This window comes from Halomonas sp. (assembly GCF_029263665.1).
Taxonomy (GTDB): Bacteria; Pseudomonadota; Gammaproteobacteria; order Pseudomonadales; family Halomonadaceae; genus Halomonas.
The window spans coordinates 115,344-173,014 of record NZ_JAJUFQ010000001.1; the positions used below are offsets into that span (position 1 = coordinate 115,344).

46 protein-coding genes and 1 riboswitch (2 of these 47 cut by a window edge) are annotated in these 57,671 nt (G+C 58.0%); of the genes, 14 read left to right on the top strand and 32 right to left on the bottom strand.

Going from position 1 to position 57,671, the window contains the following annotated elements:
• On the top strand, positions 1-278 hold the 3' end of the coding sequence (locus Q1K07_RS00495; protein ID WP_300306148.1) for an MFS transporter. The gene continues 1,309 nt to the left of window position 1, outside the view; 278 of the gene's 1,587 nt are visible here — the last part of the coding sequence; its start codon lies off the left edge, out of view; its stop codon occupies positions 276-278.
• Between the two features lie 51 nt (positions 279-329).
• On the opposite strand, the gene Q1K07_RS00500 is transcribed toward Q1K07_RS00495, so the two are convergent.
• The 4 genes from Q1K07_RS00500 to Q1K07_RS00515 form a co-directional block, all read right to left on the bottom strand.
• Positions 330-1,106, bottom strand: a complete 777-nt coding sequence (locus Q1K07_RS00500) for an ABC transporter ATP-binding protein (protein WP_300306151.1) — start codon at positions 1,104-1,106, stop codon at positions 330-332.
• Positions 1,107-1,156: 50 nt separating this feature from the next.
• A complete protein-coding gene (locus Q1K07_RS00505) occupies positions 1,157-2,224 on the bottom strand; it encodes an iron chelate uptake ABC transporter family permease subunit (protein WP_300306154.1) in 1,068 nt (355 codons plus the stop codon).
• A complete protein-coding gene (locus tag Q1K07_RS00510; protein WP_300306157.1) occupies positions 2,217-3,338 on the bottom strand; it encodes an ABC transporter substrate-binding protein in 1,122 nt (373 codons plus the stop codon). Before Q1K07_RS00510 ends, Q1K07_RS00505 begins: the two co-directional genes overlap by 8 nt.
• A 42-nt stretch (positions 3,339-3,380) precedes the next feature.
• A riboswitch (cobalamin riboswitch) is annotated at positions 3,381-3,574 on the bottom strand.
• A gap of 21 nt (positions 3,575-3,595) precedes the next feature.
• Positions 3,596-4,354 (bottom strand): aminoglycoside adenylyltransferase family protein, encoded by a 759-nt coding sequence (locus tag Q1K07_RS00515; RefSeq protein ID WP_300306160.1) that lies wholly within the window; start codon positions 4,352-4,354, stop codon positions 3,596-3,598.
• A gap of 152 nt (positions 4,355-4,506) precedes the next feature.
• Here Q1K07_RS00515 and Q1K07_RS00520 point away from each other — a divergent pair, with 152 nt between their 5' ends.
• The 10 genes from Q1K07_RS00520 to katG all read left to right on the top strand — a co-directional run bounded on the left by Q1K07_RS00520 (position 4,507) and on the right by katG (position 19,968).
• The gene (locus Q1K07_RS00520) at positions 4,507-5,535 is read left to right on the top strand and encodes a purine nucleoside permease (protein ID WP_300306162.1); all 1,029 of its coding nucleotides are present in this window, start codon (positions 4,507-4,509) and stop codon (positions 5,533-5,535) included.
• A 434-nt stretch (positions 5,536-5,969) separates the two neighbouring features.
• Positions 5,970-7,607, top strand: coding sequence for an arylsulfatase (locus tag Q1K07_RS00525; RefSeq protein ID WP_300306165.1), 1,638 nt, complete (start codon positions 5,970-5,972; stop codon positions 7,605-7,607).
• A gap of 94 nt (positions 7,608-7,701) precedes the next feature.
• The gene (locus tag Q1K07_RS00530) at positions 7,702-8,691 is read left to right on the top strand and encodes an HAD family hydrolase (protein ID WP_300306168.1); all 990 of its coding nucleotides are present in this window, start codon (positions 7,702-7,704) and stop codon (positions 8,689-8,691) included.
• Positions 8,688-9,716, top strand: coding sequence for an AAA family ATPase (locus Q1K07_RS00535; protein WP_300306171.1), 1,029 nt, complete (start codon positions 8,688-8,690; stop codon positions 9,714-9,716). The genes Q1K07_RS00530 and Q1K07_RS00535 overlap by 4 nt, the downstream gene beginning before the upstream one ends.
• A gap of 24 nt (positions 9,717-9,740) precedes the next feature.
• The gene (locus Q1K07_RS00540; protein WP_300306174.1) at positions 9,741-10,757 is read left to right on the top strand and encodes a DUF58 domain-containing protein; all 1,017 of its coding nucleotides are present in this window, start codon (positions 9,741-9,743) and stop codon (positions 10,755-10,757) included.
• Positions 10,754-11,335, top strand: a complete 582-nt coding sequence (locus Q1K07_RS00545) for a DUF4381 domain-containing protein (RefSeq protein ID WP_300306177.1) — start codon at positions 10,754-10,756, stop codon at positions 11,333-11,335. Before Q1K07_RS00540 ends, Q1K07_RS00545 begins: the two co-directional genes overlap by 4 nt.
• On the top strand, positions 11,328-12,407 hold the full coding sequence (locus Q1K07_RS00550) for a VWA domain-containing protein (RefSeq protein WP_300306180.1): 1,080 nt from the start codon (positions 11,328-11,330) through the stop codon (positions 12,405-12,407). The genes Q1K07_RS00545 and Q1K07_RS00550 overlap by 8 nt, the downstream gene beginning before the upstream one ends.
• The gene (locus tag Q1K07_RS00555) at positions 12,404-13,996 is read left to right on the top strand and encodes a VWA domain-containing protein (protein ID WP_300306183.1); all 1,593 of its coding nucleotides are present in this window, start codon (positions 12,404-12,406) and stop codon (positions 13,994-13,996) included. The genes Q1K07_RS00550 and Q1K07_RS00555 overlap by 4 nt, the downstream gene beginning before the upstream one ends.
• Complete coding sequence (locus Q1K07_RS00560; protein ID WP_300306186.1) at positions 13,993-17,565, top strand: tetratricopeptide repeat protein; 3,573 nt, start codon at positions 13,993-13,995, stop codon at positions 17,563-17,565. The genes Q1K07_RS00555 and Q1K07_RS00560 overlap by 4 nt, the downstream gene beginning before the upstream one ends.
• 204 nt (positions 17,566-17,769) lie before the next feature.
• On the top strand, positions 17,770-19,968 hold the full coding sequence (katG, locus tag Q1K07_RS00565) for a catalase/peroxidase HPI (RefSeq protein WP_300306189.1): 2,199 nt from the start codon (positions 17,770-17,772) through the stop codon (positions 19,966-19,968).
• Positions 19,969-20,090: 122 nt separating this feature from the next.
• Here katG and Q1K07_RS00570 read toward each other — a convergent pair whose 3' ends face one another.
• The 8 genes from Q1K07_RS00570 to Q1K07_RS00605 form a co-directional block, all read right to left on the bottom strand.
• Complete coding sequence (locus tag Q1K07_RS00570; protein WP_300306192.1) at positions 20,091-21,284, bottom strand: hypothetical protein; 1,194 nt, start codon at positions 21,282-21,284, stop codon at positions 20,091-20,093.
• 150 nt (positions 21,285-21,434) lie between these two features.
• Positions 21,435-22,577 carry a porin gene (locus tag Q1K07_RS00575; RefSeq protein WP_300306194.1) on the bottom strand — a complete coding sequence of 381 codons (1,143 nt, stop codon included), beginning with the start codon at positions 22,575-22,577 and terminating at the stop codon, positions 21,435-21,437.
• An 827-nt stretch (positions 22,578-23,404) separates the two neighbouring features.
• Positions 23,405-24,880, bottom strand: a complete 1,476-nt coding sequence (locus Q1K07_RS00580; protein ID WP_300306196.1) for a ProQ/FINO family protein — start codon at positions 24,878-24,880, stop codon at positions 23,405-23,407.
• A gap of 173 nt (positions 24,881-25,053) precedes the next feature.
• On the bottom strand, positions 25,054-25,596 hold the full coding sequence (locus Q1K07_RS00585; RefSeq protein ID WP_300306199.1) for a dihydrofolate reductase: 543 nt from the start codon (positions 25,594-25,596) through the stop codon (positions 25,054-25,056).
• Positions 25,593-26,447, bottom strand: coding sequence for a thymidylate synthase (locus Q1K07_RS00590; protein ID WP_300306202.1), 855 nt, complete (start codon positions 26,445-26,447; stop codon positions 25,593-25,595). The genes Q1K07_RS00585 and Q1K07_RS00590 overlap by 4 nt, the downstream gene beginning before the upstream one ends.
• A 78-nt stretch (positions 26,448-26,525) precedes the next feature.
• The gene (gene lgt / locus Q1K07_RS00595) at positions 26,526-27,317 is read right to left on the bottom strand and encodes a prolipoprotein diacylglyceryl transferase (RefSeq protein ID WP_300306204.1); all 792 of its coding nucleotides are present in this window, start codon (positions 27,315-27,317) and stop codon (positions 26,526-26,528) included.
• Positions 27,318-27,345: 28 nt separating this feature from the next.
• Positions 27,346-28,134: a sulfite exporter TauE/SafE family protein gene (locus tag Q1K07_RS00600; RefSeq protein ID WP_300306207.1), complete on the bottom strand. Its 789-nt coding sequence runs from the start codon at positions 28,132-28,134 to the stop codon at positions 27,346-27,348.
• The gene (locus Q1K07_RS00605) at positions 28,134-29,378 is read right to left on the bottom strand and encodes a response regulator (protein WP_300306209.1); all 1,245 of its coding nucleotides are present in this window, start codon (positions 29,376-29,378) and stop codon (positions 28,134-28,136) included. Before Q1K07_RS00605 ends, Q1K07_RS00600 begins: the two co-directional genes overlap by 1 nt.
• 137 nt (positions 29,379-29,515) lie before the next feature.
• Here Q1K07_RS00605 and Q1K07_RS00610 point away from each other — a divergent pair, with 137 nt between their 5' ends.
• Complete coding sequence (locus tag Q1K07_RS00610) at positions 29,516-30,334, top strand: NRDE family protein (protein ID WP_300306212.1); 819 nt, start codon at positions 29,516-29,518, stop codon at positions 30,332-30,334.
• 48 nt (positions 30,335-30,382) lie between these two features.
• On the opposite strand, the gene ptsP is transcribed toward Q1K07_RS00610, so the two are convergent.
• Complete coding sequence (ptsP, locus tag Q1K07_RS00615) at positions 30,383-32,644, bottom strand: phosphoenolpyruvate--protein phosphotransferase (protein WP_300306215.1); 2,262 nt, start codon at positions 32,642-32,644, stop codon at positions 30,383-30,385.
• A gap of 31 nt (positions 32,645-32,675) precedes the next feature.
• On the bottom strand, positions 32,676-33,167 hold the full coding sequence (locus tag Q1K07_RS00620) for an RNA pyrophosphohydrolase (protein WP_149283867.1): 492 nt from the start codon (positions 33,165-33,167) through the stop codon (positions 32,676-32,678).
• A gap of 341 nt (positions 33,168-33,508) precedes the next feature.
• Between Q1K07_RS00620 and Q1K07_RS00625 the strand changes: the two genes are divergently transcribed.
• Positions 33,509-34,165, top strand: a complete 657-nt coding sequence (locus Q1K07_RS00625; protein WP_300306219.1) for an HAD family phosphatase — start codon at positions 33,509-33,511, stop codon at positions 34,163-34,165.
• A gap of 150 nt (positions 34,166-34,315) precedes the next feature.
• Here Q1K07_RS00625 and Q1K07_RS00630 read toward each other — a convergent pair whose 3' ends face one another.
• The 10 genes from Q1K07_RS00630 to yrfG all read right to left on the bottom strand — a co-directional run bounded on the left by Q1K07_RS00630 (position 34,316) and on the right by yrfG (position 45,643).
• Positions 34,316-35,290, bottom strand: coding sequence for a malate dehydrogenase (locus tag Q1K07_RS00630; RefSeq protein ID WP_300306221.1), 975 nt, complete (start codon positions 35,288-35,290; stop codon positions 34,316-34,318).
• A gap of 335 nt (positions 35,291-35,625) precedes the next feature.
• Positions 35,626-36,102, bottom strand: a complete 477-nt coding sequence (rsd, locus tag Q1K07_RS00635) for a sigma D regulator (protein WP_149283864.1) — start codon at positions 36,100-36,102, stop codon at positions 35,626-35,628.
• Positions 36,103-36,251: 149 nt separating this feature from the next.
• Positions 36,252-36,776 (bottom strand): disulfide bond formation protein B, encoded by a 525-nt coding sequence (locus Q1K07_RS00640; protein WP_300306227.1) that lies wholly within the window; start codon positions 36,774-36,776, stop codon positions 36,252-36,254.
• On the bottom strand, positions 36,776-38,437 hold the full coding sequence (gene gshA, locus Q1K07_RS00645; RefSeq protein ID WP_300306230.1) for a glutamate--cysteine ligase: 1,662 nt from the start codon (positions 38,435-38,437) through the stop codon (positions 36,776-36,778). The genes Q1K07_RS00640 and gshA overlap by 1 nt, the downstream gene beginning before the upstream one ends.
• A gap of 146 nt (positions 38,438-38,583) precedes the next feature.
• A complete protein-coding gene (locus Q1K07_RS00650) occupies positions 38,584-40,941 on the bottom strand; it encodes a Tex family protein (protein ID WP_300306233.1) in 2,358 nt (785 codons plus the stop codon).
• 119 nt (positions 40,942-41,060) lie between these two features.
• Entirely contained in the window at positions 41,061-41,558 is a 498-nt protein-coding gene (gene msrB, locus Q1K07_RS00655) for a peptide-methionine (R)-S-oxide reductase MsrB (RefSeq protein ID WP_300306236.1), read from the bottom strand.
• Between the two features lie 213 nt (positions 41,559-41,771).
• Entirely contained in the window at positions 41,772-43,328 is a 1,557-nt protein-coding gene (locus tag Q1K07_RS00660) for a phosphoenolpyruvate carboxykinase (RefSeq protein WP_300306239.1), read from the bottom strand.
• A 279-nt stretch (positions 43,329-43,607) separates the two neighbouring features.
• Positions 43,608-44,483: an Hsp33 family molecular chaperone HslO gene (hslO, locus tag Q1K07_RS00665; RefSeq protein WP_300306241.1), complete on the bottom strand. Its 876-nt coding sequence runs from the start codon at positions 44,481-44,483 to the stop codon at positions 43,608-43,610.
• 94 nt (positions 44,484-44,577) lie between these two features.
• A complete protein-coding gene (locus tag Q1K07_RS00670; RefSeq protein WP_300306831.1) occupies positions 44,578-44,967 on the bottom strand; it encodes a S4 domain-containing protein in 390 nt (129 codons plus the stop codon).
• On the bottom strand, positions 44,957-45,643 hold the full coding sequence (yrfG, locus tag Q1K07_RS00675) for a GMP/IMP nucleotidase (protein WP_300306244.1): 687 nt from the start codon (positions 45,641-45,643) through the stop codon (positions 44,957-44,959). The genes Q1K07_RS00670 and yrfG overlap by 11 nt, the downstream gene beginning before the upstream one ends.
• Positions 45,644-45,757: 114 nt before the next feature.
• Here yrfG and nudE point away from each other — a divergent pair, with 114 nt between their 5' ends.
• The gene (nudE, locus tag Q1K07_RS00680; RefSeq protein WP_300306247.1) at positions 45,758-46,333 is read left to right on the top strand and encodes an ADP compounds hydrolase NudE; all 576 of its coding nucleotides are present in this window, start codon (positions 45,758-45,760) and stop codon (positions 46,331-46,333) included.
• A 165-nt stretch (positions 46,334-46,498) separates the two neighbouring features.
• Here nudE and Q1K07_RS00685 read toward each other — a convergent pair whose 3' ends face one another.
• The 8 genes from Q1K07_RS00685 to Q1K07_RS00720 form a co-directional block, all read right to left on the bottom strand.
• Entirely contained in the window at positions 46,499-47,596 is a 1,098-nt protein-coding gene (locus Q1K07_RS00685; protein ID WP_300306250.1) for an oxidoreductase, read from the bottom strand.
• Between the two features lie 281 nt (positions 47,597-47,877).
• Positions 47,878-49,722 carry a dihydroxy-acid dehydratase gene (gene ilvD, locus Q1K07_RS00690; RefSeq protein ID WP_300306253.1) on the bottom strand — a complete coding sequence of 615 codons (1,845 nt, stop codon included), beginning with the start codon at positions 49,720-49,722 and terminating at the stop codon, positions 47,878-47,880.
• Positions 49,723-50,144: 422 nt separating this feature from the next.
• Positions 50,145-50,801, bottom strand: a complete 657-nt coding sequence (locus tag Q1K07_RS00695) for an ATP-binding cassette domain-containing protein (RefSeq protein ID WP_300306255.1) — start codon at positions 50,799-50,801, stop codon at positions 50,145-50,147.
• On the bottom strand, positions 50,795-52,495 hold the full coding sequence (gene thiP, locus Q1K07_RS00700; RefSeq protein WP_300306258.1) for a thiamine/thiamine pyrophosphate ABC transporter permease: 1,701 nt from the start codon (positions 52,493-52,495) through the stop codon (positions 50,795-50,797). The genes Q1K07_RS00695 and thiP overlap by 7 nt, the downstream gene beginning before the upstream one ends.
• Entirely contained in the window at positions 52,471-53,526 is a 1,056-nt protein-coding gene (thiB, locus tag Q1K07_RS00705) for a thiamine ABC transporter substrate binding subunit (RefSeq protein WP_300306261.1), read from the bottom strand. The genes thiP and thiB overlap by 25 nt, the downstream gene beginning before the upstream one ends.
• A 63-nt stretch (positions 53,527-53,589) precedes the next feature.
• On the bottom strand, positions 53,590-56,037 hold the full coding sequence (gene lon, locus Q1K07_RS00710; RefSeq protein ID WP_300306264.1) for an endopeptidase La: 2,448 nt from the start codon (positions 56,035-56,037) through the stop codon (positions 53,590-53,592).
• A 155-nt stretch (positions 56,038-56,192) separates the two neighbouring features.
• Positions 56,193-57,452: a DUF945 family protein gene (locus Q1K07_RS00715; protein WP_300306267.1), complete on the bottom strand. Its 1,260-nt coding sequence runs from the start codon at positions 57,450-57,452 to the stop codon at positions 56,193-56,195.
• Positions 57,453-57,532: 80 nt separating this feature from the next.
• Positions 57,533-57,671: the 3' end of a phosphatidylglycerophosphatase A gene (locus Q1K07_RS00720; protein ID WP_149283835.1), read on the bottom strand. 335 nt of this gene lie beyond the right edge of the window; only the last 139 of its 474 coding nucleotides appear in the window; the start codon falls outside the window, past its right edge; its stop codon occupies positions 57,533-57,535.

The window sequence follows — 57,671 nt, forward strand, 5'->3', positions numbered from 1 at the left end:
GCAGCCTGGCCAGCGTCATCTATCGGTTACAGGTTGGCATTATGACACAGGTGGACGATCTTCCAGCCAGTAGCGCCGCTCTCGTGCAGGACAGCTTGTGGACAGCGATGTCCATGAGCGATCAGTTGCCGGTTCAAGCCGTGGAAGGTGCTCGACAGGCCTTTACCACGGGGCTCAACGTCACGGCTGCCGTCAGCGGAATCGCCATCCTTGCCCTGGCTGTCATCTCGGCCATATCGCTACGCCATGTGCCTGCGCTGAATGGCAACCCGGGATGACATAGTGGAACCCGCTGACAATTCATTCAGCCAATTCGTTCGGGCACCGGCTCAGTAACTCAGCGATGTGGCGCAGGAGAAACGTATCAGCGGAGGTTCGTCCGGGTCAGGTGTCAGATAGCGTGCCTCGACCCCGAAGACCTCTCGCAGATGCTGTGTCGTCAGCACCTTGCGCGGTTCACCGCTGGCAACGATGGCTCCATCATGCAGCAGTACCAGACGGTCGCATGCCAAGGCCTGATTAAGATCATGCAGCGCGATGACCTTGGTGACAGGCAAGGCACGAACCAGGGCCAGGATCGATAGCTGATGGCGGATGTCGAGATGGTTGGTTGGCTCATCCAGCAACAGGATCTCGGGTGACTGCGCCAGAGCCCTGGCAATGTGAACACGCTGACGCTCGCCACCCGACAGGGTATGCCAGAGCCTGTCGCTGAGGCCGGCCATGTCAACCGCATCCAGCGCCTGATGCACCTTGGCGTCATCTTCAGCCCGCCAGGGGCGCAACGGCGACAGGAAAGGAATCCTCCCGAGCTCCACGGCTTCACGCACCGTGATGCGTTCTGCGGTCTCAGCCTGCTGTTCGACCAGAGCCAACTGGCGAGACCGGATCTTGGACGATGTTCTGTCCATCGCGTGACCATTCAACAGCACACGTCCCTTGCCAGGTTTCCTGAGGCCGGCGAGGCATTGCATCAGGGTGGACTTTCCCGATCCATTCGGACCGATCAGACCAAGGCACTCTCCTGGCTGCAGATGCAATGAAACATCGCGCAGAATGGTGGTGTTACGCACAGAAACCGAGAGATTTTCAGCTGCAAGCATCATCTACCGCGCCGTCCATAAGTTCATCATCCTTAAGTTCATCGCCCATGAGTTCATCGCCCATGTGCCCGTCGTCCATGAACCAGAATAAGAGCAAAGGCAGGTGCGCCAACCAGCGCCGTGATCACGCCAATCGGCAACACCTGCCCGGGCACGATCACCCTCGACAGCACATCGGCAACGACCAGGAAGATCGCCCCCGCCAGTGCGGTTGCCGGCACCAGCCGATCATGCCTTGTCCCGACCAGGAACCTCATCGCGTGGGGGACGACAAGACCGACGAAACCGATGGAGCCAACCTTGGAAACCATCACTCCGATCATCACTGCCGTGACAGTGATCAGCAGCCCTCTCACCGGCCTGACAGCAATACCTAACGAGGCGGCACTGTCCGCCCCGAAGGTGAACGCATCGAGCGAACGCCGATGCCAGAAACACACCGCGGCACCTGCCAGGGCAGCCAGGACCGTCGCTCCCACATCTTCCCAGCGGGTGCCCGACAGGTTGCCCATCAACCAGAACATGATGCCGCGCGCCTGTTCCGCATTGGCGGTTCTGGCGATGATGAAGGCCGTCAACGCATTGAACAGCTGCGAACCCGCTATGCCGGCCAGGATAATCGCGGCCGCCTGAGAGCCTCGCCCAGTGTCGGCCCGACCCGCAACGACCTGGGCCAGCATGGCGACCAGGGCAAAAGCGACCAGCGCGCCGATGAGCGCACCCAATGACATCGAGATGGCCCCGGCACCCAGTCCTGCCACGGTGACCACCACCGCCCCTGTCGAAGCCCCCGCCGAGAGCCCCATGAGATAAGGATCGGCCAGAGGATTGCGCAGCAGTGCCTGCAATACCACTCCCGTCAGCGCCAGCCCAGCGCCGCAGGCAGCCGCCACGATGGCCCGGCTCAGCCGGTAGCTCCAGATGATGCCTTCATCGATGCGGTTCACCGGATACCCCGCATCCCATAGCCGATTGGCAATCGTCTCCATCACCACCGACAAGGGAATGCGGGTCTCGCCGATGGCGGTACCGAACAGGATCGCCGCCAGCAACATCCATGGCGACAGCCAGAGCCACAGGTGCCCTCGGCGGAATGCCTGGAGAGAGCCCACGTCACTCATCATGGTTCATATGTAAAAAGTGCATTTCCGCGAGCGCCTGAGACAAACTATCGAGTCCGTGAATCGTGCGCATCGTCGCGCTCATGGCATGCGCATCCATGGTCACGATCCGCCCTTCACGCACGGCCGTCATCTGGCTGGTCACTGGATCATTACGCAGAAAGTCCAGCTTCTGTGCTGCATCATCCGCGGGGTAACGCCGCCGATCCATGTCCGCGATGACGATGACATCCGGATCCGCCTTGGCAATGCTTTCCCAGCCGACGCCAGGCCATTCTTCGTTGGATGAAATCACATTCTCGATACCCAGCTTCTGCATCATGTAGCCCGGTGCACCAAGGCGCCCGGCAACGAAGGGATCGCTATCCAGGTCGGCTGAAGAGAACCAGAAAACCGCTGACAGATCATCAGGCAGATCGAGGGCCTTGGCCCGGGCAATGGCTTCACTTTCCTGAGTCTGAAGAGAACTCACCAACACTTGGCCCGCATCCTGAACATCGAAGATGGCAGCGAGTTCGCGAATGCCCTTGTAGATCGATTCTGTGGCGAAGGCCGCTGTGCGGACACCATCGCCACCGGTCGAGTTGTCCTTCGTGTCACAGTCGACCGGCATGATATAGGACGCAATTCCCAGGTCGTGGAACATCTCACGCGTGCCCACGCTTCCCGTATCGCCCACATGCCATTCATATTGTGCCGCCACCAGATCAGGCCGCTTGCCGACCACGGATTCAAAGCTGGGATCATTGTCGGCAAGCCGTTCAATTCCTGCATTCACCTCAGTGAATTCCGGCAACACTGGATTGAACCATACCGATGTGCCCACCACCCGGGAGGCTAGCCCCAGGGAGTACAGCACTTCCGTTGCCGACTGGCCGATGGTCACGACGCGCTCAGGCGCTTTGTCGAAGGTGACCTCATGGCCACAATTGGTGAGCGTCAAGGGATAGTCTGTGGCATGGCCACTTGGGAAACCGTCAACAGCCGAGTCATCAACCGAAGAGCCATTGGCCGGAAGGTCGTGAGTCGAAGGATCGTGCGAAGTCTCGGCATAACCCGGGAACACCGCAAGGCCTGCGCTGAGCGCACAGGACACAAGTAGGATATGTTTCATCTGCCCTTCTCCGGAACACCCCGTCCGGTTGTCGTTGCACGTAAGGTTGCACTTGAAGTCGGCAGGTCTCCTGACTGACGGATCGACACTTGCTCCACCTTCCCGGGCTAGACTCCCAGTGGTGCGTCGAAACAAGTTCACCGCCTACAGTTGCGGGGGCAGTTCCGGTTACCGAGCAATACTCGGCACGGATTCCCTTTTCATTCCCGAAGGAAACCGACGAAGCTGATCATCATGCCGTAGATATGTTGCCAATGCTACTGAGCATCCCTAATGCGATGTTGCAACGCATTCACTGTGCGCAGAACTTCCTCCTGTCGGGTGCTCCAGTCATCGGCATGCATGCCCAGATAGGCTTCTCGAGCCTCCTTGAGCACCGCGGCATGCTCAGCAGGCAAACGGGGCTCTGCCCAACTGGCGGCGGCGTCCTTGGTGACGAAATCCCCCTCCGTCAATGTTCGCCACATACGCGCTAGGGTAAGCAGCACATTACGCTCATCCCCTTGCAGGGAAGCCACCAAGTCTGGCAGAAGATCACCTATTGCGCGGCGTATATCGGCTTGCGAGACAATCGGGAACAGCTCGAAAGCTCCGGGACCGAGCAGTGGTTTCGCTTCCTGCCGAGCCTGGGCCAACACCAAGGTAAGCTCCGGATCCTTGGCAGGTTGTGGTATTACGCCATGCTCAAACTCATGGCGTAGCCATTCGCCGTAGATGAACTCACAGCGGGCGGGATAGACATCAGCGACAAGCTGAGTGCGAAGAAAGATCATCAGCTCCACAGGGCGAAGGGAGCTACCACGCGCGGGGTGTCCCGATACTTCCATCAGCGCTGTCGTCAGATGCAAGCGTGTCCCCGGATCCAGCGGCTCATCAATGACGACCAGCACATCGACATCACTTGAAGGGCGCAGCCCACCAGCAACGGCCGACCCATGCAGGTATACCGCCACCAGGGAATCCGCCAATGCCCCACGGATGACATGCAGCACATTATCGACTTCAGCGGGAATCACCACCTCACCTTTATCGAGATATCACAGCCACTCCAGGCCCATGCTATCCCGGCAAGCATGAGATAGGCCATGCGAGTATTTGTTCTGCACTTCCCCTAGACTCAAGGCAGATTCTGTGTACAACGGTTTTATGTACAACAAAAGGGAGCACGATGACCTCATCATTTTCGGGCCTACGAGGCCCTCTCACCGCAACCGTATTTCTCACCAGTCTACTGCCTCTTGCCTCCCTGGCGAACGATGCCTCCTCTCCAACAGAGGTCAAGGTGTTCATTGCCAGCATGTTCGAGATCGGAGAAAACACGGGCGATCGTGCGGGAGAATTCCAGCACTGGTACGAGCACTATTGGCAGGATGCACAACCGGTGGCTATCAGAGGAGCCACTCACGAACTCTACTGCAATGATGATGGCGTCTGTGGCTCTGTGCTGGGCATGGGCAAGGTCGCTTCATCATCATCCATGCAGGCGATTCTGCTCGATCCCCGCTACGACTTCAGCGATACCTATTTCATTCTTAGTGGTGTGGCGGGTACCCCACCCTCTCAAGGCACCATCGGCATGGTCAGTTGGGCCACCTGGCTGGTGGACTACGACCTCGGTCACCGTTGGGCAGCGGACGAAGGAGAACCTGGTGCTCCAACGTTCATGCCGCGCAAGGGGTATGAGGACATTCGGGTCTATCAGTTGAACTCGCAACTGGTAGAGCAAGCCATGGCGCTGAGTGAAGACACCCCGTTGCAGGACTCTGAATCCGCTCAGCAATACCGTGAGCGCTATCCAGACAAGACCGCCCAAAGCGCTCCCTTTGTCCGAACCGGTACGCACATGACAGGAGATACCTTCTTTCATGGACCCGGATTGTCACAGGAGGCCCAGTACATGACCGAGCTCTATGGTGCCGATGACTATGTGATCACCGAGATGGAGGCTGCTGCCATCACCCAGGTCATTGATCGACTGTGGGGTACGGATCGCATCCTTAGCTTGCGCGGCGCGGTGAACTTCGACCAAGGCAACCCCGATGAAACCACACAGGAACACCTGGACCCGGCTCCGGGCAATACTGCCGGGGGCTTCGCTGAAACCGTTGCCAACATTGAACTGGTGGGGTCTCGGGTAGTGGATGACATCGTCAACCACTGGGATGACTGGCAATCCGGTGTGCCCATGACGCCCTGAGAACAAGCACCGCCTTCAATCGAAGGCGGTGCATTTAACAGACATTCCTGACGGGAATGATGACACGCCGCATTGGGAACCTTGAATAACCAGTGCTCTTCCAACAAAAACACTGCATATAGAAATACTTGGTATAAAAAAATAAATATATTATATCAACAAAGAATAACATCCATATCATTTAAGATGCATACAAAACATATCTTAAAAAAATATCTGGATTTTCAACGACTACCATTTAAAGAGGATAAAAAAACATATTATCCACTTGATTTTTCTGCCTTTCTCTATCCAACAAAATATAAAAAACTACCTCATTAGGAATGCGCGATTTGGTCAAGTTCTCTCCTATACTGTCTCGCTGAGGAAACCTCACTTTGTAGATTTCCTTATACGTCAACATCCGACGACTCGCACAAGTCAGGGAGGCTCGCGTGTTATTTTCCATACCGTCTCGACCCATGGCTGCACCCCGGCCAGGCCATATGGCCGCCACTCTAACCGCCACGCTGACAGCAGCAGCTCTGGCATTTTCCACTCCATCAATCGCTCAAGACGACGCTTCTGGAAATGCACCCCAGACTGACAAGCCCAATATCCTGGTACTCTGGGGTGATGATATCGGGCAATCCAACATCTCGGCCTATACCCATGGCCTGATGGGCTACCAGACCCCCAACATCGACCGTATTGCCGACGAAGGCATGATGTTCACCGACTATTACGGCGAGCAGTCCTGTACTGCGGGGCGTTCATCGTTCATCACCGGCCAGAGCGTGTTCCGCACCGGCCTGTCGAAGGTCGGCATGCCAGGGGCCAAGGAAGGTCTCAGCATCGAAGATCCGACCATTGCCGGCCTGCTCAAGGCAGAAGGCTACGCCACCGGCCAGTTCGGCAAGAACCACCTGGGTGACCGTGACGAACACCTGCCCACCAACAATGGTTTCGACGAGTTCTTCGGTAACCTCTACCACCTCAATGCTGAGGAAGAGCCTGAGCTGCCGGACTACCCCGGTGACATGGTTCTTGCCGATGGGCGTACCTTCCGCGAGGCCTTTGGCCCACGTGGTGTGATCAAGTCCACCGCCGATGGCGAGATCGAGGATACCGGCCCGTTGACTCGCAAGCGCATGGAAACCATCGACGACGAAACCTCTGCAGCAGCATTGGACTTCATCGAACGCAAGACCGAGGAAGGCACTCCTTGGTTCGTCTGGTGGAACGCCACTCGCATGCACTTCCGTACCCACGTCAAGGATGAGTTGCGGGGCCAGTCCGGCCAGAACGAATATGCCGATGGCATGATGGAGCATGATGCCCACGTCGGCCTGTTCCTGGACAAGCTGGATGAACTGGGTATTGCCGACAATACCATTCTGTTCTACTCCACCGACAATGGTCCGCACATGAACAGCTGGCCGGATGCAGCTATGACACCGTTCCGTGGTGAAAAGAACACTAACTGGGAAGGTGGCTGGCGGGTGCCGGCTATGGTGCGCTGGCCGGGTCATATTGAAGCGGGCAGCATTTCCAACAAGATCATGCACCACATGGACTGGACACCGACCTTCCTTGCCGCTGCCGGTCATGACGGCATCAAGGAAGAGCTGATGGAAGGAGGCTATGAGGCCATTGGTCGTGAGTACAAGGTCCACTTGGATGGTTACAACTTCCTGCCCTATCTGACGGGAGAGACTGAAGAAACTCCGCGTCACGAGATCTTCTACTTCTCTGATGATGGCGACCTGACCGCCCTGCGCTACGATGATTGGAAGCTGATTTTCATGGAGCAGCGCGCAGAAGGTACCCTGAAAGTCTGGGCCAACCCGTTCACTCCGCTGCGCGTGCCGTTGATCTTCAATCTGCGTCGCGATCCTTATGAACGGGCTCAGATCACCTCCAACACCTACTATGACTGGGTACTTGACCACGCCTTCATGCTGGTACCCGCACAGACCTACGTGGGCAGATTCCTGGAAACCTTCAAGGAGTTTCCACCACGTATGAAAGCGGCCAGCTTCAGTCTGGACAAGGTTATGGATACTCTTAGCGAACCTCCTGCCGGCAAGTAACTGGCTGACCTTTGGCCGCTCTCCTCGGGAGAGCGGCCTTTGACGCTTCTTGCAGGCCATATTTCTGATTTTGTTTTCGCAAGGGAAGGACTCCATGAAAACTCATTCTGCGCCATACATCACTACAGTATGCCTGGGCCTGGCCGCTTTTCTGGCCTCCCCCCTTGTACTGGCCGAGCCTCTCGCATCCTGGAACGATAGCGACAGCAAGAAGGCCATCATCGAATTCGTCGAAAACGTCACGGATCCCGACAGCGATGACTTCGTGCCTGAAGAGCAGCGTATTGCTGTGTTCGACAATGACGGTACGCTATGGACCGAGCAACCTATGTACTTCCAGCTGGCCTATGCCCTGGACCGTGCCGCCACAGCAGAGGAATCCCGGCTCGATACAGAGATCAAGAAAGCTGCGGCCAAAGGTGACATAGGCCCGGCAATGGCCGCAGGCATGGAAGGACTCGCCGAAGTCATTGCGATTTCTCACGCGGATATCAGCGTGGATGACTTCCAGGCCGATGTACGTGACTGGCTGGCCAGTGCCAAGCATCCAGACACAGGCATGGCTTATACCGACATGGTCTTCCAGCCGATGCTGGAACTGCTCGACTACCTGCGTGAGGAAGATTTCGATACCTATATCGTTTCCGGCGGAGGCATTCATTTCATGCGCGCCTTCGCCACCGAGACCTATGGCATAGCACCACAGAACCTGGTCGGCAGCCGAGTCAACGTCGAGCTGGTCGATCAAGATGGCACGCTCACTCTAATGAAGCGAGCCGGCATCGACTATGTCGACGATGGTCCGGGTAAACCTGTTGCCATCGACGAAAAGATCGGTGTGCGCCCGATCATGGCTGTTGGCAACTCCGATGGCGACGTGCCGATGCTGACCTGGACCACAGAGGGAGATGGCCCTCGCCTTGGCGTGCTGGTGCATCATACCGATGGTGAGCGCGAAGTCGCCTATGATCGTGACAGTCATTTCGGCAAGCTCGACAAGGGACTGGACGAAGCAACGGACCGCGGCTGGGTGCTGGTTGACATGGCCAACGACTGGTCGGCTGTCTACCCGGAGGCACCATGACGACTCGTGACGATATCCGCACCGATATTCAAAGCCTGGAAGCTGCCGTTGGCGAATCCATCATCGGCCAACGCGATGTCATCCGGCGCCTGATCATTGGATTGCTGGCCAATGGCAACCTGTTGATCGAAGGCCTTCCAGGGTTGGCCAAGACACGTGCCATCAAGGCCCTGTCGAGACACCTGGAAGCTGATTTCAGCCGCATTCAGTTCACCCCCGATCTGCTTCCTTCGGATGTCACTGGCAGTGAAATCTATCATCAGGGAGAAGGCGGCCCTCAATTCCGTTTCCAGCCCGGCCCGCTGTTCGCCAACCTGGTATTGGCCGACGAGATCAATCGGGCCCCCGCCAAGGTGCAATCGGCACTGCTCGAAGCCATGGAAGAACGCCAGGTGACGGTTGCCGGGACAACACACCCCATGCCGGAGCTGTTCATGGTGCTGGCGACCCAGAACCCCATTGAGCAGGAAGGCACCTACCCGCTACCTGAAGCCCAGATGGACCGTTTCCTGATGCACGTACTGATCCACTACCCCAGCGTGGAGGAGGAAGTGGAAGTGATTCGCCTGGTGCGGCGCGAGGAAGTGACCAATGCAATGCGCGCAGCTCAATCCATGGATGCTGCGGTACAAGATAGTGAAACACCACCACCGCAGCCGGTAAGAATTTCCCAGGCATCGGTCTTTGCTGCACGTCGGGAAATTGCCAACTTGCATGTCAGTGACCCGGTCGAGCGCTACATGGCCGATCTGATCGAAGCGACACGCACCCCGGCAGCGCTGTCCGAGGATCTGGGACGCTGGATCGAGCTGGGCGCCAGCCCTCGTGCCTCCCTGGCGTTGGATCGCTGCGGACGCACCCATGCCTGGCTCGCCGGTCGTGATTATCTGGATCCTGAGGATGTTCAGGCCATTGCCCATGATGTGTTGCGCCATCGCATCGGTCTGAGCTTCGAAGCTCAGGGAGACGGTGTCAGTGCCGATGATGCCATCGAGGAACTGATCCGCCTGGTTGCTCTCCCCTGAAGAACCGGACACAGGATACATCTGATGCATGCCGCCACCGCTCGTCTGCGTACAGCAACCCTGAGCCATGGACGGGTGCAGGGAAGCCAGACCAGTGCGCCTTCCCCAGACCACAGGGTGCATGTGGATCTTGCCTACCTGCAGTCGCTGGAACCGCAGGGCTCCAAGCTGAGACTGCTACCGCGTCAGCCTGCCCGTAGTGTGCTCAATGGCCGCCATGGCTCGCGCCTGCGTGGGCGGGGTCTCGATTTTCTCGAGCTGCGCAATTACTTGCCATCGGATGACGTGCGCAGCATCGACTGGCATGTCACCGCGCGCACCGGTGTCCCGCATGTGCGGGTATTCACTGAAGAACGCGACCGCCCCACTCTGCTGGTCGTCGACCAGCGCATGTCGATGTTCTTTGGCTCTCGACATGCCATGAAGTCTGTCACGGCGGCGGAAACCGCTGCTCTACTGGGCTTCGCTGTCCTCGCCCAGAATGATCGCATCGGTGGCATCGTCATTCGTGATGACGGCCTCGACGAAGTTCGCCCCAAGCGTTCCCGTGCCACACTGATGCGCTTGTTCAGGCACCTCGCCGAGGCCAATAGTGCATTGCATGCCAAACGCCCAGCGCCTGCTCCTACTTCGCTGGATGCCATACTCACGTCGGTTTCACGCCTTGCCAAGCGTGATCACCTGATCGTGATATTGAGCGATTTCGATGTCATAGGGCCACGCAGCGAAGCCTTGCTCAGCGTGCTGTGTCGTCACAACAACGTGGTGCTGGCACCGGTCAGCGATCCCTTGTCCGAGTCGCTGCCCCATGACTGGCGTCGGGTAGTCAGTGATGGACAGCTACAGGCCACTCTGGACACATCCGACAAGCAGGTTCACCGCGCTCTGCAAGCCGTCTCCGATCAACGTCGGGAGATATTGGCTGACTGGCAGCGCCGATTCGGCATGATCCTGGCGCCACTTTCTGCAGGCGAGCCTGCGCTTCCACAGCTGCGCAAGCTGCTCGGCCTGGCAAGCCGGGACAGGAGGCCATCGTCATGAGCATGGAAGCCGCTACCGATAATGCGCAGCGCGAAACCCCATTGATGCTGTCGCAACTGATCGACCAGTTGTCCCCACCACCAGAGCCCTCTCCGGTACCTTGGCTGCCCCAGACCTGGGGCTGGGCGGTACTGACCACTATCCTTACTCTGGTACTGCTGTGGTTTGTCCTGCGCCACTGGAAACGCTGGCGCAGCAATACGTATCGCCGCGAAGCCTTGCGCGAACTTGATCGACGCCTTGCACAAGGGGAAGGCCTGGCGGCAGTGGCCGATATACTGAGGCGGACAGCACTTGCCGCCTGGCCTCGGGATCAGGTGGCAGCATTACGCGGAGAGGCCTGGGTTGCCTTTCTGGATCGCCACTTCCCGACGTCCCGATACGGTCGTTTCAGCGGACCTCTCGGCATTGCCTTGATCAACGCCCCCTACCGCCCCGGCCATGACAGCGAGGCACTAGACCAACTCGCAAACCTGACCCGTCATTGGATTCGACATCACACCACCAATAGACAACCGTCAGCCATCGACAACCACAAGCCATCACCAGCAACCATCAGGAGCAGCGCCAATGATTGAACTGGCGAGCCCCCTGGCATTGGTGTTGCTGCCACTTCCCTTGCTGGTCATGTGGCTGGTGCCTGCTCATCGTGAGCGGCTCACTGCCATGCGCCTGCCGTTCTTTGAACGCTTCGTCGAGGCTGCTGGCATCACGCCTGCTGCCGGGGCAACTGTCCCCCAGCGCAGCCGGATCATGCTGGTGGCTGGCGTACTGATATGGGGACTGATCGTGCTGGCACTGGCGCGTCCCGAACAGATCAGCCCCCCGATCCGCTGGGACAGTGCTGCTCGCGATCTGATCATGGCCGTGGATATTTCCGGTTCCATGGACGAGAAGGACTTTCCTTCCGATAACGGCCAACCGATTCAGCGCCTGGCCGGAGTCAAGGAAGTCATTTCCGATTTCTTCGATACACGGGAAGGAGAACGCCTGGCCCTGATCGTGTTCGGCACCAAGGCCTTTGTTCAGGCGCCACTGACGGAAGACCTCGACACGCTTCAGGCATTGCTGGATGGCACCGAGGTCGGCATGGCAGGCCCGCATACGGCCCTGGGCGATGCCGTCGGCCTGTCCATTCGTCAATTCGAGACCAGTCAGGTGGAACAGCGCCTGTTGATTCTGCTCAGTGACGGTTCCGATACCGGAAGTCGCATGAGCCCGATCAATGCCGCAGAAATTGCGGCACAACGCGGTGTTCGCATCATCACCATCGGCGTAGGCGACCCTCAGGGAGAAGGTGAGAATCGCGTTGACCTCAATACCCTGAAGGCTATCGCGCAGCGCACTGGCGGCGCCTTCTTTACGGCCTCTGACCAGAACGCCCTGGCCCAGGTCTACGCACGTATCGATGAACTGGCCCCGCGCAAGACAGCCAGCCAGAGCTATCGCCAGCACCGCTCCCTGGCTCACTGGCCCATGGGTGCCGCCGCCATCCTTGCTTTGTTGATGTTGTCATTCCAGATATGGCGCCCTCGTTCTCTCCAGCGCTCTCTTCAAACTGCGAGCCAACGCACAGGCCAGGCTACGGAGCAACATACAGAACAACGTACAGAACAACGTAATGAGCAACGAAGGAGGGCCGCATCATGAATACCTCCTTCGATGCCTTTTTCGATGCACTTTCCGCCCTGCATTTCCTGCGCCCTGCGTGGCTGCTGCTGTTGCCGATCATTGTGGTCTTCTGGTGGTGGTGGCGCCGCCATCAACAAGCTGGCACAGGACAGACACCACATATCGCCGCACATCTCGAAAAGGCCATGCGCATCGGGACCCAACAGCGCCGCTGGATCACTCCGGTAGATACCCTCAGCTTGATGTTGATACTGCTGGTGACAGGAGCCGCCGGACCGAGCTGGAGCCGCATGCCCAATCCACTGATCGCCCAGACGGCTCCCTTGGTGGTGGTGGTCGAAGTCGACCAGGGCATGCTGGCCCAGGATGTGCCACCCAACCGCCTGGAACGGGCCAAGCACAAGATCTCCGACCTCCTGGCTACCCGTAGCGGCGCCGATACAGCCCTGGTCGCCTACTCAGGGTCCGCTCATCTGGTGGTACCACTGACCAATGACCCTGAACTGATCAAGCCCTATCTCGAAGGCCTGACGCCAGACGTCATGCCTCAGGCTGGTGACGGTGCGGCAAGTGATGCGCTGACACTCGCCCAGGAGCAATTGGCCAAGCGAGAAGAACCTGGCGCCATCCTGTTCGTGACCGATGGACTGAGTACCACTGACCGCGACGCCTTCAGTCAACAGGATGACACCACTCTAGCCTTTCTGGTCATGGCACCAGGCAATGTCGCCACACCGGTGATCGATGCCGTGGATGCAGAACGAGTCGCGGTCAGTGCCGATGAGCGGGATATTCAGCACCTGGAACGCCTGCTGGCTGCCGCTCACCGCCGTGCACTGCTCAATGATGATCGACTGGCCTGGGAAGACCGAGGCATGTGGCTGGCCTGGCCCGCCGCACTGCTGGCACTGCTGTGGTTCCGACGCGGTTGGGGGCTTGGGACGTCATCGTTGCTGGCATGCTTCCTGTTGCTGCCCTGGCCTGCCACCGTTCCCCAGGCCATGGCTCAGAATCAGGTCACGATCAGGGCCCAAGACAGCGACGAGTCTCACGGCAGCTTCAAGCAGTGGTTGGCCGATGCTTTTCTCACCCCTGATCAGCAAGGCCGCTGGTGGGTGGAACATCGCAGCTACAAGCGTGCTGCAGAGCACTTTCAAGATCCCAACTGGCAGGGCTATGCCCTGTACCGGGATGGCCAGTATGACGCGGCCGCCGAACTGCTCGGTCGACTGGACAGCGCAGATGCTGCCTTTACTCAGGGCCTGGCGCTAATCAGAGGACATCAGTATCGCCCTGCTGTACAGGCTTTCGAGAAGGTGCTCAGCATCGACCCCGATTACCCTCAAGGCGAACGCAATCTTGAACTGGCCAAACGCATCCTCACTTATGTGGAAGAGTCCAGAGAACAATCAGACACCGGACAGGACGATGCCGACGATGTCACCTTCGACAACGAGGAAAACCGTGGGCAGGATACACAGGTCACCCCCAAGGATGGAGAAGGCATGCTGACGGCCGAGCAATGGATATCAACCCTGAACAGCAACACTTCCGACTATCTGCGCCAACGTTTTGCTGTGGAAGCCCGCCAGGGAGCAACGCCATGAGGCTGTTGAGTGGTTTCCTGATTACCCTGCTGTGCAGCTGCCCGTTGCTCTTTCCCGCGACAGCCATGGCCCAAGCCGACTCGCCATCCCGGCCAGACAATACAGCAGAGCCTACACCACAGGTCAGCGCTAGCGTGACCCCGCAACAGGTCGCTCCAGGACAAAGCGCCCGTTTGCGCATCACCGTATTGGTGCCGACCTATATGCCCAAACCGGTCGTGTTTCCTTCACTGGATATGGCCAACCTGCAAGTGGCATTACCCGAACGCTCCACAACCCCCACCAGCGAGCGAATCGATGGTCAGACCTGGTCTGGCGTTACCCGTAGTTATCAGTTGACGCCACTCGCCCCCGGAAACTTTGCCTTGAACCATGAGCCGCTTGAAGTGACCTACAGCAATCCAGAAGATGCCACCTCGCCCATTGTCAGCAAGCTGAAACTGCCCACCTTGTCATTGGCTTCTGTGGTGCCGCAGGCCGCCCAAGGGCTTGATCCTTATGTCGCCGCCACTTCCCTGCACATGGAGCAGGCCTTGCATGTCGTGCATGCGAACACAGACCAGGACGAAGCCAGGACAGATGGCCCTGCCTCTTCCGCCGGTGCCGCGTCAGCCTCTACTCCCGATGACAAGCAGCCTATTGCATTGCAAAGCGGCGACAGTTTGCGCCGGGAAATCAGCATCACCCTGGAAGGAGGCAGTGCGCTCTTGATCCCTGCTCTGTTGGATGACACAGCTCCCATGGGCCTGGGAGTCTACCCTGAGTCGCCCAAGGTCGACATGAATGCCAATGGCGGCACGCGCCAGGAAGCCATCACCTATGTGGCTGAAGGAGTTTCCAATGGACAGCTCCCTGCCATCCATCTGCGCTGGTTCAACCTTCAGAGCGGTACGATCGAAGAAGCCTCTGTTCCTTCTGTGCATGTCAGTGCCGAAGGCTCTCCACTGGACCAACTGCGTCATCAGGGTGTTGCGTGGAAAAGCATCATACTGAGCACGATCGCGGGTCTGGCTGCTCTATCACTGAGCCTGTGGATCCTCATTCGGGCATGGCGATATTGGGGACGCGCCTATTGGCATACTTTGCTCAGAAGCTGGCAGAAGACCCACCTCCCGCCCCTCAATCCTGCTGGTCGCACTTCCCTGTTTCTGCTGGCGATCGCCCTGGCATTCAGCATGCTGGTCCAGAGCCCTGGCGCCATGGCACAGGACAGCACCAAGAAGGAGGAAAGCGCTCAGGCTGAAAAAAGTGCCCAGCCAGAGGAAATGACCAGGCCCCCCCATGGCCAGCTACCTGGATATGCTGCCGATGCCGCGAACTACGCGCCGGATGGCAGCTGCGCTGGCTGTCACCAGGCCGAATCCGAAGCCTGGAAGGACTCCGACCACGGTTGGTCCATGCGTGAGGCAACAGAGGACAATGTGCTTGGTGACTTCGAAGATGCCACTTTCGAAGATGGCCCGGTCAAGGCACGCTTTTTCCATGATGATGAAGGCTACAAGGCGACTCTTGAAGGACCGGACGATCCCGCAAAGACCTATCGCATCCGCTATACCTTTGGCTATTCTCCCCTTCAGCAATACCTGGTCGCGCTGCCCGGCGGCAAGTTGCAGGGATTGACCATCGCCTGGGATTCACGCCCAGAGGAGCAAGGTGGGCAACGCTGGTTTTCGCTCTACCCGGGACAGGCCTTCACCCCGGATGATCCGCTGCACTGGCGTGGGCGTTACCAGAACTGGAACGCCATGTGCGCCGATTGCCATTCGACCAACCTGCAGAAGAACTACGACGAAGCCTCAGATACCTTCGCGACGACCTGGCACGAACAGAACGTCGGCTGCCAAAGCTGTCATGGACCTGCTCAATCCCATCTCGACTGGGCCAATGGTGAGAAGCACAATCCAGCCGGAGAAGCTGGGACAAAAGAAGCTGAAACAGGAAAAGCCGGGATAGGAGAAGACGAACCAAGCACTGAAGACATGGGGCTGGCGGTGGACCTGAAAAATACCAAGGGGCCAGCGCTGGTCGAGCAATGTGCCACCTGTCATAGCCGCCGTCAGATGCTCGGCGTTGGCCCGGGGCCAGGTCATGGCAAGCCGCTGACCGATACCGCACTGCCCAGCCTGCTGAGCGAAGGGCTCTACCATGCCGACGGTCAGATCCAGGGCGAAGTCTATGTCTACGGTTCCTTTGTCCAGAGCCGGATGTATGAAGCAGGTGTCGCTTGCAGCGATTGTCACGATCCCCACACCACCAAGATACGTATTCAGGGCAACGGTCTATGTACCCAATGCCATAACCTGGCACCTCCAGCGCGCTTCCCAACACTGAAGCCAGGAGACTACGACAATCCGGACCACTATCATCACGAGCGAGGCTCCGAGGGAGCCCAATGCGTCAATTGCCATATGCCGGAAACCACCTACATGGTGGTGGACCCGCGTCGCGATCACAGCTTCCGTGTGCCACGCCCGGATCTTGATGGCAAGACCGATAGCCCGGATGCCTGCACTGGCTGCCATCAGGACCAGTCACCGGCTCAGGCTGCCAGTTCCATTCAGCAATGGTTCGGAGAACTGTCCCGTGCCAACACCACGTCGCATTACGGGGTCACTCTCCAGGCTGCCCGTCAGGGAGACCCCGAGGCACTGGATGGGCTCGTTGCCCTGAGCCAGGACACCGACACACCTGACATCGTCCGAGCCACTGCTGTCGATGCTCTGGCCGCTTATGGCACTCCAGCTATCCCAACGCTGGAACAGGCATTGAAGGATGATTCCAGCCTGGTACGTGCCGCAGCGATTCCCCCTTTCGCCCAGGCACCGGATGAAGCGCGTATCGAGCTGCTATTGCCATTGGTCGATGACCCTCGCCTGGCCGTACGCGACGAAGCGATCAAGGCCCTGGCAGGTACGTCGATGATGCTGATTCCCGAAGCACAGCGCGAAATGGTCGTCGAAGCACGCAATGACTATGAGCGTCGTCTGCGTGAAAACGCCGATCTGCCTGGCAATCGACTCAACCTGGCGGTATTGCTGGAACGTACACGCCGCAAGGACGAGGCCGCAGAACAATACCGTGCGGCACTCAAGCTCGACCCCTACTTCCTTCCTGCGCGAGTCAACCTGGCCACATTGCTGAGCCGCAGCGGTGATATTGAAGGCGCTCAGGAAACGCTCCGCGCAGGTGTCGCTCTTGATGAAATGCCCAAGCCGGACCGTGGTCATCTGGCCTATCTATTGGCATTGGGCCTGGCGGAACAGGGCCAACGCGAAGAGGCGCTGGAATGGTTGGACAACGCTGCAAAGTGGCGCCCCAACCATGCACGAACCTACTACAATCAAGGACTACTGCTGGATCGACTGGGGCGCAAGGACGAAGCACTGACCTCCTTGGAAACCGGGTTGACTCATGCCCCTGATGACCCGGACCTGCTTTATGCCCTGGTCTATCTGCACGCCACCCTGGGCCATGTTCCACAGGCGCTGGAAGCCTTGTCCCAGCTACGCCAGCTGCGTCCTGACGACCCTCGCCTTCAGCGTCTGGAAGGCCAGCTTCGTGGGCAATGAGACAGGGCTCATCAGACGAATGCCTCTCATGGCATGAACAACAAGGCTTCTCTTGAAGAAAGGAATCTTCAGGAGAGCCGATCCATCCAGATAGATACTTGTCTATAAGAGAGATAGGCAGGATCCATTGTCGTTCGTTCTGATGCCGAACTATGTTGTTCATACCAGCAGTCTTCTTAGCGAACAGAAGGAGCACGACGAGTCATGAGCGATCAGGTAATCCCATCACAGTGTCCTTTCCATGCAGGTGCGACCGCAGGCGGCGGTACCACGAACCAGGACTGGTGGCCCAACCAGCTGCGTCTTGACCTTCTGCATCAGCATTCCAGCAAATCCAACCCCATGGGCGAAGACTTCAGCTACGCAGAAGCTTTCAACAGCCTCGATCTCAATGCCGTGAAAGCTGATCTGCATGCCCTGATGACTGACTCTCAGGATTGGTGGCCTGCCGACTTCGGTCATTATGGCCCCTTGTTCATCCGCATGGCCTGGCATTCCGCCGGCACCTACCGCACCTTTGACGGTCGCGGCGGCGCACGTCGCGGCCAGCAGCGCTTCGCGCCACTCAACTCTTGGCCCGACAACGTCAGCCTGGACAAGGCTCGCCGTCTGCTGTGGCCGATCAAGCAGAAATATGGTCGTAAGCTGTCCTGGGCCGATTTGTTGATCTTGACCGGCAACGTCGCCCTGGAATCCATGGGCTTCAAGACCTTCGGTTTCGCCGGTGGTCGCGAAGATACCTGGGAGCCCGATCAGGATGTCTATTGGGGCTCCGAGACCACTTGGCTGGGTAGTGACAAGCGCATTTCCGGCGGTGATGATCGTGACTTGGAGAAACCTCTTGGGGCAACCCATATGGGGCTGATCTATGTCAATCCGGAGGGTCCTGAAGGTAACCCGGACCCAGTCACTGCGGCCAAGGACATACGCGAGACCTTCGCCCGCATGGCGATGAATGACGAAGAAACCGTTGCCCTGATTGCCGGTGGCCATACCTTCGGCAAGACACATGGTGCCGCTCCCGATAGCAATGTGGGGGCTGCCCCGGAGTCTGCAGGACTCGAAGAGATGGGACTCGGCTGGGTCAGCAACTTTGGTTCCGGCAGTGGCAGAGATGCCATTACCAGTGGCCTGGAAGTTACCTGGACACAGACCCCCACGCAGTGGAGCCAATACTTCTTCGAAAACCTGTTCAAGTATGAGTGGGAACTGACCAAGAGCCCAGGTGGTGCCTGGCAGTGGCAGGCCAAGGATGCTGATGCCATCGTCCCCGATCCTCAGGATCCCTCCCAGAAGCGCGTCCCGACCATGCTGACGACCGATCTGTCACTGCGCATGGACCCGATCTACGAAAAGATCTCGCGCCACTTCATGGAAAACCCCGAGGAGTTCGCCGACGCCTTTGCTCGCGCATGGTTCAAGCTGACCCACCGCGACATGGGACCGCGCTCACGTTATCTGGGACCGGAAGTCCCTGCTGAAGAAATGATCTGGCAGGACCCTATTCCGGCCGTGAACCACACACTGGTCGATGAGCAGGATGTGGCAGACCTGAAGAGCAAGGTGCTGGCCTCGGGCTTGTCCGTTTCCGAACTGGTGTCCACTGCCTGGGCTTCCGCTTCCACCTTCCGTGGCTCGGACCTGCGTGGAGGTGCCAACGGCGCACGTATCCGCCTGGCGCCACAGAAACACTGGGAAGCCAACCAGCCCGATCAATTGGCCAAGGTGCTGAAAGTCCTTGAAGGCATTCAGGGCGAATTCAATGCCACGCATGCCGGTGGCAAGCAGATCTCCCTGGCTGACCTGATCGTGCTGGCGGGCTGTGCCGGTGTTGAACAAGCAGCGAAAAATGCCGGGCACGACATCCGTGTGCCCTTCTCTCCAGGACGTATGGATGCCTCGGAAGAACAGACCGACACGGAGTCCTTCGAGGTACTGGAACCGCTCTATGATGGCTTCCGTAACTACATCCAAGGTAAATTCGACGCCAAGGGCGAGCAGCTGCTTATCGACAAGGCACAATTGCTGACCCTGACGGCTCCGGAAATGACAGTGCTCATTGGTGGCATGCGCATGCTGGGCACTAATGTCGGAGGCTCTCAGCATGGCGTCTTCACCCAGCGCCCAGGAACGTTGAGCAACGACTTTTTCAAGAACCTGCTCGATATGGGCACCCAGTGGAAGGCGGTATCCGACGACAAGGAATTGTACGAAGGTTTCGATCGCAAGAGCGGCGAGCGGAAGTGGACGGCAACCCGTGTCGACCTGGTCTTTGGTTCCAACTCTCAGCTTCGAGCATTGGCCGAGGTCTATGCCACCGAAGACGCTGAAGCCAAGTTCATCAATGACTTCGTTGCCGCTTGGACCAAGGTCATGAACCTGGACCGCTTCGACCTGGCATGACAGCCTCAACCCGGCTGCATGTGAGAGAAGTGAGAGAAGACAGTAACCACAAAAGACAAGGGCCGCCCATCAGGGCGGCCCTTGCTCATGGACAAACAGTATGCGTTCAGGAAGCCCTTCCCTTACTGGTCCAGCACCACCTTCAGCTCATAATTGTTCGGGCCACTATGGGAACTACCGAACTTCTGACCATAACCCTGGATCTTGTAACGTCCGGGAGCCAGTTGAGTGCGGATTTCCGCATTGCCATTACCCGCCTTGCCGGCACCCTCCGCCACGACCTGGCCTGACTCATCGACCACTTCCAGAACCAGACGGTAGGTATCTTCGTCCCCCCCCGGATAGGTGGAGGTGGTAATCGCCACCTGGCTTGGCTGTGCCACATTAAAGGTCAGGAATTCGCCACGGGCACGAATCTTCACATCCGTAGTGATGCTCTGCACCTGTTCCGGTGCGGCACTGGCGGCCGGGGCCGCTGCCTGGGCATCGGTGGTAGCCGCTTGAGGTGCAGTCTCGGTAGCAGCATTAGAACCGGAAGACGCTACCGCGACACCTGCAGCAGTGCCCGCCGCCACACCACCGGCTACCGCAGTACCAGTGGAAACGCCAGCAGCAGAGGAAGCGGAAGTCCCGGCAGCCGAAGCAGCCGTTCCTGCACTGGTTGCACTCGCGCCCGTAGTCGCGGTACTGCTTGCCGTCGTGCTACCGGCAGTAGCCCCCGCGGCAGTGCCGCTACCCAGGGTAGCAACCGCCCCACCACGCACGAAGGCGTTGGTGTTGCCTTCACGATCAGTGCCCACGAACTGAATGCCATCGCCATCATTGACCGCACCCTTCACCGCGTTGCCCTGGGCATCCAGGCCAGTAATGGCAATGGAGTAACCGTCACCAGCCCTTCCACGTGTACCGAAACGGTTGGCCTGAACCTGCAGCGTGTAGTCACCGGGCTCCAGGGGCTGCTCGAGTTTCAGGCCACCGCTATTACCATTGCCTTCATCACGGGAAATGACCTGTCCCTGAGCATCCATCAGCACCGCTTCAATGCGATAGTTATCGGAATAGCCCGGCGCGATCTTGCTCTCGAAACGATAGACTCCGGCACTCTTGACGGTGAAATCATGTGCATGGGGAGATCCGAAAGTGAAGCTGCGGCTCCGGGCATCATTTTCACCCTGCAAAAACTTCGACAAATCGAATGCTTTCCCCTGCTCGCGGAATCGCTGCTGCATTACGCTGTCATCCTCGGCGAGGGCAACTGCACTAAAGCAGGTGGCACCAAGCGCCAGCAACGCCACAGGAACGGTGAACTTATTCATGGATCCTCACTTGCTTGGCTGGGGTAAACAAAACATGGAACAGAAAAAGCCGACCCCGGAGGATCGGCTTTCGTTTATAGCTTTCCGAAGCTATGAGGTCAAACCCGTCATGACAAAATGAACCAGTGACGAGCTTGCATGCCGCAAGGCTTAGAACAGGTAGGTAACACCCACTGCGTAGCCGTCGCCAGCATTGTTCTCGCGGTCGTACCATGCACCTTCGACCCAGGTGTACATGGCGTCGGAGATGTTGTAGGTCATACCGGCAACGATTTCGTTGCGGCTGTCGTTGTCATCGCATCCGTCGCGGTCACGCACATCGCAGTTGATGGTGCTGACGCGATCAGCGATGCCGGAACCGCCGTAATCGACATACTGGTAGGAACCGTAGATGTCACCCATGCCGTTGCCGTAGCCGTAGCGGGCACCGATGCCGTAGTAGTCGGCATCCAGATACAGGTCGCTATCAGACTCGAAACGCTCGTACTTGACGGCCACTACCAGGGAATCCCACTGGTAGGACATGGACACACCATACTGGTCACCCAGGTCCTGGTCGCTATCTAAGACGTAGTCATCGCCGCCAGTGCTATACGTGCCAGCATCGACGTCATAGATGCCCAAGTCGTCATAGACACCAGCGATGGTGAAGCCACCAACGGTGTACTTCATACCGCCGAAGAAGGAAGCCTGGCCGGAATCAGACAGGTTCTCGCTCTCGGCATCGCCCTTGTACTGGGTACCGATGGCGAACTGGAAGCCACCCCACACCGGAGAGGTGTAAGTCAGCTTGTCGCCTTCCGGATCACCATAGCTTTCCGGGTAATCTACGTCATCATCGTCCGGGAAGCCCTTGAAGGCGTTGGAGTCGGACGGATCGAAGTATTCGTTGTTACCCAGCGGATCCTGAACCCAGTCATCCAGCAGGGAGTCGTATGAACCCAGACGAGCGTCACCGAAGTTGCCCTTCAGACCGAGGTAGGCAGTGTCGCCCTTGTCGCGGCCGGCAATCTTCATCTCGTCAGCACTGAAGTCGTCGAATTCGATCTTGGCGTAGCCGATCAGACCGTTGTAGATCTCGTGCTCGGCAGCAAAGCCAAAGGTAGAACCGTTATCGGCGATCTCATCCTTACGCTCGCCCGTGATATCTTTCTCGGAGAGATACATCAACTGGACGTTGCCGTAGATGTCGAGTTTGGTGCCGTCCTGGTTGTAGACGGTAGCAGCCTGGGCGCCAGCGGCAGCGAAGGCAGCAGCACCAGCGATGGCAGTCGCTAACAGTGTCTTTTTCATTGCTGAGTTCCTTTATGACTAGCTTGCTGTTTCGATCGATGCTGCACTTGGCCGATGGCGGTGATTCCGCTTCATGCCCAGCCAGGGCAGCTTTGGCTTGCCGATCTCGTGTCGGCTCGTTCTGGCCCGAGTCCCTCACGGGAGTCGAGGCGCGAGCCTGACAACGGCGAAGCCTTGTTATAGTCCAATGCTCGCAAGGGCAACCATATACCGGGATTTCCGGGAGCGCAACAAGAAAAAAACACTGTTTTCCTTCATGCAGCTCCTGAACTTGGTACCAAATCCCCGCGAAAACCGAGCTGATGCGGTTTCAGCGATGGCAGCAGCGGCAAACATACGCGAACATCGTTCGTTTACGTCCCCAGCATCCAGAGCAGGCTGGCAGGCCTTCTTCTGAATGCCCAAGCACAATGAGCGCTTACATCATGCCCCGGCTACATGACGCTTTCAAGTCGACAAAGTATGACAATTGTCATTCCATTATCAAAACCAAAATAAGCTGAATCCACACCGATAGGAACGGCTCATTTGATGGCCTCTTTATTGAAGATCATGTTCTTGATTGAAGGTCATGCTTGTGAGGGCAAAGTTCCAGACACCATGTTTTGAGGCTATGACTTTGAGAACTTTGATCTTGAAAACGACGCTTTTGAAAAGCATGCGCTTTGAGGGCTCTGATTTTGAGAGCTCCGTTTTTGAAAACCAGGATGTTGAGAATCATGTTCTTGCGAACCATGCTTTCAGTGGTCGCTTTTCCAGAGATCATTGAAAGCATGGCCTGAGCAGATTTCAGCCGACAAAGGTCAATACCTGACAATGCTGCTGGTTCAACGAGCGTTATGCCGTGCCATCAAGGCATCCAGCTTCAGTTGCATGCGCTGCTCGGGAGACAGATCCTGCTCCGATACATTCTGTGCTGGATCACTGTAGGGCAAGGATTTGGGCGACTTGCTGCTGCCTTGTTTTTGAGCTGATTGCTGGGATGATGACGTCTTGTGGACTCTGGATTCATCCTTGGCATGCTGTCGGGATGCCCCCTGCCCTTTTTCGGGTTGCGCCTGTTGCTTATTCTCAGATTGCGCTTGCTGGGCGGGCTTCTCTCCCCGGCGACGGGAAGCATGGTGGGAAGAGCTGTTCTTGCGACGCTCTGACTGGAGGCGGTCGAGCTTGCGCTTTGCATGCTCGGCAGCCTGAGCATCCACTTTGCCATCCACTGCGCCATCAAGGTCGATGCGATCAGCACCTTCTCGCACGGACTTGAGATAACGCGGCAGGTTCACGTAACAGGCCAGTGCCCTGCGTACCAGTTTCTCCGGCCAGGGCTCGCGCTGTGCCAGATCCTCGTGAATACCAATCTTCAAAGGACGCGTGTGCCCCTTGAAGAACGTCTGGTCGTAACGCTTGTACCATTCTTCAAGCAATGACTGGGGAGATGGAGCCTTGTCGATAGGCAGGTCCGCCTGGCTTCCGGCTTCCTTGTCGCCTTGTTCTTCTGTTGCGCTCTGGACTTCCACCCCACCTGGCGCTTCTCCTTTGCCTTGCGCTTCCATGTCGCTTTGCGCTGCGGCTGAAGAAACTTCAGCACTGCTGGATGGCATGGCGGGTTGGGGAGAGGAAAATGCAGCCTGTACTGGAGACGATACGTCTTCCTGCCGGGATTCCACCTGCGGGGCTTTTTCTCTCTGGTCTTCCAGGCGCGTATCGTCAGCGTGATGACGCGGACGATGCTGCATCAATGCCGCCAGTCCCTGAGCCCGACGCACGGGTGGAGAAAACAGCGGTGTTCCTGACGAAGCAGTTTCAGGGTGCTCTGCCCGCTCACGCAGGCGAGCATTATGAGCTTCGAGTTCACGATTCTGCTCGTCGAGCTCTCTGTTCTCTTCAGCCAGCTCACTGTTTTCCTCGAACAGCGCCTGACGTTGTGCCTGAGTTTCAGCCAGTTCGGCCTCAAGTTCGGCAATCCGTACCGAGACTGCATCCTGACTCTGCCTCAACTCAGCCATCTGAGCCTGGAGAGACACTTGTTGGCGAGACAGTGCGTCACGCTCCAGGACCAGTGCATCACGCTCGACCACCAGCGTATCTCGTCCAGCAGCCAGTGCATCGCGCTCCTGAACCAGGCCATCACGTTCAGCAGTCAATGCATCGCATTCAACGACCAGTGCGTCGCGCTCCTGGGCAAGACCATCACGCTCCGCTTCGAGTCGGGATTGCCGCTTACGCCCTTCACGCAGTCCGTCCAGTAGCGTCGCCGTGCGTTGCTCGAGCGCATCCAACGGGTGCTCTGCGTGTGTCTGGATCACGTCGTCTCCCTCCTGGCTCACTGCCATCTCTTGGCAACCTTATCGCATCAGTCTGTGCCAGGCCGCGCGCCGTGGCAATTGTCGCTACCCTGCGACGTCTATGTCAGTACGTTAACGACTGACTTTCAATGACTTTCTTCTTCTCTTGCCTGCGATCTACTAACGCTTGCCTACTAGCGCTCTTCATTACGCTGATACTGAACGAAACGATAGTTCGGCTGGCCTGCTGTGGGCGAACCGGCATGGCTTTCCACCTCATGCCATACATCGGGCTCGATTTCGGGGAAAGAGGCATCGCCTTCGATGTCCAGCTCCACTTCGGTGATATATAGCCGAGAAGCGATGGACATGGCCTGGGCATAGATCTGAGCCCCTCCCATGATCATGATTTCTTCAGCTCCATCCAGTATGGCCTGATGGTCCGCCAGTTCAATGGCACTGGCCAGATCATGGCAAACCCGCACACCGGGATGCTCGAACGACTCGTCACGCGTTACCACGATATTAAGCCGATTCGGCAACGGTCTGCCAATGGACTCGTAGGTCTTGCGCCCCATGACCAGAGGCTTGGCCTGAGTCATGCGCTTGAAGAACTTGAGATCCTCAGGCAAGTACCATGGCAACTGGTTATCCACACCGATGATACGGTTACGTGACATGGCCGCGATCATGGCCACCGGCACGAAGGTGTCCAGTTCCTTCAAGTCACGGCTCATACTGCCACCTCTGCCTTGATATGCGGATGCGGGTCATAATCCTCGATAGCAATATGCTCGAAACGGAAATCGAACAGGTTGTCGACCGCAGGATCGAGCACCAGGCGCGGAGCTGGACGAGGCTCTCGAGCCAACTGCAGTTCGGCCTGCTGCAAATGGTTCAGGTAGAGATGCGCATCCCCCAGAGTATGTACGAAGTCTCCTGGCTCGAGTCCTGCGACCTGGGCCACCATCATGGTAAGCAGTGCATAACTGGCAATGTTGAACGGCACACCGAGAAAGATATCGGCACTACGTTGATAGAGCTGGCAGGACAGCTTGCCGTTGGCCACGTAGAACTGAAACAGGCAATGACATGGCGGCAAGGCCATTTCATCCACCAGTGCCGGGTTCCAGGCAGAGACAATCAGACGCCGGGACTGGGGGTTGTTTTCCAACTGGTCGAGCAGTTTCTGGATTTGATCCACCTGCCCACCTTTTGGATCCGGCCAACTGCGCCACTGATAGCCATAGACAGGTCCGAGATCGCCATTCTCGTCGGCCCACTCATCCCAGATCCTGACACCATGTTCCTTGAGATAGGCGATATTGGTATCGCCTTTCAGGAACCACAACAGCTCATGGATGATGGAACGCAGATGAAGCTTCTTGGTGGTCAACAGGGGAAACCCCTGTGCCAGGTCAAAGCGCATCTGATGGCCGAAGATCGAGCGAGTGCCAACCCCAGTGCGATCATCACGCTCGACGCCATGCTCCAGCACTTCACGCATCAGATCCAGATATGGCTGCTCCAGCGGGGGCAGCTCGGCTGGGTTGGGGGACGGTGCAGACGGCATAACATCAGACGGCATGGGCCAACTCTCGTTCAGACTCTCGAAAATGGGGCAGGATTCTACCATGCTCCACTCAACATGAATGTGAATGTCCTATCAAACTACCTTGGCATCCACAGGTTTATTGCGCGACCAAAGGATCAGCGCAATACCTGCAACAATCATCGGCAAGCTCAACAGCATTCCCATGGTGACCCAGCCCAGAGCGATGAACCCTAGTTGTGGGTCCGGCTGACGCACGAATTCCACCGAGAAGCGAAATGCGCCATAACAGACCAGGAACAGGCCCGACACCACACCACGACGCCGGGGTGTGGCCGAAACGAACCACAGGATCAGAAACAGGACCAGCCCCTCCAGTACCGCCTCGTACAGTGCCGATGGGTGACGCGGCTGACCATCCGTACCCGGGAACACCATCCCCCAGGGCAGATCCGTCGTCCGCCCCATCAGCTCATGGTTGATGAAGTTGCCGATACGGCCCGCACCTAGCCCCACCGGTACCAGCGGTGCCACGAAGTCCGTCAAGGTGAAGAAGGCCAACCCCTTGCGCCGGGCAAACAACAGCGACGCAATCAGCACACCGATCAGGCCACCATGGAAACTCATGCCGCCGTCCCACACCTTGAAGATCCAAAGAGGGTCGGACAGCCACTGCTCAAGACCATAGAACAGCGCATAACCCAGGCGTCCCCCACCGACGACACCGATGGCAGCGTAGAACAGCAAATCTCCCACATCGTCCCGCTTGAGCCCAATACGTTCTGCCCGACGCGTGCCCAACCACCAGGCAGCAAGGAAGCCGATCACATACATCAGTCCATACCAGTGGACCTTGAACGGGCCAATGGCAATGGCAACGGGGTCGATATTCGGATAAGCGAGCATATAAAACGTTTCCCTGAATCAATCAGTTCTAGACCAAGAACCCCAGCCCCACCACTGTAAGCAGAACGGCAAAGGAAAGCTTGAGCACTCGTGAAGGCAGCCGGTGAGCGAGCATCACTCCGACCCGAGCACTGGGCACACTGGTCACGACGATGCCAATGAAGGCAGGCAACATGACAAAGCCTATCGCCCCCGGCGGCAATTGCGCATTGCCCCAGCCGGTAATGATGAAGGTCACAGCTCCAACCACCGCAATAGGAAGCCCGCAGGCAGAAGAAGTTCCCACAGCCTGGGTCATGCTGGCACCGCAACGCAGCAACCAGGGGACATTCAGCGTTCCGCCGCCGATACCGAACAATGCCGATACACTACCGATCACCACCCCGGCAGTGATCATTTTCGGTGAGCTGGGTGAAGTGCGGTTGGCCGGTGTGGCACGACCAAGCACCAGGCGCAGCGCTACCAACAGAAGGAAGATGCCGAACAGCATGCCCAGCCGCCCACCGGACAGTGCTCCAGCAACGAACACACCAAGGACGGCACCGATGACCAGGCCTGGCAGCAAGGCCATCAGCCAGTCACGGCGCACACTTCCACGACGCACATGGCCCCAGGTCGATGAAATCCCGGTAATGCTGATGGTCGCCAGGGAAGTGCCCACTGCCAGATGCATGGCGACGTCAGGAGACACTTGTTGAACGGCAAAGACGGCCATCAAGCTGGGGACAATGACCATCCCTCCGCCTATGCCATAAAGCCCGGCCAGAATGCCGCCAGCGATACCCACCCCAAAATAGCTGAGCCACATTTCAATCATCAGTGCTCTCCAGGCTGGGGACCAGAGTCCGGAAGCCAGGTATCAAGGGTTTCAAGCAACTCCTGGGGCTTGTAGGGCTTGGCCAGGAAGTCATCCATGCCTGCCTGGCGAAAACGCGTTTGATCCAGCTCACCAACGTTTGCCGTCAAGGCTATGACGACCGCACGCTCACGCTGGGGGGTGGCTGCTTCCATGGCTCTGAGTCGTCGACATATCTCCACCCCATCGATATCGGGCAGCACGATATCCATCAGAATCAGGTCCACGCTGTGCGCTTCCAGTTGATCAAGGGCTTGCTGTCCGGAGGTGGCCGTCAGTACATCGAACCCTTCCCGTTCGAGTACTTGGCGAGCCAGCATAAGGTTGACCGGGCCATCATCGACAATCAGCACGCGTGGACCTGCGACACGGAAGCCGGCCTTGCCTGGTTCACGGTCATCCAGATTTTCCACCAACAGAAGAATTTCCGACAGACGACGATAAAGTGCCTCACGCTCAACATCGGCACTATCATCCCCGGCCCTGGTGTCCATAGTGTTGGAGTCGATAGTTCTGGAGTCGATAGTTCTGGAGTCGATAGTCCTGGCATCACTTGCCTTGGAGCCAGCCGGTGTTGCTCGCTCGTTAACTGCTCCGCGCCGCTCGATCAGAGTACGATTTTCCAGCATCTCGATGATGACAGACAGGGACTTGGATACATGCGCCAGATAGCCGGACTTGAGGCGAGATTCATCACGGGCGCGGATCAGAGCAGAAGCCAGGCGGTCGTTCTCCTTGCCCAGCTTCAACAGTTCCTCACCGGGTGACAAGGCACCTTCCACAGGAGGGGCAGGCTTCTCTTCAGCTGACAAGGACAGAGACTCTACCGCATCCAGTAATTGCTGGACCCGCTCGGCACTGAGCTGATCTTCCCCGCCAGGAGCCTCCACCCCTGCTTGTTCCAGGCGCTGTTCCAGTTGCGTGGCGACTCGTACCAGCAAGCTGTCGTCATCACGCTGGACACGACGCAAGCGGTGCTTGAGCAACATCAGAAAGACGGCAACATTAAGGGTAGAGCCGCAAAGCAGCCCCAGCACCAGCCATAGCGTAGTGCTCCAGCTCGCGGTCTCCGGCATCAGCCAGCGCAGACTCCCCCCTAATACCAGCACCAGAGCGAGCAGCACCAATTGCGCTACCCCTACAGGCCACAGTATGGGAATAACCAGCCTACGCCAGAGGCGATCCCTGCATGCATTGGCCGACATGTTCAGTCCTGTTGAACGTATGAGCGATGAGGAACGTGAGTGCGATGAGTGTACGTTGCATTAAGTAAACTGTCATGGTCATGAAATTCCCGGGGCACAAAATTCCTTGGGCGAAAAATGCGGAGTACTCTGGCCCGATGTGTCTAATCGCCTTTCAATACGACCCAGCCAGTACCATGCCACTGGTACTTGTCGCCAATCGGGATGAGTACCATCAACGTCCGACGCTGCCCCTGGCAGAGTGGCCGGACGCACCAGGACTCTTCGCTGGCCGCGACCTGCAGGCTGGCGGCACTTGGCTGGCCGTACATCGAAATGGACGGATAGCCGCCATCACCAATGTGCGTGCCCCTGGAATGGAAGCTCCTGCCCAAGCGCCAAGTCGTGGCCATCTGGTGCGTGCCGCTCTCGAGGCCCCGGACCTGGAAGCCTGGCTGCGTCAGGCACGAGACGAAGCACAAGCTTATGCCGGCTTCAATCTTCTGGTGGGCTCCCCCTCCGGGCTCTGGCACCTGACACGCAATCATCGGGAAGTATGCCTGTCAGCGGTCACGCCAGGCATCCACGGATTGTCCAATGCCAGTCTCGACACCCCCTGGCCCAAGGTGAGACATGCCACTCAGGCATTGGCTCAGGATCTCGCGCAGGCAGAGACATCCCTTCCCATGGCGACCAAGGCCTTTCTCGATCCCCTCCAGGCCGAGGATAACGAATTACCCGATACAGGCATCAGCCTGGACAAGGAACGCTTTCTATCATCGTCCTTTATCGTCAGTGAAGAATATGGCACGCGAGCGATGACCCGCCTGATACTCCACCGCACACACCACCAAGCTTGGTTCAACCTGCATGAAAAGGCCTTCGCCAGCGACGGTCGTATCGTCAGGGAAACACAACGCCAAGTCATGATCGATAACGCCCACTGGCATGCCAAGCTCGTAGCTCGTAGCTCGTAGCTCGTAGCTCGTAGCTCGTAGCTCGTAGCTCGTAGCTCGTGAACAGTATCAATCTCTCGGCGGAAGCAGGTGCGCCAGTTTCCAGCCTTTCAAGCGCATATTGAGGTGATGACGAACCTCTTTGGGAGAATCCAGTGCCAGGGTTTCCGTCAACAGTTCTGTCGCCGCCTTGGCAGACACTCGACGAATGGCAGCCCGTACACGAGGGAGACTTGGGACATTCATCGACAAGGTCTGGAAACCCATTCCCATCAGCAACAAGGCGCCAGCCGGATCTCCTGCCAGCTCACCGCAAACAGAGGTCGGCACCCCCAGGCGTTGGGACTCTGTCGCCAAGCGATACAAGGCCAGCAACACTGCCGGGTGGCAAGAATCGTACAGTTCCGCCACACGAGGATTGTTGCGATCCACGGCCAGTAGATATTGCGTCAAGTCATTGCTGCCTACCGAGAAGAAATCGACTCTCCGTGACAGCGCCTCAAGCTGATACAGCGTAGCGGGTACTTCGATCATCACCCCGATGAGCGGCCTGGAGACATCCAGACCTTCCTCGCCCAACTCGTCAATGGCCCGGTCGATCAGCCGCAGAGCATCATCTACCTCTTCGACATTGCTCACCATGGGCAACAGAATCTGTAGATTATCCAGCCCCAGAGAAGCCCGCAGCATGGCTCTGACCTGCACCATCAACACCTCTGGATGGTCAAGGGTCACGCGGATACCCCGCCAGCCAAGAAAAGGGTTGGCCTCTTCGATGGGGAAGTACGGCAGGTCTTTATCCCCACCAATATCCAGCGTTCGCATCACGACCGGCAACGGAGCAAAACTCTCGAGCTGTTCCCGGTACATGCGCATCTGTTCCTGCTCGCCCGGAAAACGCTCCGTGATCATGAAAGGCACTTCAGTGCGATACAGCCCCACCCCTCCAATGCGAGACTTCAGTGAGGCACCGGTATCCACAGCCAGGCCTGTATTCACCATCAATGTCATGGAGTGATTGTCGGGAGTGACACTCGGCAGATCCTGTTCATTCTCAAGCAATGCACTCAAGGCACGCTCTTCATTGATCTGGCTCTGGTAGTGGCTGATCAGTTCCGGGGCGGGACGCACAAACAAGCGCCCACGGTGCCCATCCACGATCAGCTTTGCTCCCCCAAGGCGTGGCAATGGTAGATCAACCATGCCGGAAACAAGGGGGATCCCCATCGCTCGAGCAATGATGGCAACATGGGAGTTGCTTGACCCCCGCACCGATACCAGGCCACCAAGACGCTCCCTGGGCACTTCGCCAAGCAGAGCGACGCTGATCTCATCGCCGATCAGCACAGTACCATGGGGATATTCATCTGGCGTGCGCGGGGACTCCTCCTGCAGATGCGCCAGCACTCGGCGCCCGAGATCACGAACATCCGCAGCCCGTTCCCGCAGGTAGTCGTCATCGACTCGCTCCAGATACTGCACATGTCGGCGCACCACATCGGCCAACGCTCCCGGTGCCCATTGACCTTCACGGATGCGTTTTTCCACTTCCTGAGACAACGCCGCCTCACCCAGCATCTGCTGGTATACCTCGAACAGCGCCAGTTCCTGTGCGGAAATCCGGTTAGCCAGGCGCTCGCCCGCAGCACGGATATCTTCCTTGACCTGGCCTATGGCCTCCTTGAGCCGGGCAATCTCGTATTCCACATCGGAGGGAACCAGATCTGGCACGCTGTCCAGGTCTGCCGGTGGCGCCAACACCACCGCCTCGCCGATCGCCATACCCGGGGATGCTGCTACCCCTATGAAAGTTGCCTGACCGTCGGGGCGTGCCAGCTGGCTCAGGCTTCCAGTGGCTATCGCATGAGCCAGTACACCGGCCAGCTGTGCCGCCATGGTCACAAGGAAGGCTTCTTCTTCCTCGTCATAGCGACGCCGCTCGGCCTGCTGCACGACCAGTACCCCCAGCATGCGGCGCTGGTGAATGATCGGAACACCAAGAAAACTGCTGTAACGCTCTTCTCCGGTGGCTTCGAAGTAGCGAAAGTTGGGATGCGACTGAGCATCTTCCAGGTTGAGAGGCTCCTCCCGCCTGGCCACAGTCCCCACCAGCCCTTCACCAATAGGTAGAGCGACATGTCCCACGGCCTGCGTACGCAGGCCGATAGTTTCCATCAGCACCAGAGCTTTCTGGTCGGCGTCATACAGGTAAAAGGAACACACATCCGCGCGCATGGCCTTGCGGATACGCCGCACCATGGTGGCCAACGCTGCATCAAGACTACGCGCGCCATTGACTTCCTGAATGATTCTACGAAGGATCTCGAGCATGGTCGGAAGCCTTATTGTTTAACTACCCCTGTCAACCATTCTCCAGCGCCAGACTTTGAGCGCGGGGTAATAGCTCACGAAGTGCACGGCGGTACACTTCCCGCTTGAACGGCACCACCTGCCCCAGCGGATACCAATAGCTGACCCAACGCCAACCATCGAATTCCGGTTTCGGTGTGCCATCTACACATATGCGGCCTTCCTGGCACCGCATGCGCAATAAAAACCATTTCTGCTTCTGTCCGATACACACCGGACGTGAGTGTGTCCGTACCATGCGTCGCGGCAAGCGATAGCGCAGCCAACCCCGTGTACAGGCAAGAATCTCTACATCATCGGCTGTCAAACCGATTTCTTCTTCAAGTTCTCTGAACAACGCCTGTTGAGGTGTCTCATCCGACTTGATGCCTCCCTGAGGAAACTGCCACGCATTCTGCCCTACCCGACGCGCCCAAAGCAGCTGCCCATGGTCGTTGACAATGATAATGCCAACGTTGGGGCGAAAGCCGTCTACGTCGATCACGGGCTTCACCTTTGAAGTCAGTATTAGGCTCATTCTTCCACAAGGGCTTCGAGCGCATCAATATGGCCTTGGTTCTACGCTTCTATTTCTGACCATTCTTTTCTGGCCAAACTTGCCAGTCAGGCTTTCTCCACTGGCTATCGAACCTCGACAAGGCATCTGCGATAATCTTGGCCCTTTGTTGCTCCCGCGACTGGCTTTCTCGACACTGTCAGCAGTGATGCTGCCGGAGGATGTTCGACAAACCCAGGCCTCATCGACAACGTCAAAAACGTGTCAGTAAACACTTGTTCACAGAAGCAAGGATGGGAGCGACCTTCTTTTCAGCACGAGGACACAACGTGAGCTTGGCCATTTTCGATCTGGACAACACCCTTCTCTCTATTGACAGCGATCATGCCTGGGGAGAGTTCCTGCTGGAACAAGGCGCCGTGGACCCGGTGGCCTACCGTGAGGCCAACGATCGCTTCAAGGCTGACTATGATGCCGGGTGTCTGGACATGATGGCATTTCTCGAAGTCGCGCTGAAACCATTGGCAGATAACTCCATGGAACAGCTGGCTGCCTGGCACCAGCAATTCATGATCAGCAAGATTGAGCCCAGTATCCTTCCCCGGGCGGAAGACCTGATCGCACGTCACCGCTCGCGTGGCGATACGTTGTTGATCATCACCGCAACCAACCGGTTCATTACCGCTCCCATTGCTGCACGCCTGGGTATCAACGAACTGATTGCTGTGGAACCGGAGATCATGCACGGACGCTACACCGGCAAGGTCAGCGGTACTCCGAGCTTCCAGCAAGGCAAGGTGACACGCCTGAATGAATGGCTGGAAGATCGCGACGACACTCTTGATGGTGCCTGGTTCTATAGTGACTCTCATAACGATCTCCCACTGCTGGAGCTGGTCGAGCACCCAGTGGCCGTGGACCCAGACATGAAACTGCGTGAAGTGGCCGAACAGCGCAGTTGGAAGATCATTTCCCTACGAGACTGATACCGGCGTCGAGGCGCTTCGCAAGAAACGGCCTACAAAGACGATTGGCAAGAAACGACGAGGCCCCGCCCATCCTAGGATGGGCGGGGCCTCGTTTCATATCCATCTCCATGGCCTGCCGGCCCTGCGACCGGCAGAAGGGAACGGATATCAGCCCAGCAAGTGCTCGACGGCTGCGCGCTCTTCACGCAGTTCCTGCTCGGTGGCCTTCATCCGGTCCTGACTGAATGCATCGACAGCCAGCCCCTGGACGATTTCATACTTGCCGTCCTTGCAGATGACCGGGTAGGAGAACATGATGCCCGGCTCGACGCCGTAGCTACCATCGGACGGGATACCCATGCTGACGATACCGTCGCTACCCAGCGCCCAGTCACGCATGTGGTCGATGGCAGCAGAAGCCGCAGAAGCCGCAGAAGAAGCACCACGAGCCTTGATGATAGCGGCACCGCGCTGCTGAACGGTCGGAATGAAGTCATTCTCGTACCAGTCACGCTCTACCAGATCGAAGGCCGGAGTGCCTGCCACAGTGCAGTGAGCCAGATCCGGATACTGAGTGGCGCTGTGGTTGCCCCACACAATCATCTTCTCGACATCAGTGACATGCTTTCCAGTTTTCTCGGCCAACTGAGACTTGGCACGGTTATGGTCCAGACGCATCATCGCGGTGAACTGGCCTGGATCCAGATCCGGGGCATTGCAGGAAGCGATCAGCGCATTGGTGTTGGCCGGGTTGCCAACGACCAGGACGCGAATGTCGCGGCTGGCGTGATCGTTGATGGCCTTGCCCTGAACGGAGAAGATGGCCGCATTGGCTTCGAGCAGATCCTTGCGCTCCATGCCTGGACCACGCGGACGGGCACCGACCAACAGAGCAAAGTCAGCGTCCTTGAAAGCCACATTGGGGTCATCGGTAGCGACGATATCCTGCACCAGCGGGAAGGCGCAGTCATTGAGTTCCATCACTACACCCTGAAGGGCATCCATCGCCGGAGTGATTTCCAGCAGCTGCAGAATGACCGGCTGATCCGGGCCCAGCATATCGCCGGCAGCGATACGGAAAGCGAGGGAATAGCTGATCTGACCGGCTGCACCGGTGATGGCAATACGTACGGGATCTTTCATCATGGCTCCTTCGGATTGTCGCCGTGAGGGAGGCCCCGGAAGTGACTGAGCATTGTCCAGGCAGTGCCTGCTCGACCGCACTCCACGACGGGGCTACGTTCAGGACGCGAGGAATCTTATGCCTGCAGTGCACAAAACTCAATTCTACATAGGTAATTACCTGGATATTTGGCACTCGGCTGCCTTGCCGACGCAACACCATGTTGCATTGCCCAGGACACCAAACGCCCATGATGAGCATGTGATAGCGCCCCACCGCCAGCTCCCTCGGAACACAGCAGTTCCGACATCAGGAGTGAAGCAATGAGGCTCGATGCATGTTCATGACCGCCGGGCTAGGAGACAGCTGGCGCATGCACCTCATGCAAGCGCTGGATCAACTGATCTTCCAGGCTGAAGCGCTCGCGCAGACCTCGCTCGAGGCGATCGATCCAGGCAGGCAAGCGATGCAGGTTCCTGTCACAGCTTGCTCCATCGACATAGTCCTGATCGAAGGCCAACACCAGTTCGGTGGACATTTCCAGACGCTCGAGCAGACGATCGGCTAGCGCCAGGGCCTCGTCGTCGTCAAACGACCTGGCCTCCTCACGTAGCTGTGGATAGACCTCGAAATGACCGGCACTGATGTAGTCCATCAAGGTCTCACTGAATGTATCGAGACGCTCCTTGGTGATGGTCTCCAGTTCTGCATCACAGGAGCCATCCAACGTCGAGAACACCTCAAGCAGCTGATGACGCTGTTCTAGCCAACGGTCGATGAGTTGGTGAACACCGCCCCAGCGTTCGCGGGCGGACTTGCAATCTTCCAACATGGGGGCCTCCGTTGCGCTACTGATCCATGGGACTTTCGCTCGCATACCGGCCAAGCCCATGCGTCTTGAACGGTATCCTGCGAACCCTGGGGAAGATCAGAGTCCTCCCTGTAGCGCTCCCTGTCAACGGGTATGTAGCAAGTATTTGATTAGCCGTTCCAACGGTAGGCAGTACCACGACCACGGGCACTGAACAGCATGCCGAAAGCACATACCAACAGCGCCAAGAAGCCGATCAAGGTCCAGCCAGGAATCGACAGACCAAGGAAACGCGCACCGACCTCGGCGCACTCTCCTGAGCCGGAAAGCACATTGTTCAACACCTGCTGGAACGGCATCACATCCAGCATATAGTCCAGCCCGGGACCACAGCTTGGCACCTGGTCAGCGGGGAGTGACTGCAGCCACAGATGACGTCCGGCAATTCCTGCTCCTGCCAGTACTGCCAGGCTGGCCAGGCCGCCATAGACGATGGCTCCTGCCCTGCCACGCGGACCGTGCAAAGCGGCTACCAGGAACACCACACCGGCGGCAATCACCGCGACCCGTTGAAAGACACATAATGGGCATGGCTCAAGACCATACACATGCTCCATCACCAGTGCGGCGGCCATCATCGCCACACACAGGACAAAGCCCGCCAGACTCCATTGACGTAAGGTCCAGTCACCCATCAGTAATGCTCTCCATGCTTGGCCGAACCATCGGCTGGTGGTCTATCCATCAGGCTGCTTACAAAGGACAAGGCACGTGATTCTCGTGCACGCTCAAAATAATCGGCAAGGAAGGTCGGGAAATCACATTGATCACTTTCCTCGATCTGTACCTGCTGTTGATGAGAAGCTTCCACCAGTTGTTCGAGTTGCTCTTCCCGAGAACGATCCATGGGAGCAGCCTGCAGACTCTCGGCCTGCTTCCGGGCGATATCCTGCATGACATCGATGAAATCCTCGCCACTTTCCAGTAGCAGCGCCATTACGCGCCCGGAAGGCGTCAGAGCGGGATCTGCCATGCGAGGACTCATTTCGGCCAGGGCATCACCATGCGGGGTGCCGGTTTCCAGACGATCCAGCAATGCGGCCACGCCTGTCATCTCATCAAGAATCGCACTGCCCCATTCCTGCAGGGAGCGACGCTGGTTGCCATCGAACAGTTCCAGTCCTGGCTCACGACCGCGCTCCACCACCAGACGACGATTGTCATCGAGGTGATCACACTCCGTATCGGTGATCCAGGGACTCTCGTGCAGTAGACACCACATCAGGAAAGTATCCACCACCCGCGTTTCGGTGACATCGATACCGACACTGGCAAAGGGGTTGATGTCGAGACAGCGGACTTCGATATATTCCACCCCGCGCGCTTCCAGTGCCTGGCTCGGGGTTTCATCATGGCGAGCGACACGCTTGGGACGTATGTCGCTGTAGTACTCGTTCTCGATCTGCAGGATGTTGGCATTGAGCTGCTGCCACTCATCTCCCTGCCTGACGCCAAGAGCTTCATAGTCAGGCCAGGGCGAAGAAATCGCATGACGCAACGTATTGACGTAGTTGGACAGCGAGTTGAAGCAGATTCGCAGTTGATCCTGGACCTTGTTCTGGTAACCCAGGTCGGACATGCGCAGGCTGGTGGCATAAGGCGACAGCAAAGTGCGCTTGGCATGGCGCTGCAAACCTTCCGGCACCTTTCCATCGGGCAGGAAACTGGTATCCAGGGCCGGCGAGGCGCCAAACAGATACAACAATAACCAGCTATGGCGGCGGAAATTGCGGATCAGATCGAAATAACGTGATGAGCGATATTCGTCCAGCGACAGCTCTTCCTGGCCATCCAGGGTCTTGAGCAGGTTCCAGAGATCGTCCGGCAGGGAAACGTTATAGTGCACCCCGGCAATCGACTGCATGATACGCCCATAGCGCACATCCAGTCCCTTGCGGTAGACATGTTTCATGATGCCGACGTTGGAGTTTCCGTAGTCAGCGATCGGAATGCTGTCGTTACCATTCAGGCGCGATGGCATGCTGGCCGGCCAGACCCACTCGCCCTCCAGGTGGCGATAGGTGTAGCGATGCAGATCAGCCAGAAACTCCAGGGCTTGCTCCGGTCGACTGTATACCGGCGTAATGTACTCGAGCAATGCTTCAGAGTAATCCGTCGTGATATGCGGATGGGTCAACTTGGACCCCAATGCCCAAGGATGCGGAAGAGGGGAAATTGCACCCTGATCATCGACCCTGAGCCCTTCCTTCTCGATACCGCGCCGTAGGCGACCAAAGCGTCGTGCCGCAGCCGGGCCACGCAGGCGTTCGAGGAGCAATGAAAGCGATGTGGACAAGAATGAGCCCCCTGTTTTGGAGAACACGGTCGTGGCTGGCCCCAGGGGCCGGCTTCAATCGGCGTGAATCACAGGCACGTCTGCACCCGAAGTCGTCAGATTATGGCGTCCTCGAGCGAGGATTCAAGGACGCCATCATTAACACGCTAGCTTTTTTGTCGAGCCTTCAGCAATGCAGCCCCAAGTGCGCCCATGGGAGCCGCTTCCTCGCGACGTCCCTGCTGACCGCCCTTGTTGCCGCCGCGCTCTCCTTGGCGTCGCTGCGCTGGGCGCTCACCGCCGCGTTTATTGCTGCCGCCGCCTTCGGCCTGGGACGGATCGTCACTCAGACGCATCGACAGAGCGATACGTGAACGCTCCAGATCGACGCTCATGACCTTGACCTTGACGATATCTCCCGCCTTGACCACAGAGCGAGGATCTTCGACAAAACGGTCGGAAAGCGCAGAAATATGCACCAGACCATCCTGATGAACACCGATATCCACAAAGGCGCCAAAGTGAGTGACATTGGTCACAGTGCCTTCGAGAATCATGCCCGGCTCCAGGTCCTTGAGCGTTTCGACACCCTCCCGGAACTCCGCCGCACGGAACTCAGGGCGCGGATCACGTCCGGGCTTGTCCAGTTCCTTGATGATGTCAGTCACGGTGGGCACACCGAAACGCTCATCGGCAAACTCAGCAGGCTTGAGCTGCTTGAGCGTGGCGCTATCGCCTATCAGTGCTGACAGCTCACGACCGTTCTTCTGAGCGATGCGCTCTACCACCGGATAGGCTTCCGGATGCACGGCACTGGCATCCAGAGGATTGTCTCCATTCATGATGCGCAGGAAACCGGCACATTGCTCGAAGGTCTTGGGCCCTAGGCGCGAAACGTCGAGCAAGTCACGACGGTCACGGAAGGCTCCCTGGGCATTGCGCCGCGAAACGATGTTTTCGGCCAGAGCCGGGTTGAGCCCGGCGACCCGGGACAGCAGTGCCGAGGAAGCCGTATTGAGGTCCACCCCGACGGCGTTGACGCAGTCCTCTATCACGACTTCCAGGCTCCTGGACAACTGCACCTGGGAGACATCGTGCTGATACTGCCCCACACCAATGGACTTGGGTTCGATCTTGACCAACTCGGCCAGAGGATCCTGCAGACGGCGAGCAATGGATACGGCCCCACGAATGGTGACATCCAGATCCGGCAGTTCCTTGGCAGCATATTCCGAAGCCGAGTACACCGAAGCCCCAGCCTCGGAAACCATGACCTTGGACAGACGGCGACCACTCATGGCCTTGAGCAGATCGGCAGCCAGCTTATCGGTCTCACGACTGGCCGTACCGTTCCCCACGGCGATCAGTTCGACATCATACTTGTCGACCAGGCGTGCCAATTCCGCCAGCGAGGCATCCCATTGATTGCGCGGGGCATGGGGGAAGATAGTGGCCTGTTCGAGAAACTGGCCAGTGGCATCGACAACTGCGATCTTGCAGCCGGTACGCAAGCCCGGGTCAATGGCCAGCGTCGCCCGCGGGCCCGCCGGGGCCGACAGCAGCAAATCTTTCAGGTTGGCAGCGAAGACATCGATGGCATCTCCTTCTGCACGCTCGCGCAGACGGCCCATCAGCTCAGTTTCAAGGTGAGTGTAGAGCTTTACCCGCCAGGTCCAGCGCACCACCTCGGCCAGCCAACGGTCGGCAGCACGTCCCTCATCGACAACCCCCGCGTGGCGGGCAATCGCCACCTGCGCGGGATGCACGGGAGCTTCATCCTCCCCAGGGAAGCGCAGACTCAGCGCCAGCACGCCCTCGTTGCGCCCGCGGAACATGGCCAGGGCTCGGTGGGATGGCACCTTGGCGAGGGGCTCATCGTGCTCAAAGTAGTCAGAGAACTTGGCGCCTTCCTGTTCCTTGCCGGCAATCAACTGGCTGACCAGCTCGCCTTCCTGCCACAGACGTTCGCGCAGCGAACCCACCAGTTCCGGGTCTTCAGCAAAACGTTCCATCAGGATCTGCTTGGCCCCGTCCAGAGCCGCCTTGGCATCTTCGATGGCGGGGATATCGCCCTCGGCTTCGCGCAGATACCCCTGGGCTTGCTTTTCGGGATCCAGTGTCGGATCAGCCAGCAGCGCATCGGCCAGAGGCGCAAGCCCCGCTTCACGGGCAATCTGGGCCTTGGTACGACGCTTCTTGCGGTACGGAAGATAAAGGTCTTCCAGGCGTTGCTTGGTGTCGGCGGCGTGAACGCTGGCAGCCAGCTCATCGGTGAGCTTGCCTTGTTCTTCAATCGCGGCCAACACCGATACGCGGCGCTCTTCCAGCTCTCTCAGGTAGCCAAGGCGCTCTTCCAGGGTGCGCAGCTGTGTATCGTCCAGCCCACCGGTGACTTCCTTGCGATAGCGCGCGATAAAAGGAACGGTAGCGCCGCCATCGAGCAGTTCGACAGTCGCCGCTACTTGAGAAACCTTGACCGCCAGTTCGTCGGCCAGGCGAGAAATGATCTTGGCGTGTGCGTCCATGTAATCCTTGGCATGACAACATCTATGGGTCGCGCCAAGGTATCACAAAGCTTCCTCAGGCGGGACCTGCAGTACCCGCATGGCGCGTCGATTCACCGCACGGGCACTCATGCATGTATTCAGGCAGGCACAAACTTCAGCGCCACACCATTGTTACACCAGCGTAACCCCGTAGGATCTGGCCCATCTTCGAACACATGCCCCTGATGGCTACCACAACGAGCACAGTGATATTCCGTACGCGGCCATATCAACTTGTAATCGCTCTCGGTCAGCAAGTGCCCCGTCACATGATCGAAGAAACTCGGCCACCCCGTACCCGAATCATATTTCATGGCACTGGTGAACAGCACCAGATCGCAGGCAGCGCATCGGTACTCTCCATCACGCTTCTCAGCATTGAGTGGACTGGATCCCGATGGCTCCGTACCGGCATCACGCATCACCTCGTACTGCTCCGGAGTCAGGCGCTCGCGCCACTCTTCGTCGCTCAGTTCCAGGCGCTCCAGCCCCTCGGCCGGACTCAGGTCCAGTTTGGGGCGCGCCTGCCCCACTGAAGGAACCACCGATGCCACCCCGGCCAGGCCCAGCACAGCCAAAAAATCACGTCGTTTCATGTTCGACCCCCTCTCTGCAGGTACCAGGTATCAGGTTTTGTCGAGTACCTCGACGAATCCTTGCACTGCGCCAGAAACGCACGACATAAGCAAAGAACACGACATGAGCAAAAAAAGAGGAGCAGGCCTTGTGGCCCACTCCTCTTTCGACCTCACTGGGTTACCAGGGTTCTGCTGGCTTCCCAGTAAGTGCTGGAGATATGGAACGTGGTATCAGGTACGTGCGGGACCAGCGTTGACAATAGCCTCACTGACACCGTCAAACTTCTTGAAGTTGTCCACGAACATGGCTGCCAGGTCATCGCGCTTGCGATCGTAGGCCGCCTTGTCTTCCCAGGTTTCGCGCGGATCGAGCAGCTTGCTGTCGACCCCTGGTACGGCAACCGGTACCGACAGGTTCAGGCCTTCGAGGCGCTTGGTTTCCACTGTACGCAGCACACCTGACTGGATTGCGCTGATGATGGCACGCGTGGTGGGAATGGAGAAACGCTCGCCACCTTCGCCGTAGGCACCACCGGTCCAGCCGGTATTGACCAGGTAGACCTGGGCATCTTTCTCTTCCACACGCTTGATCAGCAGGTCGGCGTAGACGCGAGCCGGACGGGGGAAGAAAGGTGCACCAAAGCAGGTGGAGAAGGTGGCAGAGAGGCCTTCAGCCGCCCCCATTTCGGTGGAACCCACCTTGGCAGTGTAACCGGACAGAAAATGATAGGCCGCAGCTTCCTTGGACAGCACCGAAACGGGCGGCAGCACACCTGACATGTCGCAGGTCAGGAAGACGATGGCATTGGGCTCGCCAGCGCGATTCTCGGGCACACGCTTTTCGATGTGTTCCAGAGGATAGGCAGCACGAGAGTTCTGAGTCAGGCTGTCATCGGCATAGTCAGGGTTGCCGTGCTCATCGAGGACCACATTCTCGAGCACGGTCCCGAACTTGATGGCCTGCCAGATGACCGGCTCATTCTTGGCGGACAGATCGATGCACTTGGCATAGCAACCGCCCTCAATGTTGAACACGGTACCCGGCCCCCAGGCATGCTCGTCATCACCAATCAGGAAACGGGCCGGATCAGCCGACAAGGTGGTCTTGCCAGTCCCGGAAAGGCCGAAGAACAACGTGGTCTCGCCATCTTCCCCGACGTTGGCACTGCAGTGCATCGGCAGCACATCGGAGGCCGGCAGCAGGAAGTTCTGTACCGAGAACATGGCCTTCTTCATTTCGCCGGCATAACGCATTCCAGCGATCAGCACTTTCTTCTGGGCGAAGTTGAGAATGACGCAACCGTCGGAATGGGTGCCGTCACGCTCGGGATCACACTGGAAGCCAGCGGCATTGAGAATGGTCCACTCATCCTTGGCGGAAGGATTGTAGCTTTCAGGACGCACGAACAGATTCTTGCCGAACAGGTTCTGCCAGGCAGTCTCGGTATGCACGCGAACCGGCAGGTAATAGGTCGGATCACTACCTACATGCAGTTGTGCAACATAGTGCTCGCGCCCCAGCAGGTAATCCTCGACACGCGCCCACAGGGCATCGAACTTGTCGCTGGCAAACGGCTGGTTGACGTTGCCCCATTCGATATCAGCACTGGTGGACGGCTCATCGACAATGAAGCGGTCCTTGGGGGAACGGCCGGTACGTGCGCCAGTTTCCACCACCAGGGCACCGTTGGCAGCCAGGCGACCTTCACCGCTGGCCAGGGCACGCTCCACCAGATTGGCAGAACTGAGATTGGTATGGACGACAGAAGTCTGCTGAGTTTGGGTCATTTGCTTTCCTGGGCCAGAAGGCCGCTCTCTCTCGGTTGCCGGGCGTGTTCAACGCTCGAGTCTGCCCAGGTCGCTGTGCGGTTGTGCCGTCTTGTTGAAAGCGACCGGACCGTGAACAGGCGGCGATTATGACAAAAATCCAGCCAACAAGAAATGTCCGTTTTTCAAGACATTAGTGTAGTTTCACTACAAAAACATGGGCTTTTTACGCACATTTCTGTCATTTCACTACAAGTGATTCGACGACTGGTTGATAGCAGACAAGGCCAGGAACCAATCTCAGTGGATCGTAGGACTCCCCCCTTCAGGATCATCCAGCAAGGCTTCAACTTCCGCTGCAGAGAAGTGGTAATGCGTGTGGCAAAAATGACACTGGGTCTCGATGTGGCCCTGTTCAGCGACGATCTGGCGTAATTCTTCTTCCCCCAGGCTCAGCAGCGCCCCGGAGATGCGAGGCCGAGAACAAGTGCATCCAAAGCGCAATGCCTTGGGGTCGAAGACGCGCACGTCCTCTTCGTGGAACAACCGGGTCAGCAGTGTGCCTGCGTCAAGGCTGACCAGTTCTTCCTGACTGAGCGTTGCCGCCAGATGCGTCGCCCGATCCCAGGCATCGTCATCCTGGTTGAGCGATTCATCGGGAAGGCGCTGCAGCAACATCCCTCCTGCACGCAGACCATCGGCAGCCAGCCACAGGCGCGTCGGAAGCTGCTCGGACTGGGTGAAATAGTCTTCCAGACATGCGGCCAGGCTCGATTCATCGATCGCCACGATACCCTGATAGCGCCGCCCTTCCCGCGGGTCCAGCGTAATCACGATCTGGCCATCCCCCACCAGGGTACGGAAATCTGCGCCATCGGCTGGCAGGGCAGCGTCTTCATCCATGCGAGCAATGGCACGCAGCTCACCGCCGGGGTTGGATTCGGCCATCATCAAGGCAACGGAAGCATTACCCCGGACCTCCAGGCTGAGCGTGCCATCGAGCTTGACCGTATCGGTAAGCAAGGCCACCGCCGCCAGAAGCTCTCCCAATTGACGATTGATGGCCGCAGGATACTGGTGGCGATCCAATACCTCGGCATAGGCCTGTTCAAGGAGAGTGACCTCGCCACGCACATTGGTATTCTCAAGAATAAAACGCTGAATCTTGTCGCTCATAAGGGCTCACAAAACAGGGACTCACAAAATAGAGGCTCGCAGAACGTGCTCGCGAAAGATCATTCATCATCGGCAGACACAGGCCGAATGAAACCTAGTCATGCTGTTCTCGCTGGAATCGCTTGATCTCGCGCCGATCACGCCTGTCAGGGCGCTTGAGAGGATGTTGGAAGGTCTCGCGAGCCTGACGCCGGCTCTCGGCTTCCCTCTCCCGGCGCTGGCGGCTTTCATCCGTTTCCTGATACAACGCTTGAGCTTCCGGAGCACCTCGTCGCTTTTCCGTCACGGCCAGCACTTCCACTTCCCAGGTGTCCCAGCCTTGGGGCAAACGGACTTTCATCCCCGGGCTGATCAGCTTGCTGGTCTTGGCCTTGCTGCCATCGACGTCGACCTTGCCGCCATCGATGGCCTTCTTGGCCAGCGCCCGGGTCTTGAAGAAGCGGGCAGCCCACAACCACTTGTCCAGACGAACGCTATCCACGATCACTCTCCTCACGTGCATCCTGTGCCGTTGATGGAAGTATCTCAGCGAACCGCTCCAGTGTGGTGAAGCCTTCCAGCACACGTCCTGGTCGCTGACTATCCGGCTGATGAATACCGAGCAGATGGCGAATGCCATACTCGCGTGCACTGGCCAGCACTCGGGGATTGTCATCAACGAACAGCGTACGCTCAGGATCAAAGGGCTCACGTTCACTCAGCCCCACCCAGAACGCTTGTTCTTCCTTGGGAACCCCGAGATCCTCCGAAGACACGATGGCATCCAGGTATTCGTCGATGCCGGTCAAGGGAAGCTTCAGTGCCAGACTGGCACGATCAGCATTGGTTGCCAGCACTACTCGAGGGTGGGCCGACTTCAGCCATTGCAGGAAGTCCAGCGCATCGCTGCGCACGCTGATCAGATGCTGTACTTCACGCTTGAGCGCCACGACATCCACGTCAAGTTCCTGGCTCCAGTAGCCCAGGCTATACCAGCTCAAGGTGCCCTGCTCGCCAACGATACGCTCGCATAATGCCAGCCGATGCGTATCATCGAGCTTGTGCAATTCCACATATCGGCGTGGCAGATGTTCCAGCCAGAAATGGCTGTCGAAATGTAAATCCAGCAGCGTACCGTCCATATCGAGCAGAACGGTATCTATGGCCCGCCAATCGATCATCTCTCAGCTTAGCCTCAATTCAATCCCACCCTATCTCAGCGAGAGTGGGTGACAGGGAAAAACGTGGTAGTTTAACCGAAATCAGGTTCAGATTGCTGCATATTCGGAGACTCAATGGCCCATCGCAAGCCCCACATCCTGGCCCGACGCAGCGTGGCCAAAAGTCGGTTGTTCCATGTCGAGGAGCTCGACCTGGAATTCTCCAATGGCGAGAAACGTACATTCGAGCGGCTGGGCAGCACCGGTCGCGGCTACGGGGCAGTCATGATCGTAGCCATGCCAGACCCGGAGCATGTACTGCTGATTCGTGAGTATGCCGCCGGATTTGAAGACTACGTCCTGACACTACCCAAGGGGCTGGTCGATGAAGGAGAAGACATCGTCAACGCCGCCAACCGAGAACTGATGGAAGAGTGTGGCATGGGTGCCAGACGCATCGAGCCATTGACCGAACTGTCCTTGTCTCCTAACTACATGAGCCAAAGCATGCAGGTCATGCTGGCCTGGGACCTTTACCCCCAACGTCTGGAAGGCGATGAGCCAGAACCGCTGATCGTCGAAACCCATGCGCTCGACGAGATCTCTGCCCTGCTCACACGGAGCGATTTTCACGAAGCTCGAGCCATCGCTGCCCTATATATCGCCAGGGATAAACTACGCCAGGAAGCCAGCGAGACCAATTTCTGGTGACGCCTTCCCGGGACAAGAACATCATCAGCAACAACGTAAAGATCAGCGCTCCACGTTCTTTCCGAGCCAAGAACGACATGGCCCAGACATCATGAATCAGAAGCCATGACTCAGGAACCATGACTCCGACTCTGCGGGGCGCTGTATCTATCTCCAGGCACCGTATCAGCGACGAGTGCCGTGCAATCGGCGCATGTTGCCATTGCCTTCCTTCAAGCGCACCCAACGTCCCTGGCGATAGCTATCAAGCCCTGCTTCGAGCAGTGTCATGATTTCCACGCCTTCTTCTCCTGTCACCGGTGGCTGCCCACCCTTGAGCAGCAACGCTTCACGTACGGCTGCGTAATAGGCAGGATAATTACCTGGCTCGGAGGGAACGTCGTGGACGACGAGGTGGGGCTCCTCATCACTACCTTCATTGATCGTGGCAACACCCGGCTGAGGATCGATGCCCCAGTCTTCGCTGGGCACCTGCCCTTCCTTGAGCCAGGCTTCCTGCGGATCGAGCCCATAGATCGAATAGCTGCCCTTGGTACCATGCAGCACAAAACGTGGGCTGGGCTCCGCGACCAGTGTACTGGCTTCCAGCGTGACCCTTATGCCTTCGTACTCGAGCATGCACACGAACTCATCATCCACTTCCGCACCATCTCGCGATGTTGACAACTCCAGCAGAATGGCACGAGGCATGCCGAACAGCACTCGGGCCTGATCAAGCAGATGAGGGCCGAGGTCATACCAGATCCCCCCACCTGGCTTGGACTTCTCGCGCCAGCGGTCCGGCACATGGGGACGGAAGCGGTCGAAGCGCGAAGTGAAGGACACCAGGCGGCCAAGACGCTGCTCTTCGATCAGACGACACACCGTGAGAAAATCGCTATCCCAGCGGCGGTTGTGAAACACGCTGAGCATCAGATCCGAACGATCCGCCTGAGCGCGCAGATTACGCGCCTCGGACAATGACACCGTCATCGGCTTATCGATCACGACATGCTTGCCGGCAGTCAACGCTGCCTTGGCCATGGGAAAGTGATGTTCATTGGGAGTGGCAATGACGACAAGGTCGATCATGCGATCGGCAAGCAGGTCATTGAGGTTATCGACAACCTCTACATCCGGCCAGTCAGCCTTCACCTTGGCAGCATCGGAACTGACGATGGACAACAGCTCAAGGCCGGTTGCCGCATGAATCAATGGTGCATGAAACGTCTTGGCGGCCATGCCGTAGCCGACCAGGCCCACGTTCAGGGTCTGTGTCTTCATAATGATTCGTCTTCCTTACAACAACAATAGATCCAGAGGCCATCCAAGGATGACCTCTGAACCATTTCTCATAAGCACTTCTTTCTCATAAGCACTTCTATGAGTACTAGGATGACGAAATCTGCACAATTAATCGAGTCCCTCTTACCTCTTGGACTCAGACCCACAACCCCCTCCAGCCCTTGGTTTGCGCACTATCAGTCGGCAAATACAGACAGTTTTCGTATATCACCAAGCAAGTACTGACCGCCATAAAGGGGGGCATGACCGTGTAGCGATGTTCAGCCAAGCTTTTCAAGATCCCGTACCGCCCCCTTGTCGGCCGAAGTGGCCAGCAGAGCGTAAGCCTTGAGTGCCGCTGTCACCTTGCGTTCACGAGGCGCACTCGGCGTCCAGGCCTGCTCTCCTCGAGCCTGCTGCTTCTGGCGGCGGGCTTCAAGCTCTGCATCGTCAAGCAGCACATTGATGGTGCGGTTGGGGATGTCGATGCGAATCAGATCACCATCCTCGACCAGACCGATAGCTCCACCCGCTGCAGCTTCAGGTGATACATGGCCAATGGACAGGCCAGAGGTTCCGCCGGAGAAACGGCCATCCGTCAACAGGGCACACGCCTTGCCCAGTCCTTTGGACTTCAGATAGGAGGTCGGATACAGCATCTCCTGCATGCCAGGACCACCGCGCGGGCCTTCGTAGCGGATCACCACCACATCGCCTTCCTTGACCTTGTCGCCAAGGATGTGTTCCACCGCCTGATCCTGCGACTCGACTACATGGGCCGGACCTTCGAACACCAGGATGCTGTCATCGACACCGGCAGTCTTCACCACACAACCATTCTCGGCAATGTTGCCTTGCAGTACGGCCAGGCCGCCTTCCTTGGAGAAAGCGTGCTCGTAATCGCGAATGCAACCGGTGGCACGATCGCCGTCCAGGCTCGGCCAGCGCGCGCTTTGGGAGAAAGCCACCTGAGTCGGCACGCCGCCAGGACCTGCCTTGAAGAAATTGACCACATCAGCGCTGGGATTACGCATGATGTCCCAAGCGTCCAGCGCCTCCTTGAGGGAATCGGCATGTACGGTGGGTACACTGGTATCCAGTACGCCGGCCCGGTCGAGCTCACCGAGAATGGCCATGATACCGCCTGCGCGGTGAACATCTTCGATATGGTATTTCTGGGTGTTCGGCGCCACCTTGCACAACTGTGGCACTTCACGGCTGAGGCGATCGATGTCGGGCATGGTGAAGTCCACGCCAGCTTCCTGAGCCGCCGCCAGCAAGTGCAGGATGGTGTTGGTGGAGCCACCCATGGCAATGTCCAGCGTCATGGCATTCTTGAACGCCGCCTTGGAGGCAATGGCACGAGGCAGAAGGTGCGCTTCATCGCCTTCGTAGTAACGCTTGGCCAGCTCGACGATCTGTGCACCGGCACGCTCGAACAGGGCCTTGCGATCGCCATGGGTGGCCAGCACCGTGCCATTGCCGGGCAATGACAGGCCGAGGGCTTCGGTCAGGCAGTTCATGGAGTTGGCTGTGAACATCCCTGAGCAGCTGCCACAGGTCGGACAGGCACTGCGCTCAACCTCATTGAGGGTGGCTTCATCCACTGAGTCGTCAGCCGCCATGACCATGGCATCGACCAGGTCCAGGCCATGATCGAGCAGCTTGGTCTTGCCCGCCTCCATGGGGCCACCGGAGACAAAGACCACCGGAATATTGAGACGCATGGCAGCCATCAGCATGCCTGGTGTGATCTTGTCACAGTTGGAAATGCATACCATGGCATCGGCACAGTGAGCATTGACCATGTACTCGACACTGTCGGCAATCAGGTCACGACTCGGCAGGGAATACAGCATGCCGTCATGCCCCATGGCAATACCATCATCTACCGCGATGGTATTGAATTCCTTGGCCACCCCACCGGCTTTCTCAATTTCACGAGCTACCAGCTGGCCCAGGTCCTTGAGGTGCACATGGCCAGGCACAAACTGGGTGAAAGAGTTGGCCACCGCGATAATCGGCTTGTGGAAGTCGTCATCCTTCATGCCGGTGGCGCGCCACAGAGCGCGGGCACCAGCCATGTTGCGGCCAGCGGTTGTAGTACGGGAACGATACTCGGGCATGGGATCCTCATCATTTTTTATCCCGGCAATACCTGGAGCCAAGCGCTACGGTGCACGTCATTCCTGCCTGGCCTAGTCGCAGCCAGCGGGTAACGTGAAGCATGAACGCTTCGTCCTTCTCGGGTATTCGAGCAGCTTCAGCTGCTTTCCGGGTGGTGTCGCGTGTCCAGACTCTTGATTTTGTCATGCCCACGGGTTGCATGCCAGCCAGCCATGAGGCACTAGGGTTTATCTCAAAAGTCGGCGAGCGATAGTCAGACAAGGCAAAAATTGGTGAAAAGGCGCAGTTTACGAGGGGTAAATGAGCACTTTGAATCAATTTGACTCGCTTCTCTCGCCCTCCGGGCCAGCCTTTGGTTGTTGTCTCCGCTTCGCTCCGGCTAACGCCGTATGGCTGAGCGTAGACACTTTTTAGACAGAGCCTAAACGACGGCTTCCTTAAGCCGACCATCAACCAGCAACAGCCGACGGTCCGCCAGAGCCGTGATGTCTTCCGTGTCATGACTGACCAGCATTACCGCAACTCCACGTTCCTTGAGGCGTTGCACCTGCTGCCATAGCAGCTCACGATTGGCCCGGTCCAGGCCACTGAAAGGTTCATCCAGCAGCAACAATCGAGTCTGGCGCAGCAATGCTCGAATCAGAGCCACGCGTTGACGTTGGCCACCGGAAAGCTCTGTGGGAAACCGCTCTGCCAATCCTTCCAGTCCGACTTGGGCCAACCCTTCGCCAATCCTCTGGTGCTGTTCCTGGCTGAGACGCAGGTTCGGAGCCAGCCCCAGCCCGACATTGGCCCACACCGGCAAATGATCGAACAGATTGTGATCCTGGAAGACCGTCGTGATGTCTCTTTCCCAGGGCGGCAGCGCTGTCAGCTCCTGATCGTTCCACAATAATCGTCCTGATGCTGGCGTGAGAAATCCCGCCAGCAGGCTCAGCAGCGTGCTCTTGCCAGCCCCAGAAGGACCGTCCACGGCCAGGCACTCCCCTGGTGCAAGTTGCAGGTCAAAGCAGAAATCCAAGGTTTCCCCTGGTTGAGCCAGGGCATAATGAAAACTCAGTGCATCAGCTATCAGCATTGCGGCCTCGACACGGTAGGCAGACGGCCTGACCTTTTCCAGGAGTAACGGGGCAGACGGAGAGTCAGGGCAGATAGCAGAGCGAATATCAGCACGATCAATGCCAGCAGCATGAGAGCCGTTGCCGCTGCGCTCTGCCATCGATATCCGCCAAGCTGCTGATACAGCAGCATCGGCAATGTCGGTGATGCAGGCGATCCAAACAGTGCAATGACGCTGAAATCCCCTAGCGAAAGCGTCATGGCATAAGCCAGTGACAATGCCATGGGACGCCTCAAACGCGGCCAAAACAGCCAGCGCAATCGAGACCAGCCGTGAATACCGAGCTGATCGGCCAGCCGGCGCTGGGGAGCAGCAAGCTCCACCGCACCGCTGCGCAAAACCTGCATGGAGAAAGGTAACGCCATCAACGCATTGACCAGCACCACCAGCGCATAGGCCTGCATGGCGCCACCCAAGGCAGGTCGCAACAGGACGAACAGTCCTGTTCCCAGAACCAGTGCCGGCAATACCAGTATCAGTTGACCACTACCTTCCATCACTGCAGCCAACCCGCGCCGGCCCGCATTACGCAACACGCCAGTACCCGCCAGCAGGAGCAGCGCCAGACTGACAGCACCGATACCGGCACATGAAGCCATCAACAGACTACGCCGGGCAGCCGCCCATACAGTCCCGTCCGCAACGATCTGCGGTACTCCCGCCAGCCCGGCAATCACGATAGCCACCAAAGGTGGTACCAGTAGAAGAACCAAGGCCGACAAGGTCACCCCATCGCCCAGGCGGCGCCACCCTCGGGCATCACGACGCTGAGCACCCCGGAGCTGCCCGGCACTGTGTTCGGAACCACCCTGCAACAAGGAGGCATTGGCCCCACTCGCCAGCGCCATGCCCCACAATGCCAGGCAGATGGTCAATTGCGTCAACGCCAGAAGTGCTGCCAGGGCCAGATCATTGTCGTACTTGAGCGCCTGATACAGAGCGACTTCCAGCGTACTGCTGCCAGGGCCTCCTCCGAGCGTCATGACAATGGCAAAGCTGGTGAAGCACAGAGTGAAGACCAGGGCGGCAAGGCGCGGCAACAGTGGCTTGATAGCTGGCCACTCCAACACCTGCCAGATCGCCCACCGCGACAGCCCAAACTGAGCCACCAGGCGCCAGTGGGTGCCTGGCGCACGTTCTACTGCCTGCAGCATGATCCGCGCCGACAGCGGCAGATTGAAGAAGACATGCGCCAGCACGATGCCCGACAGACCATAGAGATACCCTGGCGCATTCCGCGAGGAAAACGGCATCGCCTCGATCAGCGGCGCCACCCAACCTTGGCGGCCGTGCACCGCAACCAGGCCAAACAGTGCCAGTAGGCTCGGGATCACCAACGACATTTCCATGATACGCAGCAACAAGCCTCGCCCGGGAAATCGGGGACGGCGCGCCAGTGCCACTGCCACCAACATGCCAAGCCCAAGAGAAATCAACGTGGACAACGTGGCCTGCCACAAGCTGAATGTCAGGATTGCCAGCAGGTACGGTTCCTGCCAGAGCTGGGCAATGTGAAGATCACTGGCTTCATGGATCAAGGCAGCAAGACTGCCTAGCCCAACAGAGACAATACCCAACATCACCAACCCGGCGGCCGGAAGTGGCAACCGATTGGTGGCAGGCCCGCTTAGCGGCTGGAAGCGTTGAGCCATTCCCGGATCCACTCACGACGATGCTGGCTGACCTCTGCGGGGCTGAAGGTATAGCTTTCGGGTTCGATCAGGCGGTCGAACACATCGGGCAATTCATCACCCAGATCGATGGCCGGGTACATCACATTGCCAAGGGGAATGTGGCGCTGGAAATCCTCGTTCAGAATAAAGTCCATGAACGCATGCACCAGTTCAGGCTCATCGGTACCGGCCACCATCGCCGCCGTTTCCACCTGCAGGTAGTGCCCTTCCTTGAACTCGGCAGCCTGATAGCGATCCGTCTTGTCGAATGCCATGTGATAGGCCGGAGAGGTACTGTAGGACAACACCATGGGAGCTTCGCCATTCATGAACAGCGAGAAGTAGGCCTGACTCCAGCCACTGGCCACCGTGAGAATATGCGGCGACAGGCGCTCCCAGGCTTCATCTGCCTTGTCGCCATAGACATGCTTGATCCACAGCAGCAGACCAAGCCCCGGCACACTGGTTCTTGGATCACTGATGATCACCTTCAGGTCTTCGGGAGCATCCATCAGCGCTTCAAGGCTGTCAGGCGGATTGGGCAGCGCCTCACTGTCATAGACGAAGGCAAAGCGCCCCCAGTCATAAGGCAGGAAGACATCGTCATCCCATTCAATAGGCAATTTAAGTGCGGACATGTCCGCCTCGTGCGGCACAAGCAACTCCAGTGCCCTAGCATCTTCCATCAGGTTCATGTCCAGGCCGAGGATCACATCCGCTTCGGTAGATGCTCCTTCCAGGCGCAGGCGCTGCAGGATATCGACACCTCCCTCGAGAGCGACAAACTGCAGGTCGCAACCGCAACGGGCTTCAAAGGCCTTCTCGATGGCAGGGCCTGGGCCCCACTCGGCCACGAAGGCGTCATAGGTATAGACCGTAAGCTGCGGCTTTTCGCCGTCCTGTGCCAACGCCTGGGAGGCGCTGAATGTCGTGATAGCGGCCAATGCCGTCAACATTGAAAGACCCGGATGCGCTAACGCCATCCGGGTCTTGGTCAGGAAGTCTTTCATTGGCGGTGATGCTCGGCAATCCGTGATGAATGCCTCACAGCTTACCCGAAGACTCGCCCGCCCTCACCCTCGGTCTTCAAACACCACCCGGGCAACGTCCTTGTACTGGGAAGCGAAATGCACCGTCATGCCGTCCTTGAGATAGTCGGGCAGTTCATCGTAGTCACGCCGATTGGCCTCGGGCAGGATGACTTCGAAGATATCACTGCGTCGCGCCGCAATGACTTTCTCGCGGATACCGCCCACGGGCAGCACATGGCCGGTCAGAGTCAGTTCCCCCGTCATCGCCAGGTTGCGCTTGATCGGTTCATTACGCGCCAGTGACAGTAATGCTGTCGTCATGGTCACACCTGCAGAAGGACCATCCTTTGGTGTCGCACCTTCTGGTACGTGTACATGCACGAAAGACGATTCGAAGTAGCTGGGATCAGCGCCATACTCTGCCATGTGCCCCTGCACAAAGCTGTAGGCAATATTGGCAGACTCCTTCATCACATCACCAAGTTGCCCCGTGAGCTTGAAGCCACGATCCAGCCTGTGAACCCGCCCGGCTTCGATGGACAGTGTCGCCCCGCCCATGGACGTCCAGGCAAGACCGGTGACCACACCCGCTCCTTTCATCACCTTTTCCTTGCGGAAGATCGGTGCGCCGAGGAATTCTTCCAGGTTCTTCACTGTCACGCTGACCGAGGCCTGCTCGCTTTCCAGCAGCTTCACGGCAGCCTTGCGCACAATGCGATGCAACTGCTTCTCCAGCTGACGCACTCCCGCTTCGCGGGCATAGCCTTCGATGACCTGGCGCAGGGCAGCATTGCTGAGCTGGATACGCTTGCGTGGAATCTTGTCGCGCTTGAGCAACTTGGGCCACAAGTGATTGCGGGCAATGGCCAGCTTCTCTTCGGCAATGTAGCCGGACAGGCGAATCTGCTCCATGCGGTCGAGCAAAGGTCCCGGAATCGAGTCCAGGGTGTTGGCGGTACATACGAACAGCACCTTGGACAAGTCCAGGCGCACGTCCAGGTAATGATCGAGGAAGTCGACGTTCTGCTCCGGATCAAGCACCTCGAGCAGCGCCGAAGCCGGGTCTCCCTGAAAGGACTGTCCCATCTTGTCGATCTCGTCGAGCATGATCACTGGGTTCTCGACTTCGACTTCCTTGAGTGCCTGCACCAGCTTGCCGGGCATGGCACCGATATAGGTGCGACGATGCCCCTTGATCTCTGCCTCGTCACGCATCCCGCCGACCGAGAAACGATAGAACTTGCGCCCCAGCGCCTCAGCAATGGAACGACCGACGGAAGTCTTGCCGACACCGGGAGGACCAACCAGCAGCAGGATGGAGCCGCCGACATCACCCTTGAAGGTGCCTTCAGCCAGGAACTCGACAATGCGCTCCTTGACGTCCTTGAGGCCATCGTGATCCCGGTCGAGCACCTTGCGTGCATGCCCCAGGTCAAGATGGTCCGTGCTGGTCACTCCCCAAGGTACGTTGGTCAGCCAGTCGAGATAGTTGCGCGTAGTGCCGTATTCCGGAGAACCGGTCTCCAGCACCGAAAGCTTGTCCAGCTCCTCGTCAATGCGTTCCTTGACCCGCTGCGGGACTTCCTTCTCCTTGAGCCGGGCGCGGAAGGTATCGACATCGTTTTCGCGATCGTCCTTGGAAATACCCAGTTCACGCTGAATGACCTTGAGTTGCTCACGCAGGAAGAACTCACGCTGACGCTGCTCCATCTGGGCATTGACCTGCTCACTGATCTCGCTCTGCAGCTGGGCAACTTCAATTTCCTTGCGCAGCAACGGCAATACCTTCTGCATGCGCAACACCACGGGCAGCGTGGTCAGGACATCCTGCAGCTCAGCCCCCTGGGCAGAAGTGATGGCCGCAGCAAAATCGGTCAGTGGGCTTGGCTCATGAGGGCTGAAGCGATTGAGGTAATGCTTGAGCTCTTCGCCATATAGCGGATTGATCGGCAGCAGTTCCTTGATGCCATTGATCAGCGCCATGGCATAAGCCCGGGTTTCGTCATCATTAGCGTCGACGGGCTCGCGAGGATAACTGACCTCGACCAGAAACGGAGCTTTCTTCGACAGCCAGCGCTCGATCTTGAAACGGCGCATGCCCTGGGCAATGAATTGCACTTGCTGAGGATCACGCTGCAGCTTGTGGACCATGACGGCAGTCCCCACTTCCGGGAAATCCTGCCAGCCCAAGGACTCGACGCCCGTTTCACCGACGAAAGCCAGTCCGACGGTGTGATGTGGCGTGTTATCGACTCGTTCGATGGTCTCGTCCCAGCGCTCACGGTTGATCACCAGTGGCTGCACCTGGGCAGGGAAGAAGGGACGATTGTGAATCGGCAGAAGATACAAACGTTCGGGTAGCGAGGCTGCTGCCGGAATCACAGCATGTTCCTGCACCTGGTCGTCCGTGTCCTGGTGCTCGGAGGTGTCGTCACCTTCCAGGTCGACCCAATTCAGCTCATCATCCTGCGGATCGCGTTCGTCACTCATGCTTACCTCATCCTGATGTCTGGGCAATATGCCCTGTCTGATTCACAGGAATGTGGGCAACGAGCTCAGACTTCAAGTCATACATGCAGCAATGCATGTCTGAGTCGTCGATTCCACATCACGCAAAGCCGTCTTTCTCGGCTGCGTGATGAATATCACCGGGGTAGCTTGAAAGGAGGTGCAGGACGACCATTGATGCGAATCTGGCCCTTGACGAGATCAAGCGTCAGAGACTGGGTATCCAACGGTTCATGCAACCACAAGGCCACCATGGCCGGCACATCCAGCCATTCGAAATCACCATCCAGGCGGCTTTGGAAACGTCCACGCATCTGTGGTTCCTTCAACTGGACCGCGCTGAGCTGACCCAACTGCCGGGCATCGAAGATCGCGACACCACTCCCCTTCAGGGAAAGGCCCAGCATGGGGCTATCCAGGTCGACATCATGCACATCCAGACGAGGAGAGTCCTGCAGCAGGTTGATCAATGCAAGGTCAAGCTCAGAGCCGGGCTGGGCGGCCTGGGGCAACATTCCACCCTCTGCAGCCTTGCGCCTCAGCAGTACAATCAGCTCCTTGAGGGCATCAGCATTGATCCGCGACAGTTCCATGTTGGCAGTACCAGCAAGCAGCAAGCGGTCACCGGAGCTCACTTCTCCCACACTGAGCTGACTGCCAATGCGCAACTCACTGTCATCCAGCAGGGTGCGTGTTTCCAGTTGCAGGTTGCTACCTTCCAGATTGACCCTGGGGTGCTGCAGGTTCAACGCATCGATGGTCAACTGGTCGTGCTGGCTGAATGATTGCGCGCCTGCAGTGTAGGTATATCGGCTATCCAGCCGGGATGGGCCGACTTCCAGCTCAGCATCCCCATCATGCAGGCTCCAGGGCTCGAGATACATCCCCAGGTGCCAGTCACCATAGACACCGTTGAAGCTGATATTGCCTCCCCTGAAGTGCAGCTCACGAGTCGCTTCTCCGGGAGGAGACTGACTGATGACGAAGGAGGCCAGGCGCAGCTTGCCATTGAAGGTGCCACCCAGGCTGCGGTAGTGGGCTTCCCAGGTAGGCGATGCGGAATGCAGGGTATCACTGAACAGGCCACGATCGTCACGGCCATGATGCAGCTCGATCTGGCCGGACACGCTGGTATCCAGCACGCCGTGATTGGCTTCATATGGCAGAGAAAGGTGCCAGTTATGGCTGAGCAAGGGGGACAAATGAATCGTACCGGAAGAACTCAGCCAGCCGCGTTGTACATGACTACGGGAAACTCGCAGATCACCCCGGGCCTGAAGGTCTGCCATGGCACGTTCGAGTTCTCGTTCGAACAACAGGCTGGCAATGTACTGAGCGAGTGCCCAGGTCAGCGCCAGCACCACCACTACCGGGACGATCCATCGTTCCTTGCGCATTCACTACCCCTGAATTCGCCGTGGCTCCAACATGGCCCTGGCGCTCACTTCCCGGATGCCAGTCCACCCGGATACTCTGTTCAATGTAGCCATAACCACAGGTGCATGGTGCTCCAGGCATATATCCCGGCCAGAATGTCATCGATCATGATGCCGAAACCTCCCGCTACGCGACGATCCGCCCAACGAATCGGCCAAGGCTTGATCACATCGAAGATG

What these genes read in the sequence shown, in the direction of transcription:
- Q1K07_RS00505 (WP_300306154.1), bottom strand. Translation starts at nt 2,224, where the DNA reads ATGAGTGACGTGGGCTCTCTCCAGGCATTCCGCCGAGGGCACCTGTGG.
- katG (WP_300306189.1), top strand. Translation starts at nt 17,770, where the DNA reads ATGAGCGATCAGGTAATCCCATCACAGTGTCCTTTCCATGCAGGTGCG.
- Q1K07_RS00540 (WP_300306174.1), top strand. Translation starts at nt 9,741, where the DNA reads ATGCATGCCGCCACCGCTCGTCTGCGTACAGCAACCCTGAGCCATGGA.
- Q1K07_RS00550 (WP_300306180.1), top strand. Translation starts at nt 11,328, where the DNA reads ATGATTGAACTGGCGAGCCCCCTGGCATTGGTGTTGCTGCCACTTCCC.
- rsd (WP_149283864.1), bottom strand. Translation starts at nt 36,102, where the DNA reads ATGTTGGAAGATTGCAAGTCCGCCCGCGAACGCTGGGGCGGTGTTCAC.
- Q1K07_RS00530 (WP_300306168.1), top strand. Translation starts at nt 7,702, where the DNA reads ATGAAAACTCATTCTGCGCCATACATCACTACAGTATGCCTGGGCCTG.
- Q1K07_RS00600 (WP_300306207.1), bottom strand. Translation starts at nt 28,134, where the DNA reads ATGATTGAAATGTGGCTCAGCTATTTTGGGGTGGGTATCGCTGGCGGC.
- Q1K07_RS00510 (WP_300306157.1), bottom strand. Translation starts at nt 3,338, where the DNA reads ATGAAACATATCCTACTTGTGTCCTGTGCGCTCAGCGCAGGCCTTGCG.
- nudE (WP_300306247.1), top strand. Translation starts at nt 45,758, where the DNA reads ATGGCCCATCGCAAGCCCCACATCCTGGCCCGACGCAGCGTGGCCAAA.
- Q1K07_RS00500 (WP_300306151.1), bottom strand. Translation starts at nt 1,106, where the DNA reads ATGATGCTTGCAGCTGAAAATCTCTCGGTTTCTGTGCGTAACACCACC.
- hslO (WP_300306241.1), bottom strand. Translation starts at nt 44,483, where the DNA reads ATGAGCGACAAGATTCAGCGTTTTATTCTTGAGAATACCAATGTGCGT.
- Q1K07_RS00590 (WP_300306202.1), bottom strand. Translation starts at nt 26,447, where the DNA reads ATGCCGTCTGATGTTATGCCGTCTGCACCGTCCCCCAACCCAGCCGAG.
- Q1K07_RS00715 (WP_300306267.1), bottom strand. Translation starts at nt 57,452, where the DNA reads ATGCGCAAGGAACGATGGATCGTCCCGGTAGTGGTGGTGCTGGCGCTG.
- Q1K07_RS00685 (WP_300306250.1), bottom strand. Translation starts at nt 47,596, where the DNA reads ATGAAGACACAGACCCTGAACGTGGGCCTGGTCGGCTACGGCATGGCC.
- yrfG (WP_300306244.1), bottom strand. Translation starts at nt 45,643, where the DNA reads ATGATCGATTGGCGGGCCATAGATACCGTTCTGCTCGATATGGACGGT.
- Q1K07_RS00560 (WP_300306186.1), top strand. Translation starts at nt 13,993, where the DNA reads ATGAGGCTGTTGAGTGGTTTCCTGATTACCCTGCTGTGCAGCTGCCCG.
- Q1K07_RS00650 (WP_300306233.1), bottom strand. Translation starts at nt 40,941, where the DNA reads ATGGACGCACACGCCAAGATCATTTCTCGCCTGGCCGACGAACTGGCG.
- thiB (WP_300306261.1), bottom strand. Translation starts at nt 53,526, where the DNA reads ATGAAAGACTTCCTGACCAAGACCCGGATGGCGTTAGCGCATCCGGGT.
- ilvD (WP_300306253.1), bottom strand. Translation starts at nt 49,722, where the DNA reads ATGCCCGAGTATCGTTCCCGTACTACAACCGCTGGCCGCAACATGGCT.
- Q1K07_RS00605 (WP_300306209.1), bottom strand. Translation starts at nt 29,378, where the DNA reads ATGTCGGCCAATGCATGCAGGGATCGCCTCTGGCGTAGGCTGGTTATT.
- Q1K07_RS00570 (WP_300306192.1), bottom strand. Translation starts at nt 21,284, where the DNA reads ATGAATAAGTTCACCGTTCCTGTGGCGTTGCTGGCGCTTGGTGCCACC.
- Q1K07_RS00555 (WP_300306183.1), top strand. Translation starts at nt 12,404, where the DNA reads ATGAATACCTCCTTCGATGCCTTTTTCGATGCACTTTCCGCCCTGCAT.
- lon (WP_300306264.1), bottom strand. Translation starts at nt 56,037, where the DNA reads ATGAGTGACGAACGCGATCCGCAGGATGATGAGCTGAATTGGGTCGAC.
- Q1K07_RS00575 (WP_300306194.1), bottom strand. Translation starts at nt 22,577, where the DNA reads ATGAAAAAGACACTGTTAGCGACTGCCATCGCTGGTGCTGCTGCCTTC.
- ptsP (WP_300306215.1), bottom strand. Translation starts at nt 32,644, where the DNA reads ATGCTCGAGATCCTTCGTAGAATCATTCAGGAAGTCAATGGCGCGCGT.
- Q1K07_RS00640 (WP_300306227.1), bottom strand. Translation starts at nt 36,776, where the DNA reads ATGGGTGACTGGACCTTACGTCAATGGAGTCTGGCGGGCTTTGTCCTG.
- Q1K07_RS00585 (WP_300306199.1), bottom strand. Translation starts at nt 25,596, where the DNA reads ATGAGCCGTGACTTGAAGGAACTGGACACCTTCGTGCCGGTGGCCATG.
- msrB (WP_300306236.1), bottom strand. Translation starts at nt 41,558, where the DNA reads ATGAAACGACGTGATTTTTTGGCTGTGCTGGGCCTGGCCGGGGTGGCA.
- Q1K07_RS00695 (WP_300306255.1), bottom strand. Translation starts at nt 50,801, where the DNA reads ATGCTGATAGCTGATGCACTGAGTTTTCATTATGCCCTGGCTCAACCA.
- Q1K07_RS00520 (WP_300306162.1), top strand. Translation starts at nt 4,507, where the DNA reads ATGACCTCATCATTTTCGGGCCTACGAGGCCCTCTCACCGCAACCGTA.
- thiP (WP_300306258.1), bottom strand. Translation starts at nt 52,495, where the DNA reads ATGGCTCAACGCTTCCAGCCGCTAAGCGGGCCTGCCACCAATCGGTTG.
- lgt (WP_300306204.1), bottom strand. Translation starts at nt 27,317, where the DNA reads ATGCTCGCTTATCCGAATATCGACCCCGTTGCCATTGCCATTGGCCCG.
- Q1K07_RS00660 (WP_300306239.1), bottom strand. Translation starts at nt 43,328, where the DNA reads ATGACCCAAACTCAGCAGACTTCTGTCGTCCATACCAATCTCAGTTCT.
- Q1K07_RS00535 (WP_300306171.1), top strand. Translation starts at nt 8,688, where the DNA reads ATGACGACTCGTGACGATATCCGCACCGATATTCAAAGCCTGGAAGCT.
- Q1K07_RS00610 (WP_300306212.1), top strand. Translation starts at nt 29,516, where the DNA reads ATGTGTCTAATCGCCTTTCAATACGACCCAGCCAGTACCATGCCACTG.
- Q1K07_RS00545 (WP_300306177.1), top strand. Translation starts at nt 10,754, where the DNA reads ATGAGCATGGAAGCCGCTACCGATAATGCGCAGCGCGAAACCCCATTG.
- Q1K07_RS00630 (WP_300306221.1), bottom strand. Translation starts at nt 35,290, where the DNA reads ATGAAAGATCCCGTACGTATTGCCATCACCGGTGCAGCCGGTCAGATC.